General features: G+C 70.8%; 43 protein-coding genes and 2 pseudogenes (2 of these 45 cut by a window edge). 23 read left to right on the forward strand and 22 right to left on the reverse strand.

The window, feature by feature from the left end; all coding sequences use genetic code 11:
- The 7 genes from ACSHXN_RS25755 to ACSHXN_RS25785 all read right to left on the reverse strand — a co-directional run.
- Nucleotides 1-793, reverse strand: the 5' portion of a protein-coding gene (locus tag ACSHXN_RS25755) for a lysine N(6)-hydroxylase/L-ornithine N(5)-oxygenase family protein (RefSeq protein ID WP_438303772.1). 485 nt of this gene lie to the left of the window's left edge; only the first 793 of its 1,278 coding nucleotides appear in the window; the start codon lies at nt 791-793; its stop codon lies off the left edge, out of view.
- Nucleotides 777-2,219: a lysine decarboxylase DesA gene (gene desA, locus ACSHXN_RS25760; RefSeq protein WP_438303773.1), complete on the reverse strand. Its 1,443-nt coding sequence runs from the start codon at nt 2,217-2,219 to the stop codon at nt 777-779. The genes ACSHXN_RS25755 and desA overlap by 17 nt, the downstream gene beginning before the upstream one ends.
- 1,006 nt (nt 2,220-3,225) lie before the next feature.
- Nucleotides 3,226-4,275 (reverse strand): ABC transporter substrate-binding protein, encoded by a 1,050-nt coding sequence (locus ACSHXN_RS25765; RefSeq protein WP_438303774.1) that lies wholly within the window; start codon nt 4,273-4,275, stop codon nt 3,226-3,228.
- 536 nt (nt 4,276-4,811) lie between these two features.
- On the reverse strand, nt 4,812-5,972 hold the full coding sequence (locus ACSHXN_RS25770; protein ID WP_355129301.1) for an acyl-CoA dehydrogenase family protein: 1,161 nt from the start codon (nt 5,970-5,972) through the stop codon (nt 4,812-4,814).
- Between the two features lie 5 nt (nt 5,973-5,977).
- Nucleotides 5,978-6,916, reverse strand: coding sequence for a hydroxymethylglutaryl-CoA lyase (locus ACSHXN_RS25775; protein ID WP_355797974.1), 939 nt, complete (start codon nt 6,914-6,916; stop codon nt 5,978-5,980).
- The gene (locus ACSHXN_RS25780) at nt 6,913-8,862 is read right to left on the reverse strand and encodes an acetyl-CoA carboxylase biotin carboxylase subunit (RefSeq protein WP_438303776.1); all 1,950 of its coding nucleotides are present in this window, start codon (nt 8,860-8,862) and stop codon (nt 6,913-6,915) included. The genes ACSHXN_RS25775 and ACSHXN_RS25780 overlap by 4 nt, the downstream gene beginning before the upstream one ends.
- An 8-nt stretch (nt 8,863-8,870) precedes the next feature.
- On the reverse strand, nt 8,871-10,487 hold the full coding sequence (locus ACSHXN_RS25785) for a carboxyl transferase domain-containing protein (RefSeq protein WP_359453379.1): 1,617 nt from the start codon (nt 10,485-10,487) through the stop codon (nt 8,871-8,873).
- An 86-nt stretch (nt 10,488-10,573) separates the two neighbouring features.
- On the opposite strand from ACSHXN_RS25785, the gene ACSHXN_RS25790 reads away from it, so the two are divergent.
- The 3 genes from ACSHXN_RS25790 to tesB all read left to right on the forward strand — a co-directional run bounded on the left by ACSHXN_RS25790 (nt 10,574) and on the right by tesB (nt 13,429).
- The gene (locus tag ACSHXN_RS25790) at nt 10,574-11,182 is read left to right on the forward strand and encodes an SACE_7040 family transcriptional regulator (protein WP_438303777.1); all 609 of its coding nucleotides are present in this window, start codon (nt 10,574-10,576) and stop codon (nt 11,180-11,182) included.
- 187 nt (nt 11,183-11,369) lie between these two features.
- Complete coding sequence (locus tag ACSHXN_RS25795; protein WP_355129310.1) at nt 11,370-12,527, forward strand: acyl-CoA dehydrogenase family protein; 1,158 nt, start codon at nt 11,370-11,372, stop codon at nt 12,525-12,527.
- Between the two features lie 35 nt (nt 12,528-12,562).
- Nucleotides 12,563-13,429 carry an acyl-CoA thioesterase II gene (tesB, locus tag ACSHXN_RS25800; RefSeq protein ID WP_438303778.1) on the forward strand — a complete coding sequence of 289 codons (867 nt, stop codon included), beginning with the start codon at nt 12,563-12,565 and terminating at the stop codon, nt 13,427-13,429.
- A gap of 235 nt (nt 13,430-13,664) precedes the next feature.
- On the opposite strand, the gene ACSHXN_RS25805 is transcribed toward tesB, so the two are convergent.
- Both ACSHXN_RS25805 and ACSHXN_RS25810 read right to left on the reverse strand, forming a co-directional pair.
- Nucleotides 13,665-14,453: a phosphatase gene (locus ACSHXN_RS25805; protein ID WP_355129313.1), complete on the reverse strand. Its 789-nt coding sequence runs from the start codon at nt 14,451-14,453 to the stop codon at nt 13,665-13,667.
- 88 nt (nt 14,454-14,541) lie between these two features.
- Entirely contained in the window at nt 14,542-16,140 is a 1,599-nt protein-coding gene (locus tag ACSHXN_RS25810; protein ID WP_438303779.1) for a PucR family transcriptional regulator, read from the reverse strand.
- Nucleotides 16,141-16,359: 219 nt separating this feature from the next.
- Between ACSHXN_RS25810 and ACSHXN_RS25815 the strand changes: the two genes are divergently transcribed.
- The 8 genes from ACSHXN_RS25815 (at nt 16,360) to ACSHXN_RS25850 (ending at nt 28,914) form a co-directional block, all read left to right on the forward strand.
- On the forward strand, nt 16,360-17,820 hold the full coding sequence (locus ACSHXN_RS25815; protein ID WP_438303780.1) for a sodium:solute symporter: 1,461 nt from the start codon (nt 16,360-16,362) through the stop codon (nt 17,818-17,820).
- Nucleotides 17,821-17,921: 101 nt separating this feature from the next.
- A complete protein-coding gene (gene speB / locus ACSHXN_RS25820) occupies nt 17,922-18,929 on the forward strand; it encodes an agmatinase (RefSeq protein ID WP_355129319.1) in 1,008 nt (335 codons plus the stop codon).
- Nucleotides 18,926-20,611, forward strand: a complete 1,686-nt coding sequence (locus ACSHXN_RS25825; RefSeq protein WP_355129321.1) for a thiamine pyrophosphate-binding protein — start codon at nt 18,926-18,928, stop codon at nt 20,609-20,611. Before speB ends, ACSHXN_RS25825 begins: the two co-directional genes overlap by 4 nt.
- A gap of 196 nt (nt 20,612-20,807) precedes the next feature.
- Nucleotides 20,808-21,728 carry a serine hydrolase gene (locus tag ACSHXN_RS25830; RefSeq protein WP_438303781.1) on the forward strand — a complete coding sequence of 307 codons (921 nt, stop codon included), beginning with the start codon at nt 20,808-20,810 and terminating at the stop codon, nt 21,726-21,728.
- 71 nt (nt 21,729-21,799) lie between these two features.
- The gene (locus tag ACSHXN_RS25835; protein ID WP_355797989.1) at nt 21,800-22,843 is read left to right on the forward strand and encodes an esterase-like activity of phytase family protein; all 1,044 of its coding nucleotides are present in this window, start codon (nt 21,800-21,802) and stop codon (nt 22,841-22,843) included.
- A gap of 248 nt (nt 22,844-23,091) precedes the next feature.
- Nucleotides 23,092-26,859, forward strand: a complete 3,768-nt coding sequence (locus ACSHXN_RS25840) for an ABC transporter ATP-binding protein (RefSeq protein ID WP_438303782.1) — start codon at nt 23,092-23,094, stop codon at nt 26,857-26,859.
- A 124-nt stretch (nt 26,860-26,983) separates the two neighbouring features.
- On the forward strand, nt 26,984-27,370 hold the full coding sequence (locus tag ACSHXN_RS25845; protein WP_355129384.1) for a hypothetical protein: 387 nt from the start codon (nt 26,984-26,986) through the stop codon (nt 27,368-27,370).
- Nucleotides 27,371-27,492: 122 nt separating this feature from the next.
- The gene (locus ACSHXN_RS25850; RefSeq protein ID WP_438303783.1) at nt 27,493-28,914 is read left to right on the forward strand and encodes an aminopeptidase; all 1,422 of its coding nucleotides are present in this window, start codon (nt 27,493-27,495) and stop codon (nt 28,912-28,914) included.
- Between the two features lie 114 nt (nt 28,915-29,028).
- Here ACSHXN_RS25850 and ACSHXN_RS25855 read toward each other — a convergent pair whose 3' ends face one another.
- On the reverse strand, nt 29,029-29,652 hold the full coding sequence (locus ACSHXN_RS25855; protein ID WP_355129329.1) for a hypothetical protein: 624 nt from the start codon (nt 29,650-29,652) through the stop codon (nt 29,029-29,031).
- A 102-nt stretch (nt 29,653-29,754) separates the two neighbouring features.
- Entirely contained in the window at nt 29,755-31,581 is a 1,827-nt protein-coding gene (locus ACSHXN_RS25860) for a glycoside hydrolase family 3 protein (protein WP_438303784.1), read from the reverse strand.
- Nucleotides 31,582-32,016: 435 nt separating this feature from the next.
- Between ACSHXN_RS25860 and ACSHXN_RS25865 the strand changes: the two genes are divergently transcribed.
- Nucleotides 32,017-32,661 carry a GNAT family N-acetyltransferase gene (locus ACSHXN_RS25865; protein WP_438303785.1) on the forward strand — a complete coding sequence of 215 codons (645 nt, stop codon included), beginning with the start codon at nt 32,017-32,019 and terminating at the stop codon, nt 32,659-32,661.
- Nucleotides 32,662-32,728: 67 nt separating this feature from the next.
- Here ACSHXN_RS25865 and ACSHXN_RS25870 read toward each other — a convergent pair whose 3' ends face one another.
- The 4 genes from ACSHXN_RS25870 to ACSHXN_RS25885 all read right to left on the reverse strand — a co-directional run bounded on the left by ACSHXN_RS25870 (nt 32,729) and on the right by ACSHXN_RS25885 (nt 37,037).
- Nucleotides 32,729-34,012 (reverse strand): MFS transporter, encoded by a 1,284-nt coding sequence (locus ACSHXN_RS25870; RefSeq protein ID WP_355129335.1) that lies wholly within the window; start codon nt 34,010-34,012, stop codon nt 32,729-32,731.
- An 84-nt stretch (nt 34,013-34,096) separates the two neighbouring features.
- On the reverse strand, nt 34,097-34,897 hold the full coding sequence (locus ACSHXN_RS25875; RefSeq protein ID WP_438303786.1) for a sugar phosphate isomerase/epimerase family protein: 801 nt from the start codon (nt 34,895-34,897) through the stop codon (nt 34,097-34,099).
- Between the two features lie 37 nt (nt 34,898-34,934).
- The gene (locus ACSHXN_RS25880; RefSeq protein WP_356109756.1) at nt 34,935-35,870 is read right to left on the reverse strand and encodes a bifunctional helix-turn-helix transcriptional regulator/GNAT family N-acetyltransferase; all 936 of its coding nucleotides are present in this window, start codon (nt 35,868-35,870) and stop codon (nt 34,935-34,937) included.
- Between the two features lie 111 nt (nt 35,871-35,981).
- Nucleotides 35,982-37,037, reverse strand: coding sequence for a LacI family DNA-binding transcriptional regulator (locus ACSHXN_RS25885; RefSeq protein WP_356109783.1), 1,056 nt, complete (start codon nt 37,035-37,037; stop codon nt 35,982-35,984).
- Between the two features lie 360 nt (nt 37,038-37,397).
- On the opposite strand from ACSHXN_RS25885, the gene ACSHXN_RS25890 reads away from it, so the two are divergent.
- From ACSHXN_RS25890 to ACSHXN_RS25900, 3 genes and pseudogenes are all read left to right on the forward strand, one after another.
- Nucleotides 37,398-38,549, forward strand: a complete 1,152-nt coding sequence (locus ACSHXN_RS25890; protein ID WP_355129341.1) for a Gfo/Idh/MocA family protein — start codon at nt 37,398-37,400, stop codon at nt 38,547-38,549.
- On the forward strand, nt 38,546-39,697 hold the full coding sequence (locus ACSHXN_RS25895; protein ID WP_356297364.1) for a dihydrodipicolinate synthase family protein: 1,152 nt from the start codon (nt 38,546-38,548) through the stop codon (nt 39,695-39,697). Before ACSHXN_RS25890 ends, ACSHXN_RS25895 begins: the two co-directional genes overlap by 4 nt.
- A pseudogene (locus tag ACSHXN_RS25900) lies at nt 39,694-40,527 on the forward strand (sugar phosphate isomerase/epimerase family protein); the annotation flags it as partial. The gene ACSHXN_RS25895 and the pseudogene ACSHXN_RS25900, both read left to right, overlap by 4 nt.
- Before the next feature lie 406 nt (nt 40,528-40,933).
- Here the strand turns inward: ACSHXN_RS25900 and rbsD are convergent.
- From rbsD to ACSHXN_RS25925, 5 genes are all read right to left on the reverse strand, one after another.
- Entirely contained in the window at nt 40,934-41,323 is a 390-nt protein-coding gene (gene rbsD / locus ACSHXN_RS25905) for a D-ribose pyranase (protein WP_355129345.1), read from the reverse strand.
- Entirely contained in the window at nt 41,320-42,219 is a 900-nt protein-coding gene (locus ACSHXN_RS25910; protein ID WP_355129347.1) for a ribokinase, read from the reverse strand. The genes rbsD and ACSHXN_RS25910 overlap by 4 nt, the downstream gene beginning before the upstream one ends.
- Nucleotides 42,220-42,331: 112 nt before the next feature.
- Nucleotides 42,332-44,278, reverse strand: a complete 1,947-nt coding sequence (locus tag ACSHXN_RS25915; protein ID WP_355129349.1) for an ABC transporter permease/substrate-binding protein — start codon at nt 44,276-44,278, stop codon at nt 42,332-42,334.
- Nucleotides 44,268-45,797, reverse strand: a complete 1,530-nt coding sequence (locus ACSHXN_RS25920; protein ID WP_355129351.1) for a sugar ABC transporter ATP-binding protein — start codon at nt 45,795-45,797, stop codon at nt 44,268-44,270. Before ACSHXN_RS25920 ends, ACSHXN_RS25915 begins: the two co-directional genes overlap by 11 nt.
- Nucleotides 45,794-46,882, reverse strand: coding sequence for a LacI family DNA-binding transcriptional regulator (locus ACSHXN_RS25925; protein WP_356297361.1), 1,089 nt, complete (start codon nt 46,880-46,882; stop codon nt 45,794-45,796). Before ACSHXN_RS25925 ends, ACSHXN_RS25920 begins: the two co-directional genes overlap by 4 nt.
- A 366-nt stretch (nt 46,883-47,248) precedes the next feature.
- On the opposite strand from ACSHXN_RS25925, the gene ACSHXN_RS25930 reads away from it, so the two are divergent.
- The 6 genes and pseudogenes from ACSHXN_RS25930 to ACSHXN_RS25955 form a co-directional block, all read left to right on the forward strand.
- Nucleotides 47,249-47,575 carry a hypothetical protein gene (locus tag ACSHXN_RS25930; RefSeq protein WP_356109766.1) on the forward strand — a complete coding sequence of 109 codons (327 nt, stop codon included), beginning with the start codon at nt 47,249-47,251 and terminating at the stop codon, nt 47,573-47,575.
- Nucleotides 47,576-47,666: 91 nt separating this feature from the next.
- The gene (locus ACSHXN_RS25935; RefSeq protein WP_331266926.1) at nt 47,667-47,981 is read left to right on the forward strand and encodes a pore-forming ESAT-6 family protein; all 315 of its coding nucleotides are present in this window, start codon (nt 47,667-47,669) and stop codon (nt 47,979-47,981) included.
- A gap of 88 nt (nt 47,982-48,069) precedes the next feature.
- Nucleotides 48,070-48,456 (forward strand): DUF6507 family protein, encoded by a 387-nt coding sequence (locus tag ACSHXN_RS25940; protein ID WP_438303788.1) that lies wholly within the window; start codon nt 48,070-48,072, stop codon nt 48,454-48,456.
- Nucleotides 48,453-51,053, forward strand: a complete 2,601-nt coding sequence (locus ACSHXN_RS25945) for a hypothetical protein (protein ID WP_438303789.1) — start codon at nt 48,453-48,455, stop codon at nt 51,051-51,053. Before ACSHXN_RS25940 ends, ACSHXN_RS25945 begins: the two co-directional genes overlap by 4 nt.
- A 59-nt stretch (nt 51,054-51,112) precedes the next feature.
- Nucleotides 51,113-51,703, forward strand: coding sequence for a hypothetical protein (locus ACSHXN_RS25950; protein WP_355139014.1), 591 nt, complete (start codon nt 51,113-51,115; stop codon nt 51,701-51,703).
- Nucleotides 51,704-51,810: 107 nt separating this feature from the next.
- Nucleotides 51,811-51,955: pseudogene (locus ACSHXN_RS25955) on the forward strand (DinB family protein); the annotation flags it as partial.
- Between the two features lie 81 nt (nt 51,956-52,036).
- Here ACSHXN_RS25955 and ACSHXN_RS25960 read toward each other — a convergent pair.
- The gene (locus tag ACSHXN_RS25960) at nt 52,037-52,489 is read right to left on the reverse strand and encodes a hydrolase (protein ID WP_356112345.1); all 453 of its coding nucleotides are present in this window, start codon (nt 52,487-52,489) and stop codon (nt 52,037-52,039) included.
- A gap of 77 nt (nt 52,490-52,566) precedes the next feature.
- Between ACSHXN_RS25960 and recD2 the strand changes: the two genes are divergently transcribed.
- Together recD2 and ACSHXN_RS25970 are read left to right on the forward strand one after the other, a co-directional pair.
- The gene (gene recD2, locus ACSHXN_RS25965) at nt 52,567-54,951 is read left to right on the forward strand and encodes an SF1B family DNA helicase RecD2 (RefSeq protein WP_438303790.1); all 2,385 of its coding nucleotides are present in this window, start codon (nt 52,567-52,569) and stop codon (nt 54,949-54,951) included.
- Between the two features lie 133 nt (nt 54,952-55,084).
- Entirely contained in the window at nt 55,085-56,374 is a 1,290-nt protein-coding gene (locus ACSHXN_RS25970; RefSeq protein WP_355139008.1) for a citrate synthase, read from the forward strand.
- A 589-nt stretch (nt 56,375-56,963) separates the two neighbouring features.
- On the opposite strand, the gene ACSHXN_RS25975 is transcribed toward ACSHXN_RS25970, so the two are convergent.
- Nucleotides 56,964-57,671, reverse strand: the 3' end of a protein-coding gene (locus ACSHXN_RS25975) for a heavy metal translocating P-type ATPase (RefSeq protein WP_438303791.1). The gene runs 1,545 nt beyond the window's last position; the window shows 708 of its 2,253 coding nt (coding positions 1,546-2,253); the start codon falls outside the window, past its right edge; the stop codon is at nt 56,964-56,966.

Raw genomic sequence — 57,671 nt, forward strand, 5'->3', positions numbered from 1 at the left:
CCTTCTGCTGTTCGGTGAGGCGGTAGCGGGTCCGCTCGGGCAGCGCGTGGAAGTAGTCGATGTACTCGGGGGAGGTCATCTCCAGCGTGAGCTTGGTGTACTCCAGCGGGAAGAAGCGCGGTGAGCGGGTGACCCAGTTCAGCTGGTAGCCGTGGAGGTCGATCTCGGAGAGCAGGTCCTGGTAGATCTCGGCGGCGGACTGCCCGCTGCCCACCAGCGTGATCGACTCCTTGGCCTGGAGCCGGTGCTTGTGGTCCAGATACCGGGAGTTGTGGACGAGGTCGCCGGCGAGGCCGCGGCAGGACTCCGGGATGTGGGGAGGGGTGCCCGTGCCCAGGACCAGACGGCGTGCCCGGTAGGCGTCGCCCGACTGCGTGCGGACGACGTACACCTCGTCCTCGTACGTCACCTCCGTGACCGTGGTGCCGAAGCGGACGTTGCCCAGCTTCGAGGCGGCCCAGCGGCAGTAGTCGTCGTACTCGATGCGCAGGGGATAGAAGTTCTCCCGGATGTAGAACGCGTACAGCCGGCCCTGCTCCTTCAGGTAGTTGAGGAAGGAGTACGGGGAGGTCGGGTCGGCCAGGGTGACCAGGTCCGACATGAAAGGGGTCTGGAGATGGGCGCCGTCCAGGAACATCCCCGAGTGCCATTCGAAGGTGGGCTTCGACTCCAGGAAGACGCCGTCCAGCCGGGTGATCGGCTCGGTGAGACAGGCGAGGCCGAGATTGAAGGGGCCGAGTCCGATCCCCACGAAGTCGTATGTCGTGTCGGTGGCTTCAGGAAGCACGGTCAAGGGACTCTCCCAGGTACTGCTCGGCGTGGCCGGCGATCAGATCGAGGACCGCGGAGATGTCGTCCGCCGTCGTCTCGGGGTTGAGCAGGGTGAACTTCAGGTAGTGGCGGCCGCCGACCTTGGTGCCCGCGACCACGGCGTCGCCGGAGGCGAACAGGGCCTTGCGGGCGTACAGGTTGGCGCGGTCGGTCTCGGCGGGGTCGGTGACGGCCATCGGGATGTAGCGGAAGACCAGGGTCGACAACTCCGGCCGGACCACGACGTCGTAGCGCGGGTCGAGGGCCAGCAGCTTCCAGCCCTCCTGGGCCAGTTCGCAGACCTCGTCGAAGAGCTGTCCGATGCCGTCGGCGCCCATCGTGCGCAGGGTCAGCCACAGCTTGAGTGCGTCGAAGCGGCGGGTGGTCTGGAGGGACTTGTCGACCTGGTTGGGGATGCGCTCCTGGACCGTACGGCGGGGGTTGAGGTACTCCGCGTGATAGGTCGCGTGCCGCAGGGTGGACGCGTCCCGGACCAGCACGGCGGACGAACTCACCGGCTGGAAGAAGGACTTGTGGTAGTCGACGGTGACCGAGTCGGCGCGCTCGATGCCGGCCAGGCGGTCCCGGTTCCTGAGGGAGGCGAGCAGCCCGCAGCCGTAGGCCGCGTCCACGTGCATCCACACACCCGACCGCGCACACAGCTCGGCGATCTCGGGCAGCGGGTCGATGGAGCCGAAGTCGGTGCTGCCCGCGGTCGCGACGACGGCCATCGGGACGAGGCCGTCCCGGGCGCAGCGCTCCAGTTCGCGGGCGAGCGCCACGGTCCGCATGCGCTTGTCGGGGCCGACGGGGACGGAGACCACCGCGTCGGGGCCGAGGCCGAGCAGTTTCGCCGACTTCTGCACGCTGAAGTGGCTGACCTCGGATGTGAAGATCCTCAGCCGTCCGAGGCCGACGGTCTTGGCCTCTTCGCGGGCCAGCAGGAGCGCCTGGAGGTTGGACTGGGTGCCTCCGGAGGTGAACACGCCGTCGGCGGCCGGGCCGAGGCTGAGACGTTCGGTCGTCCAGTCGATGAGCCTGCGCTCGATGAGGGTGCCGCCCGCCGACTGGTCCCAGGTGTCGAGGGAGGAGTTGACGGCGGACAGGACGGCCTCGCCGAGGACGGCCGGGATGACGACCGGGCAGTTGAGATGGGCGAGATAGCGGGGGTGGTGGAAGTAGATCGCGTCGCGGAGGTAGAGCTCCTCCAACTCGTCCAGGGCGGCCGAGGTGTTGTGCAGCGGGCGGTCCAGGTCGATCCTCTCGATGCGGGGGGCGAGGGCGTCGACCGTGACGCCGGTGAACGGACGGTCGGTGGCGGCGAGTTTGGCGGCCACCCGCTCGACTCCTTCGGTCACGGAGCGGCGGTAGTGCTCCGCGGTCAGGTCATTGAGCAGGTGCGAGCGCATGTGGGGCCTCCCGGTGGGGACAGTCCGTGCGGGGTGGGGAAGGGCGATGCCGCCCGATGAAACGTAGGTTAGCCTAACCTAAGTTGCCCTGGCTTCGCCTCCCCTCCCGTGACCGCGGTCACTCCTCCGCGCGCGGTCGTCCCCTTCACCGGTGCCATGCCGCCGGTGGCCTGCGACGGTGATGCGGTGGCGGTCGATCCCGCTGTCGCCGACGAACTGCCGGCGCAACGTCTCGACCCGGCAGGACTCGTCCGTGATCCGGACGTACCGGGCCTGAACCGGGGGGAGTTCGGGCTCGCGAGTGGCGGCGGGGCCGCAGTCGTGGGGACACCGGTCACGTTCTCGGAGCGGTGCGAGGCTTCCTCTTCCACGATCCGGCTGATCCGGGCGCCGGTCGGGCCCACCGGTTCCTGGACGCCGGCGGGGTGCCCGTCCTCGGGCCGGGCCTGGGCGCGGGCGTACTGCGCCGGTGTTCGGGGAGCGCGGCAGGGGTCCGGTCGGCGCGGATCGCCACCGGACCGGCGTCCCCGCGCGGACGGAAACGGATCGCACGTCGTCTCCCCGCCGCCGGGCGGGGGAACGCGACACGGCCCCCGGGAGCGGCGTGTTACGCGGGCCGCCGACCGGTCGGACCGGGCTCCATGTCATGTGGCACGAAGCCGGAGTTGATCTCGTCGCGGGCCGCGTCGCCGTGCGCGAAGGGCATACGAGCCCATCACCGCCCGTACGGCGCGGGGAAGTTCGCCCCGCTCTGCCGCCACCGGCCGCCGAGCGCCGTCGGGGCGGCGGATCCGGGCTGCCGGGATGCGCCAGGGGAGGGGTGCCGGTCCCGTCCGCGCGATCGGGACGCGCGCGGCTCGTCTCCCGTGACGGTGACCCCGGCCGGAGACGGACCGAGCCGCCTCGTCCGTGCCGACTGGAGGGAGAAGGAACGGATCGGGGCGGCTGCGGCCGTCTTCATCGGGGCCCTGAGAGGCGGGCCCCCGGGGATCGGCGAGGAGGTGGGTCAGCCGACCTTCTTCGCCGTCTCGATCGCCTCGGCGAGGTCCTCGAGCAGCGGGGCGCACTTGTCGTACGACAGGATCGGCTCGGGATTGCGGGCGATGACCTGGCCCGCCTTGACCGCGGGAAGCTTCTTCCAGGTCGCCTCGGTGAGGTCGGCGGGCTGGATGGCCGAGGTGCGGTTGTCCATCATGATGACGTCGGCCCGGTACTTGTCGACGTTCTCCCAGCTGAGGTTCTCGAACCAGCCGCCGCTCGCCTTGAGCACGGAGGGGGACGGCTCGACGAAGTTCACGCCGAGCGCCTTGAAGTACTCCAGGTCGATGGAGAGGTTCGAGCCGGAGACATAGAAGATGTCCTGGCTCGCGGAACCCGCCAGCACCTTGATGTCGGGCTTGGACCTGGTCGCCGCGCGCAGCCGGGCGGACGCGTCCTCGAACCGCTTCTTGGCCTGGGTGATCTTCGCGCCGGTAGTGTCCGCGCCGAGCGACTTCGCGAGCTCGAGCATGCGCTGCAGCGACTCCGTCATCTGGCGGTCGTACACGGAGATCCCGACGCTGGGGGCGCCGACGGCGAGGATCTTCTTCTTGGACTCCTCCGGGACGTACCAGAGGGTTCCGGCGTCGTCGAACATCGTGGAGACGAGCAGATCGGGGGCGAGGGCCGCGTACTTCTCGATGTTGAACTGGCCCCACTCGTTGCCGAGGCTGGTGGCCTTGCTGATGTCGAGGTCGCCGGCCTGGACGTCGGCCTTGCCGTCCTTGGTCCTGGTCGGGCCGAAGACACCCTTCACCGCCACGCCGTAGTCGTGCAGCGCGGCGGCGACGCCCACGAAGGCGACGATGCTCGACGGCGCCTTGCCCGCCTTCGCGGTCTGGCCGCGGTCGTCCTTGAACGACCAGGGGCCGGACGCGGCCGAGGCCGTTCCCTCGCCCGAAGCGCTGCCTTTCCCCTTGTCGTCGCCGCAGGCCGTGAGTACGGCACCGAGGCCGAGGGCGCCGCCGGCGGCGAGGACGCCGCGGCGGGAAAGACGGGTGGAACGGGCGTTGGGCATGAGTCAGGCTGCCTTCGAACGGGGCGGAATGACCGCCGGGCGAGTTCGAAGATAGGTTAGCCTAACCTCACTACTTGTCCAGTGGTTGGGGGGGCGAGGCCGTACCGGGCGACCCCCCTCGTGCCGGAGGGGAATTCCCAGGCCTCACCGTTTCGCCGGCAGATCTTGACGACCTCACTCAGCGGGCGGACCACGAGAGTCGGCCGCATCACCGCCGACTCGGGTGACGCGGGCGCCGATCGGGCCGTGTGAACGAGGTTGCTCCCGCGGGCGCAAAGGGGCCCGTGTCCGGGTGGAGGGGCCTGCCCCGGTCGGCAAGGCCGAGGCCGACGAGGTCATTTCGCCGTTCGTCGTCCGGGCCCGCGAACGGATCGCCCGGGAACACGGGCAGAGGCAGGCCGAGGCGGCCCACGGGCCCTCGGTGTCCGTTATGTGTGTGGCAGCCGGACAGCGCCGGCGGACATGGGCACCTGCCGGGTGACCCGACGCCCGGAGGCGGCCGCGCGCACCGCGGCCGCCCGGACGGGGTGCGGACCTCAGCCCGCCAGCCCCAACTCCCTGGCGATCAGCATCCGCTGGACCTCGCTCGTGCCCTCGCCGATCTCCAGGATCTTGGAGTCGCGCCACATGCGGGCCACCGGGTACTCGTTCATGAAGCCGTAGCCGCCGTGGACCTGGGTGGCGTCACGGGCGTTGTCGACGGCGACCGTGGACGAGTAGAGCTTCGCAAGGGCCGCCTCCTTCTTGAAGGGCTCCCCGGAGACGAGGCGGGAGGCCGCGTCGCGCCAGGCCAGACGGGCCGTGTGCGCCTTCATCTCCATATCGGCGATCTTGAACTGGATCGCCTGGTACGCGCCGATGGAGCGGCCGAAGGCATGACGCTCCTTCGCGTACTTCACCGACTCGTCCACACAGCCCTGGGCCAGACCCGTCGCCAGGGCCGAGATGGCGACGCGGCCCTCGTCCAGGATGCGCAGGAACTGGGCGTAGCCCCGGCCCTCCTCGCCGAGCAGGTTCGCGGCGGGCACGCGGACGTCCACGAAGGACAGCTCGCGGGTGTCCGAGGCGTTCCAGCCGACCTTGGAGTACGGTGCCGCCACCGTGAAGCCGGGCGTGCCGGACGGGACGATGATCGACGAGATCTGCGGGCGGCCGTCAGGAGCGCGCCCGGTGACCGCCGTGACGGTCACCAGGCCCGTGATGTCCGTGCCCGAGTTGGTGATGAAGCACTTCGTGCCGTTGATCACCCATTCGTCGGTCTCGGTGTCCAGCCGGGCCGTGGTGCGTGTCGCGCCCGCGTCCGAACCGCCGTCCGGTTCGGTCAGACCGAAGGCGCCCAGGACCTCGCCGGAGCACAGGCGGGGGAGCCACTCCTGCTTCTGGGCCTCCGTGCCGAAGCGGTACACCGGCATGGCGCCCAGCGAGACACCGGCCTCCAGGGTGATGGCCACCGAGGAGTCCACCCGGGCGAGCTCCTCCAGCGCGATGCCGAGCGCCAGGTAGTCGCCGCCCATGCCGCCGTACTCCTCAGGGAAGGGCAGTCCGAACAGGCCCATGCGACCCATCTCGCGGACGATCTCGTACGGGAACTCATGGCGCTCGTAGAAGTCGCCGATCTTGGGCGCCACGACGTCGTGAGCGAACTCCTCGACCGTGCGCCGGAGTTCCTCCAGTTCGGGGGAGAGGTGGTGGTCCATGGGGTTCACTCCTTGTGGGAGAGGGCTCGGACGGTTCGGGACGGGCTGGGCCGGTCCAGATGCGCGGCCATCCACACGCTCGTGGCGGTGAGCCGGCCGAGGTCGACCCCGGTGTCGATACCGAGGCCCTGAAGCATCCACACGAGGTCCTCGGTGGCGAGGTTTCCGGTGGCGGACTTCGCGTACGGGCAGCCGCCGAGGCCGCCCGCGGAGGCGTCGACGGTCGTCACGCCGTGCTGGAGCGCCGCCAGGGTGTTGGCGAGCGCCTGACCGTAGGTGTCGTGGAAGTGCACACCGATCGCGCTGGTCGGCACGCCCTCCTCGTTCAGCTCCGAGAGCAGGTCCTGGACGTGGCCCGGAGTCGCCACCCCGATCGTGTCGCCCAGGCTCAGCTCGTCGCAGCCCATGTCCATGAGCGCCTTGCAGACGCGGACCACCTGGTGGATCGGGACGGCACCCTCCCAGGGATCGCCGAAGCACATGGAGACGTAGCCGCGGACGTGCACCTTCCGGGACTTCGCGTGCTCGACGACCGGCTCGAAGATCCCGAGCGACTCGTCCAGTGTGCGGTTGAGGTTGGCCTTGGCGAAGGATTCGGTGGCGCTCGCGAAGACGGCCACCCTGCGTACTCCCAGCGCGAGCGCGCGGTCCAGGCCGCGCTGGTTCGGCACGAGCACCGGCAGTTCCACGGGCAGGTCGCCGACGAGCGGGAACAACTGCTCCGCGTCCGCGAGCTGGGGTACCCACTCGGGGTGGACGAAGCTGGTGGCCTCGATGGTGGTCAGGCCCGAGTCGGCGAGCCGGCGGATGAACTCCGCCTTCACCTCGGTGGGCACCGTGCGTCCCTCGTTCTGCAGTCCGTCGCGCGCGCCGACCTCGTGGATCCTGACCCTTGGGGGCAGGTCCTCGGACGGCACGACCATGGGCAGTCCCTGAGCGGTCACTTCTCCACCTCTCCGTCCACCGGGCCGTCGTCGTGGGGCGCGATCACGGCCAGCACCTGATCCATGGCGACCGTCGTGCCGGGGGTGACGTCGAGTTCGGCGACGGTCCCGGCGTGCGGGGCGGAGATGACGTGCTCCATCTTCATCGCCTCGACGACCAGCAGGCTCTGCCCCGCCGTCACCTCGTCCCCGACGGCCACCTTCACGACGGTCACCGTGCCCGGCATGGGCGCGGTCAGCGAGTCGGTCCCCGAGCGGGCGGCGCCGGTGAGCGACGCGGCGACCGGGTCGTGGTCGCGCACGTGCCAGGCGTCGCCGTCGCGGCCCAGCCAGTCGGCGGCACGGTGGAACGTGTGGCGTACGCCGTCCAGGACGACGGACACCTGCTCCCCGGTGACCGTGTGGGCACCCCGGGGGGCGTACTCCACCGGCTCGTACACCCGCAGGGGGAAGACCAAAGGCCTGGGCTCACCCCCGAGGCGCCAGCCGCTCGGCACGGAGAACGGATCGGTCCAGCCCTCGCCGTGCGGCCGCAGCGCGTCCAGGCGGACGGCGGCGGCGGCCTCGTAGACCTCCTCCGGGATCCCGGTCGGGACGAGTCCTGCCACCTCGCGCTCCACCAGGCCGGTGTCCAACTCACCCGCCACGACGGCCGGATGGGCCAGCAGGCGGCGCAGGAAGCCGGCGTTGGTCTGCACGCCCAGAGTGACGGTCCGTGCGAGGGCCGCGCGCAGCCTGCGCAGCGCGGTGGCGCGGTCGGGGCCGTACGCGATGACCTTCGAGAGCATCGGGTCGTACAGGCTGCCGACCTCGGTGCCCTCGGTCAGTCCCGAGTCGGTGCGCACCCCGTCGCCCTGGGGCTCGTGCAGCGACAGCACCGTGCCGCCGGAGGGGAGGAAGCCGCGGGCCGGGTCCTCGGCGCAGATGCGGGCCTCGATCGCGTGCCCGGTGAGCGAGACGTCCCGCTGCCCGAAGGACAGCGGCTCGCCCGCCGCCACCCGTACCTGCCATTCGACCAGGTCCAGGCCGGTGACCAGTTCGGTGACCGGGTGCTCGACCTGGAGGCGGGTGTTCATCTCCATGAAGTAGTAGGCGGAGGGGTCGCTGCCCGGCACGATGAACTCCACCGTGCCCGCGCCCTCGTACCCGCACGAGCGGGCCGCCTGGACCGCCGCCTCGCCCATCGCCGTGCGCGTCGCCTCGTCGAGGAGCACGCTCGGCGCCTCCTCGATGATCTTCTGGTGGCGGCGCTGGAGCGAGCACTCACGCTCGCCCAGGTGCACCACGTTCCCGTGGCCGTCCGCGAGGACCTGGATCTCGATGTGGCGGGGCCGGTCGATCCAGCGCTCGACGAGAAGCGTGTCGTCACCGAAGGAGGCGCGGGCCTCACGGCGCGCGGCCGCGATCTCCTCGGTCAGCAGCTCCGGCTCCCGCACCAGCCGCATGCCCTTGCCACCACCGCCGGCCGACGGCTTGAGCAGCACCGGCATGCCGATCTCCCGGGCCGCGGCGTCCAGTTCGGCGTCCGTCAGTCCGCTGCCGCTCGATCCCGGGACGACCGGGACCCCGGCGGCCCGCACCGTCTCCTTGGCGCGGATCTTGTCGCCCATGAGCGAGATGGCCTGCGCAGGAGGTCCGATGAAGACCAGCCCCGCATCCGTGCACGCCTGCGCGAAGGCGGCGTTCTCCGCGAGGAAGCCGTACCCCGGGTGCACCGCCTGGGCACCGCTCCGCGCGGCGGCCTCGAGCAGCCGCTCCACGGACAGATAGCTCTCGGCCGCGGGTGCCGGTCCGATCCATACGGCCGTGTCGGCCTCCCGGACGTGCCGGGCGTCGGCGTCCGCGTCGGAGAAGACGGCCACCGAGCGCACACCGAGGAGGCGCAGCGTCCGGATGACCCGGACCGCGATCTCACCCCGGTTGGCCACAAGCACTGTGTCGAACATGGATCCCCTCACATCCGGAAGACGCCGAAGCCGGGATCGCCCAGCGGGGCGTTGGCACAGGCGGTCAGGGCCAGGCCCAGCACCTGCCGGGTCTCCATCGGGTCGATCACGCCGTCGTCCCACAGTCGGGCCGTCGCGTAGTAGGCGTTCCCCTGCTGTTCGTACTGGGCGCGGATCGGGGCCTTGAAGGACTCCTCTTCCTCCAGCGGCCAGGACTCCCCGCGGGCCTCGAACTGGTCGCGCTTGACGGTCGCGAGGACCGACGCGGCCTGCTCGCCGCCCATCACCGAGATCTTCGCGTTCGGCCACATCCACAGGAAGCGCGGCGAGTACGCCCGGCCGCACATCGAGTAGTTGCCCGCGCCGAACGAGCCGCCCACGACGACCGTGAGCTTCGGTACACGGGTGCAGGCGACCGCCGTGACCATCTTGGCGCCGTGCTTGGCGATGCCGCCCGCCTCGTAGTCGCGGCCGACCATGAAGCCGGAGATGTTCTGCAGGAACACCAGCGGGATGCCGCGCTGGTCGCACAGCTCGATGAAGTGGGCGCCCTTCTGGGCGGACTCGGAGAACAGGATGCCGTTGTTGGCGACGATGCCGACCGGGTGGCCGTGGATGCGGGCGAAGCCGGTGACGAGGGTCTGACCGAACTCCGCCTTGAACTCGGCGAAGCGCGAGCCGTCCACCACACGCGCGATGACCTCGCGCACGTCGTAGGGGGTACGGGAGTCGACCGGCACCGCGCCGTACAGGCCGTACGGGTCCACCTTCGGCTCGGCCGACGGGACGACCTCCCACGGCAGCGGGCCCCGGGCGGGCAGGGTCGAGACGATCGTCCGGACGATCCGCAGCGCGTGGGCGTCGTCCTCCGCGAGGTGGTCCGTCACGCCGGACACGCGCGAGTGGACCTCGCCGCCGCCCAGCTCCTCGGCGGTCACCACCTCACCGGTGGCCGCCTTCACCAGGGGCGGGCCGCCCAGGAAGATGGTGCCCTGGTTGCGCACGATGACGGCCTCGTCGCTCATCGCCGGGACATAGGCCCCGCCCGCCGTGCAGGAGCCGAGGACGGCCGCGATCTGCGGAATGCCGGCGCCGGACATCCGCGCCTGGTTGTAGAAGATCCGCCCGAAGTGCTCGCGGTCGGGGAACACCTCGTCCTGCATGGGCAGGAAGGCGCCTCCGGAGTCGACGAGGTAGACGCACGGCAGGCGGTTCTCGAGCGCCACCTCCTGGGCGCGCAGGTGCTTCTTCACGGTCATCGGGTAGTACGTGCCGCCCTTGACCGTGGCGTCGTTGGCGACGATCACGCACTCGCGGCCGCTGATCCGTCCGATTCCGGCGATCACGCCGGCGGCGGGCGCCTGCCCGTCGTACATCCCGTCGGCGGCGAGGGGCGCCAGCTCCAGGAAGGGCGAGCCGGGATCCAGCAGGGTGTCCACCCGGTCGCGCGGCAGCAGCTTGCCGCGTGCCGTATGGCGCGCGCGTGCCTTGTCGCCGCCGCCCAGCCGGGCCGCGGCCAGCTTCGCGCGCAGTTCCTCACCCAGCTCGCGGTGCGCCTCTTCATTGGCCCGCCAGGCCTCCGACGCGGGATCGGCCGCGCTCGTCAGCTCCGGTGCCTCCAGCATCCTGCGGTCCCCTCACCTTGTTAATGAGCGTTAACGCATTTCCTTCAGGTTAACGACCGCTAACCTCCCTGTCTAGAATCGATTTCATGGCCACCAGAACCGACGCCCCCACCCGTCGCGAGCAGATCCTCAAGGAGGCCGCGCGGCTCTTCGCCGAGCGCGGCTTCCACGGCGTCGGGGTGGACGAGATAGGAGCCGCGGTCGGCATCAGCGGACCCGGTCTGTACCGGCACTTCGCGGGCAAGGACGCGATGCTCGCCGAGCTGCTCGTGGGCATCAGCGGGCAGCTGCTGACCGGGGCCAGACGGCGGGTCGCCGAGGCTGACGGGGAGCCCGCGGGGCGCGACCCCGAAAGGGTCCTCGACTCGCTGATCGAGGGGCACATCGACTTCGCGCTCGACGACCGTCCCCTGATCACCCTGCACGACCGTGAGCTGGACCGCCTCCGGGACACCGACCGCAAGCTGGTGCGCCAGCTGCAGCGGCAGTACGTCGAGCTGTGGGTGGCCGTCGTCCGCGAGGTCTATCCGGACCTGGCCGAGCCGACCGCCCGCTCGGCCGTGCACTCGGTCTTCGGCCTGCTCAACTCGACACCGCACCTGGGGCGGCCTGGTTCGCTCCCGGGCCGCGGGGCGACGTCGGGGCTGCTGCACCGGATGGCGAGGGGGGCGTTCGCCGCGGCCGGGTCGGACTGAGCCGGCTGCTCCGCAAGCGTGACGAGCGTTACGTGCGGACCGCTCTGGACGACCGTCGTGACCGGCCGGTAACGTATCTGCTGAGCAAGCGCTTAGCCATGGGTCGCCGCCGGCGTGACCCGGACGGCGAGCAACCAGGTACGCGAGAGCGGCGCCGGTTCAGGCGCACAGAAGGGCGGTGGCGGCGGTGCGCCGTACGGTGTTCAACGAGGACCACGAGGCATTCCGGGAGACCCTGCGCGCCTTCGTCGAGGCCGAGGTCGTCCCGGTCTACGACGAGTGGTTCGCCGCCGGCCAGGCGCCGCGCGAGTTCTACTACAAGCTCGCCGAGCTCGGCCTGTTCGGCATCAACGTGCCGGAGGAGTTCGGCGGCGCCGGTCTGGAGACGCACAAGTTCGAGGCAATCCAGTACGAGGAGACCGCCCGCGCGGGCGTCACCTTCGGCGGTTCCGGTGTGCACGTGCTGCTCGCCCTGCCCTACATAAAGATGCTCGCCACCGACGAGCAGAAGAAGCGCTACCTCCCGAAGTTCGTCTCCGCCGAGGAGATGTGGGCGATCGCGATGACCGAGCCGGGCACCGGTTCCGACCTCGCGGGCATGAAGACCACCGCCAAGCTCTCCGAGGACGGCACGCACTACGTCCTCAACGGCGCCAAGACCTTCATCACCGGCGGCGTCCACGCCGACCGGGTCATCGTCTGCGCCCGCACCTCCGCGCCCACCGCCGAGGACCGCCGCTACGGCATCTCCCTGTTCGCGGTGGACACCAAGTCCGAGGGCTACTCGGTCGGCCGCAAGCTCGACAAGCTCGGCCTGAAGACCTCGGACACCGCCGAGCTGGCCTTCGTCGACGTCAAGGTCCCGCTCGAGGACCTGCTCGGCGAGGAGAACAAGGGCTTCTACTACCTCGGCGCCAACCTCCCCTCCGAGCGCTGGGGCATCGCCTTCGGTGCGTACGCGCAGGCCAAGGCCGCCGTCCGGTTCGCCAAGCAGTACGTGCAGGACCGCACCGTCTTCGGCAAGCCGGTCGCCCACTTCCAGAACACCAAGTTCGAGCTGGCCGCCTGCCAGTCCGAGGTGGACGCCGCCGAGGCGGTCGCCGACCGCGCCCTCGAGGCCCTCGACGCCGGTGACCTGACCCCGGCCGAGGCGGCCTCCGCCAAGCTCTTCTGCACCGAGGTCGCGCACCGTGTCATCGACCGCTGCCTTCAGCTGCACGGCGGCTACGGCTACATGAACGAGTACCCGATCGCCCGCCTGTACGCCGACAACCGCGTCAACCGGATCTACGGCGGCACCAGCGAGATCATGAAGTCGATCATCGCCAAGGACATGGGTCTGTAAGGCCCCGGAAAAGACTGCCCGATACAACTGACCCCATGAGCCAGGCACTGCAGTCCCTGCTCGATCTGCTCGACCTCGAGCGGATCGAGCAGGACATCTTCCGCGGCCGGTCCCGGTCGGCCGTCGTCCCGCGCGTGTTCGGCGGACAGGTGGCGGCCCAGGCGATGGTCGCCGCCGGGCGGACGGTCCCCGAGGACCGTGCCGCCCACTCCCTGCACGCGTACTTCCTGCGCCCCGGGGATCCGGGCGCGCCCATCGTCTACGAGGTCGACCGGATCCGCGACGGCCGCTCCTTCACCACGCGCCGGGTCGTCGCGGTGCAGCACGGCAAGCCGATCTTCCACCTCTCGGCGTCCTTCCAGAGTCACGAGGACGGCCTCGACCACCAGGCCCCGATGCCGCCCGCCCCGGACCCGGAGTCGCTGCCCACCTCGCACGAGCGGATGCGCGGCTACGGCCACATCCCGTCCGACGTCGTGGAGCGGTTGCTGGAGGCCCGGGAGGCGGTCGATCTGCGCTATGCCGAGGAGCCGCCCTACGGGAGGTTCGGCGAGCCGCGCGATCCGCACTCCCAGGTGTGGTTCCGCACCAACGGCAAGCTCGACGACGATCCGCTGCTGCACGTCGTGCTCGCCACGTACGTCTCCGACATGACGCTCCTCGACTCCGTGCTGCTCGCGCACGGACGAGGCGGCTGGGCGGTCGGCGACGTCGTCGGGGCCTCACTGGACCACGCCATGTGGTTCCACCGGCCGTTCCGCGCCGACGAGTGGCTCCTGTACGACCAGGAGTCCCCGTCGGCGCACGGCGGGCGCGGGCTCGGCCAGGCCCGTATCTACACCGAGGACGGCCGGCTGGCGATCTCGGTGATCCAGGAGGGCGTGGTCCGCGTCCCGCGGTGACGCCGGGGTATGCGGTACACGTACGCGATCGGGGGCTCACCCGTGCGGGGCAGCCCCCGTTCTGCATTGCCGCCGCCCCGGATGCCGGGACGACCCGACTCGGCGAACCCGCCGATCCCGTGGCCGGGATACGGCGTGACCCCCGATCGGTGGTCCTGCCGGGGTCGTGGCGCGCAGGGCGACGGAGGCGGGGCGAGCGGCGGGGCGTGCGTCCCGAGCCGCCGGATCACTCCGCTCAGGCCAGCCCCGCCGCATTCAGCAGGTACGCCGTCATCGGGTCGTAGTGGCGCGGGCTCGTCACATGGTCGTCGAGGGGGATCGTCACCTGGACGGTGCCCTCGGCCTCGGCGAGGAACAGGGCCGGGTCGTTGCAGTCCGCGTACCCGACGGAGTCGATCCCCGACTGACCCGCGCGGCCGGCCCAGCCGTGGTCGGCGACCACCAGGTCCGGCAGAGGGCGGCCCGCACGCTCCAGGCCCTTCAGGATCTCGCGCATGGGCTCACCGGAGTGGGTGTGCCACAGCGTGGCGCCGTGCTCCAGGACTGCCACGTCGGCGAACTGCACGACGTACCCCTCCTCCGTCTGCAACCCCTCCGGGATGACGACGATGTCGCAGCCGGCGGCGCGCAGCGCGGCGGCCGTGGCGCGATGGACGTCGAGCAGTCCGCCGGGGTGACCGGTGGCGAACAGGACCCGCTGCTCCCCGTCGGCGGCCTTGCGCAGGCGTGCCGCGAGGCGCTCCAGGGCGTCGACGGTCAGTTCGGGATCGATGGTGTCCTGGCCGTAGCGGTACTCGGGGTCGTCGTTGACGCCGCAGCGCTCCGCCATGACCGCGAGGACGTCCTGCTCGTCGGTCCAGCGGTCCCCGAGCTCCAGGCCGAGCCAGAAGTTGCGGTCGCCGTTCGAGAGCTTGCGGTAGTGGGAGAGGTTGTTCTCGCGGGGCGTGGCGACGTCTCCCGCGATACGGGTCCGTACGAGGTGGTCGACCAGTTCGGTGCGGCTGGGGATCGCGGGTATCGGCATGGCACCCATTCTGCCGGGCGCACCCGCCGCCGGGGGCCGGTGTCCCGCACCATGGGACATGGCTCACTCGGGGGCGGGTCCCGGCCCGTCAGTCCTGTCCCACCTGCTTCAGCGCGAACCACAGTTCCATGCGCACGTCGGGGTCGTCGAGGTCCGCCCGCAGCAGGGTCGCGCAGCGGGCGATGCGCTGGCGGACCGTGTTGCGGTGGACCGAGAGCGCCACCGCCGTGCGGTCCCAGCTGCCGTGCAGGGAGAGCCAGGCGCGCAGGGTCCCGGTGAGCGCGGGGGCGCCCGAGAGCGGCGCGAGCAGGGTGCGGGCGTGCAGCTCCGCCTGCGCGGGCTGGACCAGGTCGGCCAGGCCCGTGCGCTCTCCGTGGCACAGCAGCGGCGTCCGGGTGGCGCGGGCACGGGCCAGTGCGCGGGCGGCCTGAGTGTCGGCGGCGGGCCAGTCGTGCGGGGCGACCGCGGCGCTGACACCGAGGGTCCAGCCGGGCTGCGGGGCGGGCTCGCGGTCGGCCGGGACGAGGACCCTGACGACTCCGTTCGCGAGATCGACCAGCGCGGACCCGAGAGCGGCGCCGAGTGCGGAGGCGGCCACGGAGCCCTGGGCGTCCCGTCCGCCCTCGCGGGGCTCCGGGACCGAGGGCGGCCGGGTGTCCGCCCGCGCGTGCACGACGAGCCACCGTTCGGCGCCGAGCAGCGGTGCGACCGTCTCCGGTGCGGCCCCCAGCAGCAGCCGTACGAGCGCCGAGGAGCGCGCCGCGTCGTCGCCGCTCTGGTGCTCGCCGGTCAGGAGGGAGAGGAGGACGGCGGCGACCGATGCGATGGTGTTGTCGCCCGGGTCGCGGCGCGGTGACGCGACACCGAGCACAAAGCCCTGTGCGGTACCGAGGGCGTAGGCGGCGAGGTGGGTGCCGGCCACGGTGTCGGCGGCGGAGGACGGCGCCGGCCGCCCCGCCGGTCGGGCCCGGCCCGCTCCGAAGGACACGACCGGCCGGACGACCCGCGCCAGCCCCGCCATGGCCTCCCGCGTCTCGGCGGCCTGCTTCCGGCCCGCCGTCGCGATCTCCGCGCCGTCCGGTCCGTAGAGCACCGACCAGCCGGCCACCCGCTGTGCCAGCTGCCGCAGCACGGAGGGCACCGGGTCCGGGCGTGCCGCCGCCGCGGCCAGACTCTGCTGGGCCTCGGTGACTCGGCGCAGCTCGGCCAGGCGGGCCTGTGCCATCAGCTGCCACACCGCCCGGGCGACACCGGAGAAGGTCGTCCGGGGCGGCACCTCCAGGAGCGGCAGTCCGTGCCGGTCGCAGGCCTCGATCAGCGCCCGCGGCACCGTGTCGTGCACCGGCGCGACGCCGAAACCGAGCGCCGCGCCGCCCGCCGCCACGATCCTGGCGACGTAGTCGTCGAAGTACGCGTCCCACACGGAGCCGGCCCGACCGGGCGCGTCCCGGTCCTGGCCCGCGGCCTCCGGGACGTGCACACCCGCCGTCAACAGCAGCTCACCGCCCAGCAGATACGGATAGGGGTCCGCCATCTCCGAGGTGTGCGCCCAGTGGATCACGGTGTCCGGGCCGCTCGGCCCCGCGATCTGCCGCAGTGCCAGGTCCTCCCGGGCGAGCAGGGCGGCCAGTGGCACCGGTGGGGTCGGCGGCACCGCCGGTGCCGAGGGGGTCGCTGTGTCCGGCATGGTGGACGATTCCTCCATAACGCTCCGCTCGAGTGGATGAAACGTACACTTCAGTGTCGCTTTCCGGCCACCTAGGGTCGGTCCAGACCGGCAGCCGTGGGTACGGGCGGATGTCCCCGCGAGCCGCTGCCGTCCACACCGGTCGAGCCGACAGCCGGCCGCGTCCCCCGAGACCCAACTGCACGACACGCCACCGGAGCGCGCGAAGGAGGGCCCCCTATGGCCGTCGACTACACAGTGATCGTCGTCTATCTGGTCGGCATGCTGGCCATGGGCTGGTGGGGCATGCGCCGCGCCAGGTCCAAGAGCGAGTTCCTGGTCGCTGGTCGCCGCCTCGGGCCCGCCATGTACTCCGGCACGATGGCCGCGATCGTCCTGGGCGGCGCGTCCACCATCGGCGGCGTCGGCCTCGGCTACCAGTACGGGCTCTCCGGCGCCTGGATGGTGTTCACCATCGGCCTCGGCCTGCTCGCCCTGTCGGTCTTCTTCTCCGCGCGCATCGCCCGCCTGAAGGTCTACACCGTCTCGGAGATGCTCGACCTGCGCTACGGCGGCCGGGCCGGGATGATCTCGGGTCTGGTCATGTGGGCCTACACCCTCATGCTCGCGGTCACCTCGACCATCGCCTACGCCACCATCTTCGACGTCCTCTTCGACATGAACCGGACCGTCGCGATCGTGCTCGGCGGCACCATCGTCGTCGCGTACTCGACGCTCGGCGGCATGTGGTCCATCACGCTGACCGACATGGTGCAGTTCGTGGTGAAGACGATCGGCGTCCTGCTCCTGCTGCTGCCCATCGCGGTCGTCAAGGCCGGTGGCTTCGGCGAGATGAAGGCCCAGCTGCCCACCTCGTACTTCGACCCGTTGGGGATCGGCGGCGAGACGATCTTCACCTATGTACTGATCTACACCTTCGGCATGCTGATCGGGCAGGACATCTGGCAGCGCGTCTTCACCGCACGCGGCGACCGCACCGCCAAGTGGGGCGGCACCGTGGCCGGCACCTACTGCCTGGTCTACGCACTCGCCGGCGCCGTCATCGGCACCGCGGCCAAGGTGATGTACCCGAAGCTGGGCAGCCCGGACGACGCGTTCGCGACCATCGTCAAGGACGAACTGCCCATCGGCATCAGGGGACTGGTGCTCGCCGCCGCGCTCGCCGCCGTGATGTCCACCTCGTCCGGTGCGCTCATCGCGTGTGCGACCGTCGCCAACAACGACATCTGGTCGCGGCTGCGCGGGGTCGTGCGGCGCAACGAGGTGGCGCACGACGAGGTCAAGGGCAACCGCGTCTTCATCCTGATCATGGGGGTCGCCGTGATCGGAACGGCCATCGCGCTGAACAACGTGGTCGAGGCGCTGACCGTCGCCTACAACCTGCTCGTCGGCGGACTGCTCGTCCCCATCCTGGGCGGACTGCTGTGGAAGCGGGGCACCGTGCAGGGGGCCCTCGCCTCGGTGGCGGTCGGCGGTCTCGCCGTCATCGGCCTGATGGCGTCCTACGGCATCCTCGCCAACGAGCCGGTCTACTACGGGCTGCTGGCCTCGCTCGCGGTGTACGTCGTGGTGTCGCTCGTGACGAAGCCGACGGACGAGGCCGTACTGGCCACATGGCGCGAGCGGCTCGCGGGCCGTGGCGCACCCGCAGCGGACGAGCCCGCGGCGGTGGGCGTCTAGCCCCTTGCTTCGGCCCGGCAGTCGCACGGCTGCCGGGCCGGGCGGGCCCCCCGGGGTCCGCGACACTGGAGGAAACACGCACGACCTGGAGGGGTCCGACGATGAGCAGCACCGAGAACACCGCAGCAGGCGACAGCCGGCCCCGCGGACCCGTCGACTCGTCCCGCATTCCGCGGTACGCGGGACCCGCGACCTTCGCCCGGCTGCCCCGCCTCGACGAGGTCGGCACCGCCGACGTCGCGGTGGTCGGCGTGCCCTTCGACTCGGGCGTCTCCTACCGGCCCGGCGCCCGCTTCGGCGGCAACGCGATCCGTGAGGCGTCGCGTCTGCTGCGCCCGTACAACCCGGCGCAGGACGCCTCCCCCTTCGCGCTCGCGCAGGTCGCGGACGGCGGCGACATCGCGGTGAACCCGTTCAACATCAACGAGGCGGTGGAGACCGTCGAGGCCGCCGCCGACGAACTGCTCGGCACCGGCGCCCGCCTGATGACGCTCGGCGGCGACCACACCATCGCGCTGCCCCTGCTGCGCTCGGTGGCGAAGCGGCACGGCCCGGTGGCCCTGCTGCACTTCGACGCCCACCTGGACACCTGGGACACCTACTTCGGCGCCGAGTACACGCACGGCACCCCGTTCCGCCGCGCCGTCGAGGAGGGCATCCTCGACACCTCCGCGCTCTCCCACGTCGGCACCCGCGGCCCGCTCTACGGCAAGCAGGACCTCACCGACGACGAGAAGATGGGCTTCGGCATCGTCACGTCCGCCGACATCTACCGCCGCGGCGCGGACGAGGTCGCCGACCAGCTCCGGCAGCGCATCGGCGACCGCCCGCTGTACATCTCGATCGACATCGACTGCCTCGACCCGGCGCACGCCCCCGGCACCGGCACTCCCGAGGCCGGCGGCATGACCTCGCGCGAGCTCCTGGAGATCCTGCGCGGCCTCGCCTCCTGCAACCTGGTCTCGGCCGACGTGGTCGAGGTGGCACCGGCCTACGACCACGCGGAGATCACGTCGGTGGCCGCGTCCCACACCGCGTACGAGCTGACGACTCTCATGACCCGCCGGATCGCGGCGGACCGTGCCGGTGAGGGGACCGAGTCCAAGTGACCCACGACCACGACCTCGTCCTTCGTCCGACGGCTGCGCAGACCGAGGCCGCGCTCGCCCCTCCCCCCGGCCGCAACGGAGGCGACCTGGTCGTGGAGACGCTGGCGGGGCTGGGCGCCACGACGGTCTTCGGCCTGCCCGGCCAGCACGCCCTCGGCATGTTCGACGCGCTCCGGCGCTCCGCCCTGCAGTACGTCGGGCTGCGGGTGGAGAACAACGCGGGCTTCGCGGCGGACGCCTACGGCCGGATCACGGGGGAGGCGGCCCCGCTCATCGTGTCCACCGGCCCGGGCGCGCTGACCTCGCTCGCGGCGCTCCAGGAGGCGGCGGCCGCCTCGGCCCCGGTCCTGGCGATCAGCAGCCAGATCCCGACGGCCGGTCTGGGCGGCGGTCGCCGCGGCTATCTGCACGAACTGCCCGATCAGGCCGCCTCCTTCCGGGGCGTGGTCAAGTCCGTGCACACGGTCCGCACCCCCTCGCAGATCCCGTCGGCGATCGCGGCGGCGTGGAAGTCCGCGCTGACGGCCCCGCACGGGCCGGTGTGGGTGGAGATCCCGCAGGACGTGCTCCTCGCGGAGACGAGCCTGCCGGTCGTGACGGCGATGGACGCGACCCCCGACGAACTGGTGCCGCGCCCGGAGCTCACCGCGGTCGCGGCCGACCTGCTCTCCCGTGCCGAACGTCCGGCGATCATCGCGGGCGGTGGAGTGGTCCGGGCCGACGCCGCCGGCAAGCTCCTCCAACTCGCCGAGAAGCTGACCGCCCCGGTCGTCACCACCTTCGGCGGCAAGGGCGCGTTCCCCTGGGAGCACCCCCTCTCGCTGCGCTCCTGGCTCGAGGACCGTCACACCACGGACTTCCTCGAGGACGCGGACGTGCTGCTGGTGGTCGGCTCCGGTCTTGGTGAACTGTCGTCGAACTACCACACGTTCAGGCCGCGCGGCCGGGTGATCCAGATCGAGGCGGACCTCGGCAAACTGGAGTCCAACCACCCCGCCCTCGGTATCCATGCGGACGCCCGCCTGGCGTTGCAGGCGCTGCTGGAGACGGCGGCCGACCGGCAGGACGAGACGGCACCCGAGCGCGTGCGCACGCTGCTCGCGCAGGTCGCCGACCGGATCGCCGCCCAGGAACTCACCCTGGAGCAGGACGTGCTGGCTTCGGTGCGCCGTGCGCTGCCGTCCGGCTCTCCGTCCTTCTGGGACATGACGATCCTGGCCTACTGGGCGTGGTCGGCCTTCGACCCCCGGGGGACGAACACCATGCACTCGGCGCAGGGCGCGGGCGGCCTCGGCTACGGCTTCCCGGCCGCGCTCGGCGCCGCCGTGGCGGACCCGACGCGGCCGGTGCTCGCGGTCTCGGGCGACGGGGGCGCGCTGTACTCGATCGCCGAACTGGCGACGGCACGGCAGTACGACCTCGACGTCACCTGGCTGATCGTCGACGACGGCGGCTACGGCATCCTGCGCGAGTACATGAACGACGCCTTCGGCCGGACCACGGCGACCGAGCTGACACGCCCGGACTATGTGGCCCTCGCCGAGTCGTTCGGCGTCCCGGCGGTGCGGACGTCCCCCGGAACGCTGGAGACCGACCTGGCGAAGGCCCTGGCGGCGCCGGGCCCGTCGGTCGTCGTGCTTCCGGCGGTGCTGCGGATGTTCGCGGCGACGCATCTGGACTGATCGCCGAACCTTCCGCCGCACCGACCGCGCGCCCGGTCCCGCCGCCCGGGGCCGGGCACGCCGCTCCCCGTCCGGCGGGGGTGTGAATTCCCCGGGACAGGGGTGGTGCCCGTACAACCTTTCACCCGTGTCCGTGCGTCATGAAGTCGGACGTGCCCGGGTACGTCCGACTCCACGCAAGGGGATGGGGACTTCCATGACACACCGGATGTCCCGGCGTGCCCGTGTGCTCTGCGCGAGCCTCGGTGCCGGGATGCTCATACCGCTTGTCGCCGCCACCGCGCCCGCCGCTGCCGCCACGCCGACGGTCAGCTGCACCTCGGGCAAGGCGGGCCTGGCGGCCAAGCTGAAGAAGGACATCACCGCGGCGCTCTCCGGCCGCAAGGGGACCGTGGCGGTCGGCCTCTACGACCGCTCCACCAAGACCACCTGCTCGCTGCGCAGCACCAACGCCTACGACTCGGCCAGCGTCGTCAAGGTGACCGTGCTCGCCACGCTGCTGTGGGACGCCAAGAAGCACAACCGCTATCTGACCAGCCGGGAGGTCAGCCTCACCACGGCGATGATCACCAAGTCGGACAACAACGCCACCAGCGCGCTGTGGAAGCAACTCGGCCTGACCAAGATCAAGGGCTTCCTCTCCGCGGCCGGGATGACCCGGACCAAGCCGGGTGCGAACGGCTACTGGGGCCTGACCCAGATCAACGTGCAGGACGAGCAGAAGCTGCTCAAGCTCATCACCGCCAAGAACTCGGTACTGAGCGACAACTCCCGCGCGTACACCCTGAAGCTGATGGGGAAGGTCGTGTCCTCGCAGCGCTGGGGCACCCCCGCGGGCGCGCCCTCGGGCGTCTCCGTGCACGTCAAGAACGGCTGGCTGCAGCGGGCCACGCACGGCTGGCGCATCCACAGCGTGGGCACGTTCAACGGACGCGGCCACGACTACATGATCACCGTGCTCACCCAGGACAACAGCACCATGAGCTACGGGGTCACCACCATCCAGAACGTGGCCAAGGCCATCCACAAGGATCTGGTACCGACGACCGTCGGCACGAAGGCGTTCGTGCCGACGAGCAGGCCGCAGGAGGCCGTACCCGCGGTCCCCGAGAGCTGACACGGTCCAACTCCCAGTGGTTCACGGGGTGTCCACCTCCGTGGCACTCGTCTCGCCCTACGGTGGCGGGCATGCGTCTGAGAATCCTGCTCGCCACCGTCACCGCCACTGTGGCGGCGGCCGCCTCGCCGGCCGCCGCAGGGCCCTCCCCCCTCGGGGGCACCACGGCCACCCACGCATGCTCCTCCCACGTCGCCGTCGAGAGCTTCTCCGACGCCCTCGACAAGCAGACCTACGAGGGCACGTTCGTCGGCAACTTCTCCGCGCTCGCCGTCGACCGCGACGGGCAGATCGCCGCACTGTCCGACCGCTCGTCGCTCTTCACCCTCCGCCGGGGGAGCCTGCGGCCCACGAGCGTCGTGGGCCTCGCCGACGACAAGGGCGCCGCGCTCGACTCCGAGGGCCTGGTCGTCGACCGCGACGGCACCCGCCTCGTCAGCTCGGAGACCGAGCCGTCGGTGCGCCGCTACTCGCGCGACGGAAAGATCCTGGACAGCCTTCCGGTGCCGTCCGCCCTCAAGGTCGCCCCCGCCGGCCGCGCCACCTCGAACCTGACCTTCGAGGGCCTGACCCTGCTGCCCGGCGGGCACAGGCTGCTGGCCGGCATGGAGGGCTCGCTGAGCGGCGACACCGCCGGCATCGTCCGCTTCCAGACCTGGACGCGGCAGGGGCGGCACTTCTCGCTCGCGGCCCAGTACGGCTACCGCACCGACACCGGCCTCGGCGTCTCCGAGACCACCGCGACCCCGGACGGCCGGCTGCTGGTCCTGGAGCGCGGGTTCACCGCCGGGTACGGCAACACGGTCCGTCTCTATCTGGCCGACCTGCGCCATGCCACCGACACCCGGCGCATCAACACGCTGACCGGTCAGGACGGCGTACGCCTCGCCCGCAAGACCCTCCTCGCCGACCTGGTGGACTGCCCCTCGCTCGGCGCGCAGGCCGAGCAGCCCCAGCCGAACCCGCTCCTCGACAACGTCGAGGGCATGACGATCACGGGCGCCTCGCACGGTCGGCTGAACGTCCTCCTGGTCAGCGACGACAACCAGAACGCGGCGCAGATCACCCGCCTGTACTCCCTGCGGGTCCGCCTGCCGCACCCGGCCGCCCACTGACCCACCCCGGGAATTCGTGAGGACCGGGTGCCGTCCCGCACCCGGTCCACCGGGCCCACGCCGTGCCCGGAGTCCTGCGACGGTCCCCTCCCGGGCGCCCGGACGAGGCCGCGGTGATCGCCCGCAGTCGTCACCGAGACCCGATCGGCCGAGGCCCGGGATTGTTGCGGCGGGATGAAATCCGTGCCGGTCCGCGTTGGTGCATTGCGGAAGATCAGGACCATCTCAGACGGCAGGAAGGGCACGGCGTGGCAGTGCACGAGGGGGAGAAACGCGGCTGGGCCCGGCGGCTCGCGGGATACGCGTGGCGTCACCCGAAGGACGTGGTCCTGGCGCTCGGGTCCTCCCTCGGCGGTATGGCCGTCATGGCGGTCGTCCCGCTGATCACCAAGGTGATCATCGACGATGTGGTGAGTGCCCACAACCGTTCGATGGCGCCCTGGGCAGGGGCCCTGGTCGGCGCCGCCGTCCTCGTCTATCTCCTCACCTACGTCCGCCGCTACTACGGCGGACGGCTCGCCCTCGACGTCCAGCACGATCTGCGGACCGAGATGTACGGGACGATCACCCGGCTGGACGGACGGCGACAGGACGGCCTGTCCACCGGACAGGTCGTCGGACGCGCCACCAGCGACCTTCAGCTGATCCAGGGACTGCTCTTCATGCTCCCGATGACCGTCGGGAACGTCCTGCTCTTCGTGATCTCCCTGGGGATCATGGCGTGGCTGTCGGCGCCGCTGACCCTCGTCGCGGTGGCCGTCGCGCCGGCCCTGTGGTTCATCGCCAAGCGCAGCCGCGTCCGGCTGCATCCGGCCACCTGGTACGCACAGGCCCAGGCCGCCGCCGTGGCGGGCGTGGTCGACGGCGCCGTCAGCGGCGTACGCGTGGTGAAGGGCTTCGGGCAGGAGGAGCAGGAGACCGGAAAGCTCCGGCAGGTGGGGCGCCGGCTCTTCGCGGGCCGGATGCGCACCATCCGGCTCAACGCCGTGTACACCCCGGCGCTCCAGGCGGTGCCGGCCCTCGGCCAGGTCGCCATGCTCGCCCTCGGCGGCTGGCTCGCCGTACGCGGGCACATCACCCTCGGCACGTTCGTGGCCTTCTCGTCCTACCTCGCCCAGCTCGTCGGACCGGTGCGCATGCTGGCCGTCGTCCTGACCGTGGGCCAGCAGGCCCGCGCGGGCGCCGAGCGCGTCCTGGAGCTGATCGACACCGAGCCGTCGCTGGAGGACGGCACCAAGGACCTGCCCGCCGACGCCCCGGCCACCGTCGAGTTCGACGACGTCTCCTTCGCGTACCAGGACGGGCGGCCGGTCCTCGACGGTCTCTCGTTCGAGATCCGTCCCGGCGAGACGCTCGCCGTCGTCGGGTCCTCGGGCTCCGGCAAGTCCACGGTCTCCCTGCTTCTCCCGCGGTTCTACGACGTGACGCACGGGGCCGTCCTCGTCGGCGGCCACGACGTGCGCGAGCTGACGCTCGGGTCGCTGCGTGCCGCGATCGGCCTGGTGCCCGAGGACTCGTTCCTGTTCTCGGACACCGTCCGCAACAACATCGCATACGGCCGTCCCGACGCGAGTGACGAGCAGATCGAGCAGGCCGCTCGCGCCGCTCAGGCCGAGCGCTTCATCGCCGAGCTGCCGCGCGGGTACGCGACCAAGGTGGGCGAGCACGGCCTCACCCTCTCCGGCGGTCAGCGGCAGCGCATCGCCCTCGCCCGCGCGATCCTCGCCGACCCGCGGCTGCTGGTCCTCGACGATGCGACCTCCGCGGTGGACGCCCGTGTGGAGCACGAGATCCACGAGGCGCTCAAGCAGGTCATGGAGGGCCGGACGACACTGCTGATCGCGCACCGCCGCTCCACCCTCAATCTCGCCGACCGCATCGCCGTCCTCGACGGCGGCCGTCTCGCCGACGTCGGCACGCACGAGGAGCTCCAGGAGCGGTCGGCGCTGTACCGCAGGCTGCTGACCGACCCGGACGAGCTCGGCGGTGTCTCCCCGGGCCACGCCCTGCCCGCGGCCCCGCAGGAGGACACGACCCTCGGGGTCCCCCCGCTCGAGCCCATCCGTGAGTGGGGCAGGGAGGAGCTGGACCCCGAGTTCGACACCGAGCGCGGTGTCACCCCGCACCTGTGGAGCGGCGACCGCGAACCGAAGGACCAGGCGCTGGCCGCCTCCCCGGCGACGCCCGAACTCCTCGCCCAGGTCGAGAAGCTGCCGCCGGCCACCGACACTCCCGGCATCGACGAGAAGCGCGCGGTCCGGTCGGAGGACTCCTACGGCCTCACCCGGCTGCTCCGCGGCTTCGGCCTTCCCCTCCTGGTCAGCCTCGCCCTCGTCGCGGTCGACGCGGGCACGGGCCTGCTGCTGCCGATCCTGATCCGGCACGGCATCGACCAGGGCGTCTCCCGGATGGCGCTCGGCGCCGTCTGGACCGCGTCCCTGCTCGCGCTGCTCGCCGTCCTCGTCCAGTGGGCGGCGCAGTCCGGCGAGACCCGGATGACCGGACGGACCGGCGAACGTGTCCTCTACTCGCTCCGGCTGAAGATCTTCGCGCAGCTCCAACGCCTCGGACTCGACTACTACGAGCGGGAGCTGACCGGCCGGATCATGACCCGGATGACGACCGACGTGGACGCGCTGTCTACGTTCCTGCAGACGGGCATGGTCACCGCCTGCGTCTCCGTGGTCACCTTCTTCGGCATCATGGGCGCGCTGCTCGTGATCGACGTGCAGCTCGCGCTTGTCGTCTTCGCCACGCTGCCCCCGCTGATCGTGGCCACCTTCTTCTTCCGCCGGGCGAGCGTGAAGGCGTACGAACTCGCCCGTGAGCGTGTGTCGGCGGTCAACGCCGACCTTCAGGAGTCGGTGTCCGGTCTGCGGATCCTGCAGGCCTTCCGGCGCGAGGGGGACGGCAGGCGGCACTACACGGAGGGCAGCGAGAGCTACCGCAGCGCGCGTATCCGCGGTCAGTGGCTGATCTCCGTGTACTTCCCCTTCGTGCAGCTGCTGTCCTCGGTGGCCGCGGCGGCCGTGCTGATGGTGGGCGCGCACCGGGTGGACGCCGGGACCCTGACGACGGGCGCCCTGGTCGCCTACCTCCTCTACATCGACCTGTTCTTCGCGCCGGTGCAGCAGCTCTCCCAGGTCTTCGACGGCTACCAGCAGGCCACGGTCTCCCTCGGCCGCATCCAGGAGCTGCTCCGGGAGCCGACCACGACGAAGGAGGCCGCCGAGCCCGTCGAGGTGCGGTCGCTGCGCGGCGACATCGCCTTCGACGGCGTCGACTTCGCCTACGGCGACGACGAGGAGGCACTGACCGGGATCGACCTGACCATCCCCGCCGGGCAGACCGTCGCCTTCGTCGGCGAGACGGGGGCCGGCAAGTCGACCCTGGTCAAGCTCGTCGCCCGGTTCTACGACCCCACGCGCGGCCGCGTGCTGGTCGACGGCACCGATGTGCGCTCGCTGGAGCTGTCCTCGTACCGGCACCGGCTCGGTGTCGTCCCGCAGGAGGCGTACCTCTTCGAAGGGACCGTGCGCGACGCCGTCGCCTACGGCAGGCCGGACGCCACCGACGCCGAGGTGGAGGCCGCGGCGCGGGCGGTCGGCGCGCACGAGATGATCGCCACGCTGGAGGGCGGCTATCTGCACGAGGTCGCCGAGCGCGGCCGCAACCTGTCGGCCGGGCAACGGCAGTTGATCGCCCTGGCCCGCGCGGAGCTGGTCGACCCGGACGTCCTGCTGCTCGACGAGGCGACCGGGGCGCTCGATCTGGCCACGGAGGCGCAGGTCAACCGAGCGACGGATCGTCTCGCCGGCCGCCGTACGACGCTCGTGGTCGCCCACCGGCTGACCACGGCCGCCCGCGCCGACCGGGTGGTGGTGATGGACCACGGCCGGGTCGCCGAGGACGGCACCCATGACGAACTGCTGGCGCTCGACGGGCGGTACGCGCAGTTGTGGCGCACCTTCGTCGGAGAGCCGGAGCCGGAGGAGCCGGTCGGCTCCACGGCGTGAGCGGAGGACGGCGGCCGTCCGCGGCCGCCGTCCCGCGCCGTCCATGGCCCCCGCCGGACGCAACCATCCCGACTACGTCATGCGTCCGTACATCAGTACGCTGATCGTCACGGGGAGGACAACGGTGGACAGTGGTGCGATACGCCGACGCCTGGCGTTCGGTCTGGCCGTGCTGACGGCGTCCGGTGTGCTCGCGATGGTGAGCCCGGGCAACGCCGTGGCGGCCGACTCCTGTTCCGGGCGAAAGGTGCGTACGCTGCCGTTCTCCACCGGCTCCGTGCGGGTCTACCGGCACGGCGGCTATGTGTGCGCCGTGACCGTGACGAAGAAGGTGTCCGGCCGCACGCCGATGTCGGTCAGCGTGCAGGCACGCGGCCTGCGCCCCGCGGTCGACACCGGCCGCTACACCCATCACGCGGGCCCCGTGACCGTGTACTCCGGTCACCGGTGCGTATGGCTGCGCGGCTCGGTGGGGACCGGGTCGGTGAGCTCGGGCTGGATCCTGTGCTGACGGACCGCCGGGCGCGGCGGGGATGTTCTCGGCCGACTCACAGGTTTTCCCGACCTCCCCTGGTGTGAGACCAGTTGCTCCGCTAGGTTCCGGCGGACATCCGCGTTCACAGGGGAGGGTGCATGCGCAAGGTGCTCAGATGGCTGCTGGCGCTCGTGGTACTCGTCGGCACGCTGAGTACGGCCGGAGCGGCCACCGCCGCCACCGCCGATACGGACATCAAGGACCGGCTGCTCGCCATACCGGGCATGAGCCTGATCGAGGAGAAGCCGTACACCGGGTACCGCTTCTTCGTCCTCAACTACACCCAGCCGGTGGACCACCGGCACCCGTCCAAGGGCACGTTCCAGCAGCGGATCACCGTGCTGCACAAGGACGTCTCCCGGCCGACCGTCTTCTATACCGGCGGGTACAACGTCTCCACGACCCCGAGCCGCCGTGAGCCGACCCAGATCGTGGACGGCAACCAGGTCTCCATGGAGTACCGCTTCTTCACCCCGTCCCGCCCGCAGCCCGCCGACTGGTCGAAGCTCGACATCTGGCAGGCGGCGAGCGACCAGCACCGCATCTACGAGGCGCTCAAGCCGATCTACGGCCGCCACTGGCTCGCGACGGGCGGCTCCAAGGGCGGTATGACGGCGACGTACTACGAGCGCTTCTACCCGCGTGACATGGACGGCATCGTGGCGTACGTCGCCCCGAACGACGTCGTGAACAACGAGGACTCCGCCTACGACCGCTTCTTCACGAAGGTCGGCACCAAGGAGTGCCGGGACCGGCTGCAGGCGGTGCAGCGCGAGGCGCTGGTGCGCCGTGAGCCGCTGGAGAAGAAGTACAAGCAGTACGCGGCGGACAACGGCTACACGTTCACCACGGTCGGCAGCCTGGACCGGGCCTACGAGGCCGTCGTCCTCGACTACGTCTGGGGCTTCTGGCAGTACAGCCTGCTGTCGGACTGCGACACGATCCCGGCGGACGCGAAGCACGCGACGGACGACGAGATCTGGAACTCCGTCGACACGATCTCCGGCTTCTCCTTCTACACCGACCAGGGCCTGGAGCCGTACACGCCGTACTACTACCAGGCGGGCACGCAGCTCGGAGCGCCGACGATCCACTTCCCGTACATCGAGAAGAAGTACGTGCGCTACGGGTACCAGCCGCCCCGGAACTTCGTGCCCCGCTCCATCCCGATGACGTTCCGGCCGGGCGCGATGCACGACGTGGACACCTGGGTCAGGCACCACGCGCAGCACATGCTCTTCGTCTACGGCCAGAACGACCCGTGGGGCGCGGAACGCTTCCGGGTCGGCGCGGGCGCCCGTGACTCCTACGTCTTCACGGCCCCGGGCATGAACCACGGTGCGAACGTGGCCGGCCTGGCCGCCGACCAGAAGGCGCTGGCCACGGCCCGCATCCTGGACTGGGCGGGCGTCGCGTCGACGACGGTGCAGGAGAACCCGTCGGCGGCGAAGCCGCTGGCGCAGTACGACGCACGGCTGGACCGTCGCGACGTGGAGCGCGAACCGGCGCTCAGGCCGTGACGTGTCGCCGTCGCGGCGGGGACCGAGGGCCGGCCGCCCCGCGTCCCGCGCCGCGACGGCGGCCATGCACGGCGGCGGGGACCGCCGGGTTCGCCCGGCGGTCCCCGCACGCGCTCACATCTGCCGCGCGCACCCGACCGGCCTGCTGCCGCCCAACTGGACGTAGAGAGCCGTCGATCCGGGGCACTGCGCGCGGCGTGCCACCGCCGATGTCACCTTGTACTCGGGGGCGTGGCTCCCCTTGCCGTCGCAGGCCGTCTCGCGGACCTGTCCCTTGCCCGCCCCGTACACGCAGTCGCCCACGACGGTGCGCGGTCCGCCACCGCCCCCGGGGTCGCCCGGGTGGGGCGGCTCCAGGTTCCGCATGCATGCGTAGCCCTGCGGCACCGCCCCGTCCCCGTCCTCGTCCGAGGCGGGCCGGGACTCGCTGATGTGCAGCACGAAGTCCGTGGTGGCCGGGCAGGCCGGACCGTGCGACGGATTGCCGTCGTAGCGTGCGATCACCCGTGCCGCCGCGCGTTCGCTGGTGCACGGGACTTCCGTGGAACTGGTCGTCCCGAAGGAACTGCACTCGTCCACCGCGAGGAACTCGGCGCCGTAGCCGATCGGTCGGGTGGCCGTGGCGCTCCCGCTCGGCCGGTCCTTCGCCGGGTCCGACGCCGTTTGGCAGCCGGTGATCCCGGCCGCCGCCAGCACAGCCGCCAGCAGCGCACCCAGCAGCGCCCGTGTCCCTCGCATCGCGACCCCCCGGTCCAGCGTGACCCGCGGCCACGGCTCACGCCAGACATGTGGGGTGCTTTGCGACAGTTGGGGAGGAGCTGTCCGGTGCGGGGCGTACCCCTAGTACGACAGCCCGAACCCGACGGGGTACAGCACCTGCGCCGGGTCGTCCGCCCGCTGCACCGGCACCGGCAGCTTTCCGCGCGGTCGCACCCGACCGGCGATCACCCGGGCGGCCGCACGCAGTTCGACGTCCGTCCAGGAGTACGACGCCAGGAACGCCTCCACGTCGGGCAGTTGGGCCACGTCGTACGGATTGCGCAGGGCGATCGCGACGACGGGCTTCCCGGTGCCGATCAGCTGGTTCACCAGCGTCCGCTGGGAGCTCGCCGCGGTCACGTTGTACGTGCCCACGACGACCGCGTCCGCGTTCTCCGCTGCGGCCACCGCCTTCTCGATCGTCGCCGGTGAGGGCGCGGTGCCGGTGGACAGCGCGGTCGCCGTGAACCCGAGACCGGTGAGGGCGTCGGCCAGGACGGTGGTGGGCGGTCCGTCGGTGCCGGACGGGGAGGCCGGATCGGCGCCGATCACCAGCACCCGGCGGTGGGTGCGGCGGGAGAGGGGCAACAGGCGGCGGTCGTTGACCAGCAGCGTGGTGGTGCGGTCCGCGATACGGTCCGCCGCACGCAGGTGCGCCGGGATGCCGACGGTCCGGTCGACGCCGGCATCGGAGACGAACGGTCGCTCGAGCAGCCCCAGTCCGGCCTTCAGCCGCAGGATGCGCAGCAGCGACTCGTCGAGCCGGGCCTCGGTCAGCTCACCGCTCCGTACTGCCTGGAGCACCGCGTTCCACGCCACGTCCAGGGACGGCGGGTTGAGCAGCTGGTCGACGCCGGCCTTCAGGGCGAGCACGGGCACGCGGTCGTCCCCGTACTTCTGGCGCACTCCCTCCATCCCCAGCGAGTCGGTGACCACGACCCCGTCGTAGCCCAGCTCCTCGCGCAGGATTCCGGTGAGGATCGGATGCGAGAGGGTCGCCGGGTCACCGGAGTCGTCGAGGGCGGGGACCATGATGTGCGCCGTCATGATCGCGTCGATCCCGGCGCGGATCGCCGCCCTGAAGGGCACCGCGTCGAGTTGCTCCCACAGCTCGCGGCTGTGGGTGATGACGGGGAAGCCGAAGTGGCTGTCGACGGCGGTGTCGCCGTGACCCGGGAAGTGCTTGGCGGTCGCCGCGACCCCCGAGGACTGGTATCCCTTCACCTCGGCCGCGACCAGGCCCGCCACCGCGTCCGGGTCGGCGCCGAAGGACCGTACGCCGATGACCGGGTTGGCCGGATTGACGTTCACGTCGGCGTCGGGCGAGTAGTCCTGGCGGATGCCGAGGGCGTGCAACTCGGCGCCGGAGATGCGGCCGAGGGTGCGGGCGTCGGCGTGGGAGCCGCCCGCTCCGACCGCCATCGCGCCCGGGAACAGCGTGGCGGGCTTGCCCACGCGCGCCACGATGCCGTGCTCCTGGTCCGTGGCGATGAGGACGGGCAGCCCGCGGGGCTGGTCCAGCGACGCCTTCTGGATCCCGTTCGACAAATCCGCGATCTGGTGCGGATCACGGGTGTTGTGCGCCCAGGCGAAGTAGATGATGCCGCCGACGCGGTACTTGGCGATCAGCTCGGCGGCCGTCCGTACGCCGATCTCCTGGAGGTTGGCGTCGATGTCGGCCTGGTCCGGGTCGGTGGCCGAGTGGCCGTAGACCCGCATCACGAAGAGTTGGCCGACCTTCTCTTCGAGCGTCATACGGGAGATGAGGTCCCGGAGCCGGCCGTCTGCGGGCACCGCGGCATGGCTTGTGCCCGGGGTGAGTGCGAGGGCCGTGGTCAGGCCCGCGGTGGCGGCGAGGACCGTCCGTCTGGAGGGGGTGGGGGTGCTTCCTGTACCGGCGCCGTGCACGTGCGCTCCTTCCGGAGGAGATCGCTGAAGGAAACTTCCAAGGAGTCACCAATATCCGGGAAGTTTCTGCCAGTCAAGGGAATGCGCAGTAACGGCGAGGGGCCGTCATCGGCGCTGTTGGAGGGGGGCGCGCCGATGACGGCATGCTGCCGGCCGCGTGCGGCGGAGAGGGTGGTCAGCGATCGCAGCCAGCAGCGAGGCCGACACCGCAGGCGGAGACTCATCCGGCAGCTCGCGGATGGGACGGGCGCGGGGGTGGACGGGTTCCCGGTTCCGGCCATGTCGCGGGAAGTTGAAACCGCTGATCCCAGGACGACGGCCTGGGGTGTCTGTGGCTGTCCGAGGGGCAGGGCGAAGCACTCCGCCACCCGGCGGACGTCCGCTCGGACCGGTGATCCGTTCGACGTGTGCGGGCGGGTGCGCCACACTCCGGCCGTGACGTTCATCTTGAAGGGGCCGGTCCTGGAGGGCTCGCTCGTACGGCTGGAACCACTCGGGCAGCGGCACGCGGCCGACCTGGCGGTGGCGGCGGAGGAGGACCGGGTGTCGTACGCGTACACATGGGTCCCGAGGGCCGAGGAAGTGGGCGACTACATCGCCGCGCAACTCGACCGCGCGGCGACCGGCCGGCTTGCGCCGTACGCCCAGATCTCCCTCGCCACCGGACGGGCGGTCGGCGCCACGTCGTACTGGGAGCCGCGCTGCCGGCTGTCGGACGCCCGACTGGACGCCGTCGAGGTCGGTTTCACCTGGCTCGCCAGGTCCGCCCAGGGCACGGGCGTCAATGCCGAGGCCAAACTGCTGCTGTTCCGCCATGCGTTCGAGGAATGGGATGTCTCCCGCGTCGACCTGAAGACCGACGCCCGCAACAGTCGCTCCCGCGCGGCCATCGAGAGCGTCGGCGCCCGCTTCGAGGGCGTTCCGCGCAACTGGTCCCGCTCCTGGGCGCCGGGGGAGCAGGGCCTGCTCCGTGACTCGGCGATCTACTCGATCACGGCGCAGGAGTGGCCCGAGCGCCGCTCGCTCCTGCAGGCGCGAGTGCACACGGCGGGTCGGGCCGCGGCGGAGACGGCCGGGTAGCCTCGGCGCCCGCGGTTGCGCGGGGCGGCCGTCCCGAAGGTGGTGCCCGGAGCGGGGCCCACAGGGCTCAGGGCACATCCGGTGCGGCCGCGTCCCGCAGTTCGGGGGCGGTCCCGTGCGGGGCACCTGGCTCGGCGCGCTCCCGCAGTTCCGGTGTGCTCGCGCCCACGAACACGACCGCCAGCAGGCACAGCAGGCCGCCACTGACCAGTGCGACCGTGCCGGAGGTCCAGCCGGCGACCAGGCCGCCGCGCAGGTTGCCGAGGTTGGGGCCGCCCTGGCCGACGATCTGCTCGGCCGCGGTGACCCGGCCCAGCAGGGCGTCCGGGGTGCGGGTCTGCACGATCGTGCTGCGCGAGATCACCGCGGTGGTGTCGGCCGCTCCGGCCAGGACGAGCAGCCCGAGTCCGGCCCAGGGGCTGCTTGTCAGCCCGAAGAGGACCAGCGCCCCGCCCCAGGTGCCGGAGCCGCACAGCATCACCAGGCCCGGGCGCCCGAGACGGGTGACCGAGCCGGACAGGGCCGAGGCGGTGACACCACCGACGGCGACGGCCGACAGGAACAGACCGAGCGTGCGCGGACTGCCGCCGAAGCGCTCGGCGTTGACCAGGGGGAACAGGCCCATCGGCATCGCGAGCACGGTGGCGGCCAGGTCGGTGAGCAGCGCCCCACGCACCACCCGGTGCCCGGCCAGGAAGCGCAGCCCGTCCAGAACGCCGTGCACTCCGGTACGCGAGGGCTCGCCGTCGGGCGGCAGCGAGGGGAGTCCGAAGGCGCCGTAGAAGGCGAGGGCGAAACTCAGGGCGTCGAGCAGGTAACAGACCCCGGTCCCCGTCCAGCCGAGCACCAGACCGCCCAGCGCGGGGCCGAGCAGCATCATCGCCTGGGCGGAGATCTGGTTGAGGGCCAGTCCCGCCGCCACCTCCTCCTTGGGCAGCAGCCGCGGCACGAACACCCCGGATGCCGGTCCGCTCACCGAGCCGAAGCAGGAGTGCACGGCCAGCAGGGCCAGCACGACCGCCACCGGGACATGCCCGAGGAAGGCCTGCACCGCGAGCAGCAGGGAGCAGACCCCTTGGCCCACGGTGGCGACGAGGAAGATCCGCCGTCGGTCGCCCCGGTCCGCCAAGGAGCCCGCGAAGAGCCCGACCACCACCATCGGCAGCGCCTGCGCCAGCCCGACGGCACCCGTCCAGACCGTGCTGTGCGTCATGTCCCAGACCTGGTACATGACGGCGACCATGGCCATGAAGCTGCCGAGCACGGACACGGTCCGCCCGAACAGCAGCCGCCGGAAGGCCGGGGAGGTCCGCAGCGGCCGCACGTCGATCAACGTGCGGGTGAGACTCATGAGAGCAGGGCGGGGCGGGCGTGCGCGGTCACTCGCGGAGGCTAGTCGCCGCCCGTCTCACCCGGCCAGCGAATATCGCGTGGCTCACGCCGACTCGCCGAGCAGCCGGGCCAGATGCTCCCGCCCCGGTCCGAGCAGTTCCGGCAGCGGCGCGGCGGCCTCGTACCACCGCTTCTCGTACTCCCAGCACAGCCAGCCGTCCCAGCCGTGGCGGGAGAGGACCTGAACGCACTCGGTGAGCGGGAGCACACCGGAACCGAGCGGCAGCGGGGTCCTGTCGTCGGCGGACGCGATGTCCTTGACCTGGACGTAGCCGAGGTACGGGGACAGAGCCGGATACGTCTCCCGCGGCTGCTCGCCGCCCAGCCAGGTGTGCATCACGTCCCACAGCGCGCCCGCGTGGCGGTGGCCGACCGCACCGAGGACCCGCATGACGTCCGCGCCCGTGGGGTGCGAGTCGTGGGTCTCCAGCAGGATGCGCACGCCGACGTCGGCGGCGTACTCGGCAGCGGTGCCCAGCCGTCGTGCGGCGATGGCGTCGGCCTCCGAAGCGGACTGCTCGCCACCACCGCCGGGGAAGACGCGGACAGTGGGGGCGCCCATGTCGCGGGCCAGGTCCAGGAGCGCCCGGATCTCGGCGAGTACGGGTCCGTCGGCACCGGGCGCGGCGACGCGCGCGTATCCCGCGAGTCCCATGATCTCGATGCCGGCCGCCGTGAACTCCGCGGCGACCGCGGTCCGCTCGGCCGGGCCGATGCCGGGATGCACGGGCTCCTCGGGATGCGCCCGCACCTCCACGCCCTGATAGCCGTGCCCGGCCGCCAGCCGGACCACGTCCGTCACGGGCAGGCCGGGGACGCCGAGGGTGGAGAATGCCGCCTTCATGCCCGGCGACCCTACTCGCCGGCGGTGCCCTTCGTCCTCAGCGGGGCGGCCCGAGCAGGTCGAGCCGCCAGTCCTGGCCGACCAGGTCCCTGCCGAAGGAGCGGTGGGGCTTCTCGCCGACGAGGACGAAGCCGTGACGCCCGTAGATACGGCGGGCGGCGGTGAGGACGTCGTTGGTCCACAGGACCAGTTCGCGGTAGCCGACACCGCGCGCGAAGTCGACACACGCCTGGACCAGCCGGTCGCCGACGCCGAGTCCGCGTGCGTCGGGCTCGACGAGCAGCAGTCGCAGCCGGGCGGTGGCCGGCGCCTCGTCCCGTACGCACATGACGCATCCCACCGGCCGGCCCGCCGCGTTCTCGGCGATCCACACCCGTTCCAGGTGCGGGTCGTGGTCCTCGGCGAAGTCGGCGACGATCCGTGCCACCAGTCCCTCGTAGTCGGCGTTCCAGCCGTACTCGGCGGCGTACACGGCGGCGTTGCGCTGCACGATCCAGCCCAGGTCGCCCGGGGCGGGGTCGCGCAGCACCACGTCCTCGGGGCGCGGTGCGCGGCCGCCTTCGAGGACCGTACGGATCGTGCGCATCGCCTCCGCGAGGCGCGGCCGGTCGGCGGGGGAGACGCCGTCGAGCAGCACGGAGACGGACTCGCGGGCCCGCTCCTCCAGCAGGGCCGCCGTGTCCCGGCCGCGCGGGGTGAGGCTGACGCGACGCCGTCGGGTGTCGGTCTCCGAGGGTGCCCGCTCGACCAGCCCGTCCTGCTCGAACTTGTTCAGGATGCGGCTCAGGTATCCCGCGTCCAGGGAGAGTTCGGCACGCAGGTCGGCCGCGTCCGTACGACGGGCGTGGGCCAGTTCGTACAGCACACGGGTCTCCGTGAGCGTGTACGGGGCGTAGAGGTGGCGGCCGTAGTCGAGCGCGCCGATGACGTTCGTGTAGAAGCGGTTGAACGAGCGGAAGTCCTGGACGGTCATGGTCGGCCCCGGCAGTCCGATGGTTGACTCAGTCAGAGATGTAAGGGAAGAGTACGTCGGCTTCCGGCCGCCGTCCATGGGGCCCGGCGCCGGTACGGGACCGGTTCGTCGTCAGCCTGCCCGCCCGGAGGACCGCGGGGCCGCCGTCGATCCCCGGACCATCAACTCCCCGCCCACCGTGGTGATCCCGCCCGGCGGCGGCTCCTCCCGGCCCATGGCGACCCGGCCCGCGCGGGCACCCGCCTCCGCAAGCGGCAGGCGCACCGTCGTCAGGGCCGGTACCGCGTCGATCGCGAACGGGAGGTCGTCGAAGCCGGCGACCGACACGTCCTCGGGGATGCGCAGACCGGAGTCCCGCAGTGCCGCGCAGGCACCGAGCGCCACCGTGTCGTTCGCCGCCACGACCGCCGTCAACGACGGATCGCGGCGCAGCAGTTCAAGGGTGGCCTCGTACCCGGCCCGGCGGTCGTAACGGCCGTGCACCGTCAGCCGGGGGTCGTCCTCGATGCCGGCGGCGGCCAGAGCCGCCCGGTGTCCCTCCAGCCGGTGCCGCGTGGTCGTGCGCTCCTCCGGGCCCGCGATGTACCCGAGCCGCCGGTGCCCGAGCGCGATCAGGTGCTCGGTGAGCCGCCGGGCGCCGCCGCGGTTGTCGAAGGTCAGGGTGATCGCCTCGGGGACCGGTGGGCGCCCGCACAGGACGATACGGGTCCCCGCCGCCGCGAGCTTGCGCAGTTTCGAGCCCACGGCCGCCACATGCGCGCTGTCCTCCACCGCGCCGCCGGTGAGCACCACGGCCGCCGCCCGCTGCCGCTGCAGCAGGGTCAGATAGGTCAGCTCCCGCTCGGGCGAGCCGCCGGTGTTGCAGACCACGGCGAGCCGTTCGCCGCCCGCGCGTCCCCCGGGACCCCCGATCTCCGACTGGATGGCGCTCGCCATGATCCCGAAGAACGGGTCGGCGATGTCGTTCACCAGGATGCCGACCAGGTCGGACGTGGCCGCCGCGAGGGCGCTGGCCGGACCGTTGAGGACGTAGTCCAGTTCGTCCACCGCGCGCAGCACCCGCTCCTTGGTCGTCGCCGCCACCGGGTAGTTGCCGTTCAGGACACGCGACACGGTGGCGGGCGACACCTGTGCGCGCGCCGCCACGTCCGCCAGGGTCACCGTCATCGTCGTCCTCCGGTCGTGGGTCTCGTGATGCTCGTCGGTGTCGTGAGTTCTCACCGTTGTCGTCGTGGTTCAGGGGGCGCGCACCTCGGGGCGGGCCCCGCGCGCATCCACAGAGATCCGTCTACAGCTCTGCGGACATCCGTGTACAGGCCCGCGGTTCCCCTTGTTCGACGGATCGACCAACGGCACCGTGGCGTATACGACATGTCGCACCGTGGGAGGCCGTGCGGGTTCATACCGTGCCGAGGGCCGCGGTCTTGTCCGGCCCGTCGCACGGCGGTTAGCGTCGTTGTGCCCAGAAAGCGCTTGCTGCCACGCTCGTCCGGGGGCGGGGCGCCGGACGAGTACGGAGGCCATGACGTGACACGCAGGACGGTGCGCATCGCCATGAACGGTGTGACGGGGCGCATGGGACATCGGCAGCACCTCGTCCGCTCCCTCCTCGCCATCCGCGAACAGGGCGGCCTCGAGCTGGACGACGGCACCCTGCTGTGGCCCGAGCCCGTGCTGGTCGGCCGCCGCGAGGACGCGCTGGAGGCGCTCGCCCGGCGGCACGGACTCGACCACTGGTCGACGGACGTGGACGCGGTCCTCGCCGAACCGGACGTCGAGATCTACTTCGACGCGCAGGTCACCTCGGCGCGTGAGGAGTCGATCAGAAGGGCGATCACGGCGGGCAAGCACATCTACACGGAGAAGCCCACCGCGACGGGCCTGGAAGGCGCGCTGGAGCTGGCCCGCCTGGCCCGCGACAGGGGCGTCAGGCACGGGGTCGTCCAGGACAAGATCTTCCTGCCCGGGCTGCTGAAGCTGAAGCGCCTGATCGACGGCGGCTTCTTCGGCCGGATCCTGTCCGTCCGCGGCGAGTTCGGCTACTGGGTCTTCGAGGGCGACTGGCAGTCCGCCCAGCGGCCGTCCTGGAACTACCGGGCCGAGGACGGCGGCGGGATCGCCGTCGACATGTTCCCGCACTGGGACTACGTGCTGCACGAGCTGTTCGGCCGGGTCCGCTCCGTCCAGGCCCTGGTCACCACCCATGTCCCCCGGCGCCGGGACGAGAACGGCAAGCCGTACGACGCCACGGCCGACGACGCGGCCTACGGCGTCTTCGAACTGGAAGGCGGAGTGATCGCCCAGATCAACTCCTCCTGGGCCGTGCGCGTCCACCGCGACGAACTCGTCGAGTTCCAGGTCGACGGCACCGAGGGCTCGGCCGTCGCCGGGCTGCGCAGGTGCCGGGTGCAGCACAGGTCCGCCACCCCCAAGCCGGTCTGGAACCCGGACGTCCCCGCCACGGACGCCTTCCGCGACCAGTGGCAGGAGGTGCCGGACAACGCCGAGTTCGACAACGGCTTCAAGGCCCAGTGGGAGCTGTTCCTCCGGCATGTGTACGCCGACGCGCCCTACCACTGGGACCTGCTGGCCGGCGCCCGCGGCGTCCAGCTCGCCGAACTGGGCCTGAGGTCCTCGGCCGAGGGCCGCCGGATCGACGTTCCGGAGATCGTGCTGTGACCATCCGGCTCCCGGGCGCGGACGGCCGGCTCAGGAGGTACGAGCCGCGCCGCGCACCCCTCGTCGTCTCCACCGGCACCCCTTTCACCTCCCGCACCGTCCACGCCGCCGCGCACGTCGTGGCCGACCCGTACGCGGACGTGTCCCCGGACGCGCCCGCCGCCGTCGACTGGGACGCCACCCTGGCCTTCCGCCGCCATCTGTGGTCGCACGGACTCGGTGTCGCCGAGGCCATGGACACGGCCCAGCGCGGGATGGGACTGGACTGGGCGGGCGCGGCGGAACTGATCCGCCGGTCCGCGGCCGAGGCGAAGGCCGTCGGCGGCCGCATCGCCTGCGGCGCCGGCACCGACCAGTCGGCGGCCGGCACCCTGGCGGAGATCCGTACGGCCTACGAGGAACAACTCGCCGTCGTCGAGGAGGCGGGCGCACAGGCGGTCCTCATGGCGTCCCGTGCGCTGGCCGCCACCGCGGAGGGCTCCGAGGACTATCTCGAGCTCTACGGCCACCTGCTGCGCCAGGTCGCCGACCCGGTGATCCTGCACTGGCTCGGGCCGATGTTCGATCCGGCCCTCGAGGGCTACTGGGGTTCGGCCGACCTCGACGCGGCCACAGAGGTGTTCCTGGAGGTCGTCGCCGCGCACCCGGACAAGGTGGACGGCGTGAAGATCTCGCTGCTCGACGCCCGGCGGGAGATCGATCTGCGGCGCCGCCTCCCGCCCGGTGTGCGCTGCTACACGGGAGACGACTTCCACTACCCCGAGCTGATCGCGGGCGACGGGAAGGGATTCAGCCACGCGCTGCTCGGCGTCTTCGACCCGCTGGGTCCCGTGGCGGCCGAGGCGGTGCGGACACTGGACACGGGCGATGTGACGGGCTTCCACGAACTCCTCGACCCCACGGTGGAGTTGTCCCGCCACCTGTTCCAGCCTCCCACCCGCTTCTACAAGACGGGCGTGGTCTTCCTCGCCTGGCTCGCCGGCCACCAGGAGCACTTCACGATGGTCGGCGGCCTTCAGTCGGCGCGTTCGCTGCCGCACCTGGTGAAGGCGTACGAACTCGCCGACGGCATCGGTCTGTTCCCGGATCCCGAGCGTGCGGAGACACGGATGAGGACACTGCTGGCCCTGTACGGGGTGGACGGATGAGCGGCAGGGCACCGGAGCGCTTCTCCATCAACCAGATGACGGTGAAACAGCTGAGCATCCCCGAACTGGTCTCGGCCTGCGCGGAGTCGGGGGTGCGCAATGCGGGTCTGTGGCGGGACCCCGTGCAGTCGTACGGAGTGGAGGCCGCGGCGAGGCTGTGCCGCGACTCCGGGCTGACGGTGACGACGCTGTGCCGCGGCGGCTTCCTCACCGCGATCGACCCGGCCGAACGGCTCCGTGCCCTGTCCGACAACCGCAGGGCGGTCGACGAGGCGGCGGCCCTGGGCACGGACACACTGGTCCTGGTGTCGGGCGGGCTTCCGGCCGGCTCCCGGGACCTGCGCGGGGCACGGGAACGGATCGCCGACGCACTGGCCGAGTTGGCACCGTACGCCGCCGAGCGGGGGGTGCGGCTGGCCCTCGAGCCCCTCCACCCGATGTACGCCGCCGACCGCTGTGTGGTCTCCACCCTGGCGCAGGCGCTGGACCTCGCCGAGCGTTTCCCGGCAGGGCAGGTGGGGGTCACGGTCGACACGTACCACATCTGGTGGGACGACACGGCTCCCGGGCAGATCGCCCGTGCGGGTGCCGGCGGCCGCATCCACGCCTTCCAGCTCGCCGACTGGACCACCCCGCTGCCGGAGGGAGTCCTCACCGGCCGTGGCCGGCTCGGCGACGGGGCGATCGACATGCGGGAGTGGAAGGGGTACGTGGAGGCGGCGGGCTACACCGGTCCGATCGAGGTCGAACTCTTCAACGACGCGCTGTGGGCCAGGGACGGGCGGGAGGTGCTGGCCGAAACGGTGGCGCGCTTCGTGGAGCACGTGGCCGAGGAACGAGTCTCAGGATGTGCCGCGTCGTCAAACGATCAGCCCTCATCGGACGGAGCGCCGCTTGCCGGGGGAAAGCCGAAGAATCGCGAGTGGCCGCTTCGGGGGCCGCACCTGCCGCCTCCGGTGACGGAGGAGACCGGTGGAACGGCCCATGACCGAACCGGCGGGCAGCCGTCGGGAGCCACCTGATCCGCCGGACAGGCCCTGGCGGCGCCCGAAGGAAAATCAGCCCGGGACCGTGCAACCCTTCCCCGACCCCGGTGGTCGTACTGGGCGTCGGAACTTCTGGAGGGGGATCTGGGGGGATCACGGGGGGTTCCGGCGGGAGGGGAGAACGCGAGGGGGTCCGGTTCGAGAACCGGACCCCCTCGAATCGTTCCGGGCCGAGGCCCCCGGGCCTCGGCTAGAAGAACACTCCGCACCGCAGCAGCACGTTCGCGTACGGCCGGGCCTCGCCCGTGCGGACGACCAGGCGTGCGTCCGCCGTCAGTTCCTTCAACTTCTCGTGGGATATCAGCGTGAGTTCCGGGAAGCGGGCGTCCAGCAGGGAAGATGCCTCGGGGTTCGCGCCCCGCACCTCCTGCGCCGCCGTCGCGCCCTCCACCACCAGTTCGTCCAGCAGACCGTCGAGGACCTCGGCGAAGGACGGCACCCCCGCGCGGAACGCCAGGTCGACCACCCGCGGCCCGGCCGGGACGGGCATGCCCGCGTCGCACACGAGGACCGTGTCCCCGTGCCCCAGCTCGGCCAGGGCGCCGGCGAGATGACGGTTCAGGATTCCGGCCTTCTTCACAGGGACTCGACCTCCTCGGCGGTCGGGAAGGACTCCTGCGCGCCGGGCCGGGTCACCGCGGCCGCGCCGACCCGCGCCGCGTACGCCGCCGCCTCCGGCAGCGACGACCCCGCGCCGAGACGCCACGCCAGCGCCGCAGTGAAGGCGTCGCCCGCGCCCGTCGTGTCCACCGCGTCCACCGTCATGGACTTGATCCTGGTCATGGCCTCGCCGGTCGCGACCAGTGCGCCCTGCGCGCCCAGCGTCACCACGACCGAGCGCGGGCCGAGGGCCAGCAGCGCGGCCGCCCAGTCCTCGGGCGAGCCGTCCAGCTCGCCGCCCGCGATGACCCGGGCCTCGTGCTCGTTGACGATCAGCGGGTCGCACGCCGCGAGCACCTCGGCGGGAAGCGGCCGGGGCGGTGACGGGTTCAGTACGAACCGGGTGCCGGACGGCAGGCTCCGCACCACCTCCACGACCGTCTCCAGCGGGATCTCCAACTGCGCGGAGACCACCCGGGACCCGTGCAGCAGACCGGTCGCGGCCCGCACGTCCTTCGGGGCGAGCCGGGCGTTGGCGCCCGGCGAGACCACGATGCTGTTGTCCCCCGACGGATCCACCGTGATCAGCGCGACACCGGTGGGCGCCCCGCCCACCAGGACCCCCGCCGTGTCGACACCGGCCGCGCGCTGCGACTGGAGCAGCAGCCGGCCGTGCCCGTCGTCGCCGACCCGGGCCAGCAGCGCCGTACGGGCGCCGAGCCGGGCGGCCGCGACCGCCTGGTTCGCGCCCTTTCCGCCCGGGTGGACGACCAGGTCGGAGCCGAGCACCGTCTCCCCGGCCGCGGGCCGCCGCTCGACCCGGATCACCAGGTCGGCGTTGGCCGATCCGACGACCAGGAGGTCGTAGTCGTACATGAACTGTCTCCCAACGGATCCCCGTGGATCCCTGCATCGGTGAGGCCGGTGCCCGGCCGCGGACCGCACTGGAGGCGCGGCCCGCGACCGGGGCGCCGGACGGGCGCGGGGGTCAGCCGGTGAACCCGGCCACGTTCTGCTTCGTGACCACCTTCACCGGAACCTTCACCGTCTCGGCGACCTTCTTGCCCTCGGCGGCCCGCAGCGCGTTGTCGACCGCGATCCGGCCGAGCTGCGTCGGCTGCTGCGCCACCGAGGCGTACAGCGTGCCTGCCTTGACGGCGTTCAGGCCGTCGGGCTCGCCGTCGAAGCCGACGACCTGGACCGACGTTCCCGCCTTGGAGCCGAGTGCCTTGATCGCGCCGAGCGCCATCTCGTCGTTCTCGGCGAAGACGCCCTGGACGTCCGGGTGCGCCTGGAGCAGGTTCGACATCACGTCGAGGCCCTTGGTCCGGTCGAAGTCGGCCGGCTGCTTGGCCAGGACCTGGATGCCGGGGTAGGCCTTGAGGCCCTCGGCGAAGCCGGCCCCGCGTTCACGGCTCGCGGACGTGCCCGCCTGGCCCTGCAGGATGATGATCCTGCCCTTGCCGCCCAGCTTCTCGGCGAGCGCCTGCGCGGCGAGCTTGCCGCCCTCGATGTTGTCGGAGGCGACCAGCGCCGCCGTCTTGGCCTTGTTGACAGCCCGGTCGACGCCCACGACGGGGATGTCGGCCTTGTTCGCGCCCCGCACCGCGGGCCCCGCGGCGTCCGAGTCCACCGGGTTGACGATGATCGAACTCAAGCCCGAGCTGGTGAAGTTCTGCAGCTGGTTGGCCTGCTGCGAGGCGTCGTTCTGGGCGTCCGTGACGGTCAGATCGACACCCAGCTTCTTCGCCTCCGCCTGCGCGCCCGACTTGATCTGCACGAAGAAGGGGTTGTTGAGGGTGGAGAGCGACAGACCGATCTTCTGCGTGCTGGAGGACGAGCCGCCGTGCAGGAAGGAGACCCCGCCCACCACGGCCGCCGCGACCACGGCGGCCAGCACGTATGTCACCGCCTGCTTGCCCTTGCCGCCCGGAGAGGTGCCCGCGGCGACCGGCGTGGCCCCCGCCTTGCGCCGCACCGTGTCCAGCAGGACGGCCAGGGCGATCACGACACCGATCACGACCTGCTGCCAGAAGGCCGACACCGAGAGGAGGTTGAGGCCGTTGCGCAGCACCGCGAGGATCAGCGCGCCGATCAGCGTGCCGGAGGCCTTGCCCGTGCCGCCCGCGAGGGAGGCGCCGCCGATGACGACCGCGGCGATCGCGTCGAGCTCGTAGCCGTTGGCGGCCTGGGGCTGCGCCGACGACAGGCGCGAGGCGAGCACGATGCCCGCGGCCGCGGCGAACAGACCGGACAGCGCGTAGATCGCGAGCTTCTGCTTCTTCACCCGCAGACCGGACAGGCGCGCCGCCTCCTCGTTGCCGCCGATGGCGTACATCGAGCGGCCGATGTAGGTGCGGCCCAGCACGAACGCGGTGATCAGGCCCACGACGACCATGACCAGCACCGGCACGGGCAGCCAGCCGCCGAGGGTGTCACCCAGGTGCGAGATCGAGCTGGGGAACGCGATCGGGGAACCCTGCGAGATCACCAGCGACAGACCGCGGCCCACCGACAGCATGGCGAGCGTCGCGATGAACGGCGGCAGCTTGCCGTACGAGATCAGGATGCCGTTGACGAGACCGCAGGCCAGGCCCGTCGCGATGGCGAGGAGCACGGCTATGACGACCGGGATCCCCGCGGAGGTGGCGCTCCAGGCGAGCACCGTCGCCGACAGCGCGGCGACCGAGCCGACCGACAGGTCGATGCCCGCCGAGACGATCACGAAGGTGACACCGAAGGCGAGGATGGCGGTCACCGCCGCCTGCACGCCGATGTTCAGCAGGTTGTCCGTCGTGAGAAAGTCGCCGGACAGTGCCGACATGGCGATGACCAGGACGATCAGCGCGGTGAGCGCGCCGTTGTCGAGGAGGAGGCGGCGGACCCCCGTGGCGCCACCGGCGCCCGCTGTGCCCTTGAGCGTGTCAGTGGCCACGGGTGGCCTCCTTTTCATTGACAGACGTGGTGGGTGTGGAGACGGCGAGCGCCATGACGGAGTCCTGCGTCGCCTCGTCGGCGGTCAGCTCGCCCGCGATCCGGCCCTGTGCCATCACGAGGACCCGGTCGCTCATGCCGAGCACCTCGGGCAGATCGCTGGAGATCATCAGAACGGCGGCACCGGCGGCCGTGAGTTCGTTGATCAGCTGGTAGATCTCGACCTTGGCGCCGACGTCGATACCGCGCGTCGGCTCGTCGAGGATGAGCACCTTGGTGTTCGCCAGCAGCCACTTGCCGATGACGACCTTCTGCTGGTTGCCGCCGGACAGGGTGCGCACGTGCTGCCCGAGTCCGGCCATCCGCACACCGAGCTGCTCGGCGACCTTCGCGGCGGCGGCCCGCTGTCCCCTGCGGTCGACCAGACCGCCGTGGGTCGCGGCCCGCATGGTCACGAGCCCCAGGTTCTCCTCGACGGACGCGTCGAGGACGAGCCCCTGGCCCTTGCGGTCCTCGGGCACGAGCCCGATGCCGGCGTCCATCGCGGCGTTCACGTCGTGCCGCCGGACCTCGGCGCCCGCGACCTTCACCGCGCCCTTGTCATAGGGGTCGGCACCGAAAACGGCCCGGACGACCTCCGTACGGCCGGCCCCGACGAGCCCGGCGATGCCGACGACCTCACCGGCCCGCACCTCGAAGGACACGTCGTGGAACACCCCGTTGCGGGTGAGTCCCTCGACGGTGAGCAACGCGCCGCCCGATGCGGGCCGTTCGCGCGGGTACTGCTGCTCGATCGACCGCCCCACCATGAGGCGTACGAGCTCGTCCTCGGGCGTGGAGGCGGGCACCTGCCCGACGCTCCTGCCGTCGCGGATCACGGTCACCCGGTCCCCGAGGGCGGCGATCTCCTCGAGATGGTGGGTGATGAAGACGATCCCGACGCCGTCCTCGCGCAGTGCGCGGACGATGGAGAACAGCTTCTCCACCTCTTCCGAGGTGAGCACGGCCGTCGGCTCGTCCATGATGAGCACCCGCGCGTTCAGGCTCAGCGCCTTCGCGATCTCGATCATCTGCAGGCGCGCGATGCCGAGTTCACGGACCCGGGCGCGAGGGGACACCTGCACACCGACGCGTTCCAGGAGCCGGGCGGCGTCGGCCTCCATCCGCTTCCTGTCGATCATCCCGAGCCGGCGCGGCTGCCGGCCGAGGAAGATGTTCTCGGCGACGGTCAGATCGGGAACGAGGTTGAACTCCTGGTAGATGGTGGCGATCCCGAGGCGCTCGGAGTCCTGCGCACTGTTGATGCGCACCTCCTCGCCACCGGCCAGGATCCGCCCGCCATCGGGGCGGTAGGCGCCGGAGAGCATCTTGATGAGGGTGCTCTTGCCCGCGCCGTTCTCACCGAGCAGCACATGCACCTCGCCCCTGCGCAGGTCGAAGTCGACGCCGTCGAGGGCGACCACGCCGGGGAAGGTCTTGCGTATGCCTTCGATGCGCAGCAACTCGTCCGGGTTGCTCACGACTGGCTCCTGTTCGTTGCGGGGGACGGCTCCGTGGAAGCCGGGGCCTCCTGGAGAACCGGGGGCTTGCGCAGAGCCCGGGGCTCTGCGGAAGCGGGCTCGCCGCACGAGCGGCGCGCGACGAGACGGGCGGGAAGGGTGACGGACTCGGGGGGCCGCCCCTCGATGCGGTCGACCAGCGCCCGCACGGCGGCGCGTCCCAGCTCGCCCGTGGGCTGGGCTATGGCGGTGATCGGCGGATCGGTGTGCACGAACCACGGGATGTCGTCGAACGCGGCGAGCGCGATGTCGTCCGGTACCCGCAGGCCGCGCGCACGGACGGCGTCCAGCGCGCCGAGCGCCATCAGGTTGTCGGCCGCGAAGACGGCCTCGGGCGGCTCGGCCAGGTCCAGGAACCGCTCCATGGCCCGGCGCCCGCTCTCGGCCTGGAAGTCGCCCTGGCCTATGCGGTCGTCCGGCAGGGGCAGCCCGTAGTCGGCCAGGGCCGTCCGGAAGGCCTCGACGCGCTCACGTCCCGTCGTCGTCGCCGCCGGACCCGCGATGATCGCGAGCCGGCGGTGTCCGAGACCGTGCAGATGCGCGACGAGATCGTGCACGGCGGTGCGTCCGTCGGACCGCACCACGGGTACGTCCATGCCCGCGATCCATCGGTCCACGAAGACCATGGGCGTCCCGGACCGTGCCGCGTCCAGCATGAGCGGCGACCCGCCGTCGGTCGGCGAGACGAGCAGCCCGTCGATCCGGCGGTCCAGCAGGGTCCGCACATGGTGGTCCTGGAGGTCGGGCCGCTCGTCGGCGTTGCCGATGATCACGCTGTAGCCGAGCGCGCGGGCCTCCTCCTCCACGGAGCGGGCCAGGTGGGTGAAGTAGGGGTTCAGTACGTCGCTGATGACCAGGCCGAGGGTGCGGGTCTGGTCGGTGCGCAGGGACCGGGCGACGGCGTTCGGGCGGTAGCCCAGCGCCTCGACGGCTGCCAGCACGCGGGTACGCGCGTCGGCGCTGACCGACGGGTGGTCGTTCAGGACACGCGACACCGTGGCGACGGAAACGCCCGCCTCGGCGGCGACGTCCTTGATGCTCGCCATCGCCGGGACCACCTCCTTGTGGGTCCTTTGGGTCTGTTTGCGAGTCGTGGAATCGTTTACACGACTGACACGAAGGATTGGAATCGATTACACGAAGGTGAATCAAGAGGTGAGGACTACCGAGACCCGATTGTGACCCGTGTGATCCAGGTCTCATGTCGTCGCCGACCGGCGGACCTTGCCCGGGTGGGGCCGCCGCCTTTCGGGCAGGCGGGACGTGTCGGCGCGGGTGCGCGCACGGTGGCGGGAGGTCTGCTCCCTGTAGCAGGTCTGTGACGTCAGGTGGTTGCGAGTGCGACGGCTGGACGTGAACATGGAGAGTGCAGAATCGTTCAATGAGGTCAACTCGCCACAGGGGGAGGCAAGATGAAGTTCGATATGGGGGCGCAGGCCCTGTCGACGCTGGTGAAGGATTCGCGTGGGTCGAGTGATGATCTGGGGACGTTGATCCGTCAGTTGGTGCAGGCGGCGCAGCCGTTGGAGGGGAAGTTCAACGGTGCGGGTCGGGTGGCGTTCGATCAGTTCAAGTTGCGGGCGGATGGTATCGCCAAGGAGTTGAACGGGTCGTTGGCGGCGATCTTGGGTGGTCAGTCGGGGATGGATTCGGCGTTCTCGTCGGGTGATCAGGAGCAGGGTGACAATGCTCGGGGTCAGATGTCGGCGGCGAATTTTGATGGTGCGCGTTTTCGTTGAGCCGTCGGGTTTTGGTGGTGTGTGTTTCCGTTGAGCCTCGGGGTGGTGCGGGGTTGTCGGGTCGGGGTTGTGTTACGGGGAGTGGTGTGTGATGGCGGGTTCGGGTGCGGATCGTCGGTCGTATGACACGGGTGCGTCGGCGGATGTGCAGGGCAATATCCAGGCGGTGATCGGCCGGTTGGAGGAGGTTATTGCGCAGCGTGATCGTCAGGTGAAGGCGGCGATGGCGGATTTCTCGGCGGATGGTGTGGCGGATGAGTACCACGGCAAGGAGTTGCGGTGGAATCGTGCGTCGCAGGAGGTCAAGAACATCATCGGGTTGTTGAAGTCGACGTTGGAGCAGAACGATTCGACGGCGCAGTCGACGATCGCGAAGGCGAAGTCGGCGGTCGACAACATCGGCTGACGTGAGTGGTGTTCGGCGGGGCCGGCGGGCGTGGACGACAGCCGGCCCCGCCTGCTGATGCAGGCGGGCTTGTTCGCACGGGGGTGCAGTGGTGTCGGGCTGGGATCTGAAGCCGCAGGGTATTCAGGGTGTGTTGAAGTCGACGGGTGAGACGGCGTCGCATCTTGAGGGTCAGGCGAAGGCGTATGGGGAGCATTTGACGTCGGCGGCGTCGAGTGCGGGCACTGTTTCTGCTGAGGGTGGGGGTGGTGGGGGGAAGGCGCAGGGGGGTTTGGTGGCGTTGGCGTTGTCGCAGTATGCGGAGCATGCGACGAAGGATCTGCAGTACATCGCGGCGCGTGCGGGGAAGTCGTTGCAGGGTGCGGTGGATGCGACGACGGCGTATTTGCGGGGGGATGAGGAGATGGCGGCGCGGGCGCAGCAGCGGGCGTTGGCGGAGCCGCGGGTGGATCTGCCGGGGGTGGGTGAGGGGTGATTGATCCTGGGCAGATTCCGCAGTTCACGGGTGATCTGGCGCAGTTGGAGAAGGATTACGGTGATCTGAGGTCTGATGCGTCGCGTGTGCGGTCGACGGGCCGGGATGTGCATGCGGGGTTTCAGGGGTTGTCGGCGTATTACGCGGCTCCGGAGGCGGAGCGGTTGTTCGCGACGACGAAGCCGGTGGCGGAGCGGGCGGAGGGGTTCGCGGGGGATCTGGAGACGGTGTCGTCCGCGTTGTCGTCGTATGCGGTGGAGATTCGGCCTTTGGTGGCGAAGCTGGCGCAGTTGAAGGTGGATGCGACGGCGTTCGTGGATTCGGTGGGGGGTGATGACGACTGGGAGTACGACGGGGACAAGGTCGATCGTCACAATCGGATCCGTGATGATGTGACGGCGGCGGTGGCGGCGTTCTGGGCTGCGGAGCGTACGTGTCACAACAAGATCACTGCGTTGTTCGGTGGGACGCAGATGGTGGCGGGGGACGGTTCGGAGCGTAAGGACCAGTACGGGTTCGATGCCGAGGACATGAAGAACGCGAAGCTTCCCTGGGGTGACCCGGTGGAGGAGAGGCATCACTGGTACGAGGTCGGCCATTGGGTGAAGTCCTTTGTGTGGGACGGGCTGATCGTGGACGGTGTGTGGGGGACGATCAAGGGTCTGGGCACGCTGGTGGGTTTTGGTGGCTGGGAGGCGATGGGTCAGGCGTGGAAGGGTCTGGCGCAGTTGGCGACCGGTCTGGTGATTTCTTCGATGCCGGGTGCGGGGGTGTTGTTCTGGGCGTTGCCGGATGACAAGTTGCCGTCGTGGTTGCGTGATTCGCGTACGGCGATGAAGGAGACGGGCAAGGCGTTGGTGGCGTGGGATGAGTGGGGGAAGAATCCTGCTCGTGCTGCGGGTGCGGTGACGTTCAATGTGTTGACGACGGTGTTCACCGGTGGTGCGGGTGGTGCGGCGTCGGGTGCGGGTAAGGCGGGTGCGGTCGCGAAGGCGTTGTCGCTGGCGGGCAAGGCGGGCCGGGTCATCGATCCGATGACGTACATCGCCAAGGGTGCCGGTGCGGGTCTGTCGAAGATCGGTGACATCAGCAAGGCGCTGAAGGGTGTCGGCGCCATCGAGATCCCCAAACTCCCCGACAACGCGATCACGCTGCCCGAGGGTGCGCTGAAGCTGCCGGACGGCACCGTGCACCTGCCCGAGGGATCGGTGATCCCACCCGGCGCGGTCGAACTCCCCGACGGCACCTTCCAGTTGCCGCACGGTGGGCCGGTACTGCCGGAGGGCAGCATGAAGCTGCCGACCGAGCACGGGGCGCCGGCGCAGTACATGGACCCGCACGGCAACATCCTCGACGAGCACGGCGACGTGCTGCACAGGGCCGACGACGGTCCGGGCGACATCGTGGACCAGCCCGACCTCGGCGACCCGCACGCCGGCTCGGACGTCCCGCACACACCGTCCCCGGTCAAGGAACCGGCCCTGGTCGGCGCCGGCACGCACACCGCGGAACAGGCCGGGCAGCACATCCGCCTGGGCGACAACGCAGGTCATGACCTCGGCGACATGGGCCGCACCGGCGACCACGCCGCCGTCCACGCCGGCAACGACATCCCCACCGTCCACGCCGGCGGCGAGAACATCCCGACCACACACCCCACAGACCACCTCCCCACCGGCCACACACCCGACAACCTGCCGGGCGGCAGCGCCCATGAGCACGGCGCGGGCCCCTCCGCCGCCCACGAACCGCCGTCCGGTCACACGGGTGGCCATACGGACGGCTCGGACGGTGCGGGCCATCACAGTGAGCCCGGTGATCACGGCGGCGCGGGTCATGACACGCACACCACGGGCTCACACGACGGCCCGACCGGTGGGGAGCACAGCGGTCCGGGTGTGCGGGGAGGTGCCGGCAACGGACCGAGTGGGAGCCATGAACCTTTCCGGGACCCGGAGAGGTTCAGCGAGGGTGACCACACGGCCAGTCCCGCCACCGGCCCGATGAGCCCTGCTCAGGAGTCCGGAGTCAAGGCTGCGCTCGACCGGGCGAAGATGCCGGCTCAGGACCAGCAACGCCTGCTCACTCAGTTGCGCAAGGGCGACTACGGTGCCGGGGTGGCCGAGCACATTGCGCGCGGGGACTTCGATGGGATGCCCGGCTACAAGGAGCTGCTGTACCAAACCAAGCAGAAGGGCATGATGCCCGCCGTTCATCAAGCCATGGAGTACGCTGCGGAGCTCAAGTCGCGCGGGGTGGAGAACCTGGCCTTCGAGTACAAGAAACCGCAGCTGGGTCTGGATCTCGACGTCCTGGTCAAGTCGGGTGACGAGATCAAGTACGGGTGCCAGCTCAAAGACGTGCAGCAGGAACACGGCATCGCCTCCGCGGCTCGCAAGATCGCGGAGAAGCAGCTGGTCGGTGAGATCGACGGCCCCAAGGTCGCGATACTGGACGTCCAGGACACGCGGGCAGCTCTCACCGAGTCGACCGTCAAGGACGTCGAGTACTACGCGAGGAGGACGGGCGCGACGTACGAGCTCCGCTTCCGGGACGGTTCGATCACCATCCCGGCCAACGGCCAGATCTACCCCTGAGGAAACCGATGTCCACTTTGATGCGTGCACCCCAGCCGTGTGCCTCGTGGGAATGGGAGTTGGACGGCTTCGCGCCACCGGGACTCGAATCGGCACTGATGACCGCCGCACGGATGACGGTGGTGCTGCGAGAGCACGGGCTGCTGGAGCCCTCCAAACTGGAGTGGAAGTGGCTCCTCCCCGGGCGTGGCAGCATCGGGGCGGGCACGAGCATCGCCCTGAAGGGCAGCCTCAATGAAGCCGAACTCGAACAGAAGATCCGGCTGTTCCGCCCAGTGGGATTCCCCGATGCCGAAGTCGGTGCACTCGTCGTCTCCGGCATGGGCACGTGGCTCGATGCCGAGGGCAGGGAGCATCACGAGGATGGTCTGGTGGAGTTGACCGTCTACCCGGATGAGCGCCACCTCGCCGCGGAGGTTGCGGTTTTCCATGACATCTGGGGCTACTGCGACTTCAAGGGGCTCCCTCACCCGGATCTCCAGAAGCGGAACGCGCCACGACTGACCGCGATGCTGCAGGGACTCGAATCGTTGCTCGGAGCGACAGCCGAGCCGGGTGATCCGACCTACTTCGGACAGGCCGAGGGCTACGGCATCGAGATGCCGGATCTGATCGACGGTCGGGGGCCGGACCTCACGGACATGCTGTGACGGTATTTCCGGGTGGGCGCCGAACGGGTCGCTCTGCGAGTCGATGCCTTCGGCGCGAGCTCCAGCGGAAGGGCTGCTCCATCACCGGTTGCGCCTTCAGGTGACAGATCCCGGCGAGCGAGTACGCCGAGGTCGCCCGGCATGCTGCCGGCGGCATGACCGTCGTCGAGATCACTGACGACTGGCGTGAGCGAACGGGACGAACAGGCCCTCGGCCACATCGGCCCGCCGGAGCCCGACCGGACACCGGTTGGGCGACCGGACGTCCGGAGTCGGGAACGGGGGAGGACGGCACACTCCGAGGCGAAGTGACCGTGCCCAAGGAGAGCGGCGTCAACCCCCGTCGCCGAACGCCCCGTCCGCCCGCCCCGAGTTCACCCGCTTGACCCCGACCAGCACCCGGTACCGCTCCCGCGCCGCGAACTCCGCCGGCTCCCAGACCGCCGGCCGGCCCACCTCCGCACACAGGTGCAGCACCAGCCCCTTCTCCACCCGGACCCCGACGTGCGCGCCGTAGGCGTCGGCGGTGGAGTTGAACAGCATCAGATCGAGCGGCCGGGCGGCAAGGACGCGGACCGTGTCCCGCGTGTCCGTCCACAGGTCGCTCGAGCGCAGAGCGGGTGGGGTCAGACCGAAGTGCCGGAGCACCTCGTAGGCGAACAGCTGGCAGTTCGCGCCGGCCGTCAGGCCCGGGCGAGCGCTCACCGCCGGTGATCCCGGGTAGCGGGACCCCACATGGGGAACGCTCCAGAGGGCGGACGGCAGGCCGCGCAGCAGCGAATCCATACCGCCAGCATGCAGGAGCCCGGGGCCGCGAGGACCGTACCGTCGTCACTGTCGGTCCTCTTCGGTAGCGTCGGCTCATGACCCAGGAGGCGAGTCGGGCGGGGCAGGCAGGTGCCGGGGAGCGGCACCTCGCCGTGCTGGAGGGTGTGCTCGAGCGGATCACATACGCCAACGAGGAGAACGGATACACGGTCGCCCGCGTCGACACCGGCCGCGGCGCCGGTGATCTGCTCACCGTCGTCGGCGCGCTCCTCGGCGCCCAGGTGGGCGAGTCGCTGCGGATGGAGGGGCGCTGGGGCTCCCACCCGCAGTACGGCAAGCAGTTCACCGTCGAGAACTACACGACCGTCCTCCCGGCCACCGTCCAGGGCATCCGCCGCTATCTCGGCTCCGGTCTCGTCAAGGGCATCGGCCCCGTCTTCGCCGACCGGATCACCCAGCACTTCGGGCTCGACACCCTCCAGATCATCGAGGAGGAGCCCAAGCGGCTCATCGAGGTGCCCGGGCTCGGCCCGAAGCGGACCAAGAAGATCGCCGACGCCTGGGAGGAGCAGATGGCGATCAAGGAGGTCATGCTCTTCCTGCAGAGCGTCGAGGTCTCCACGTCCATCGCCGTGCGCATCTACAAGAAGTACGGCGACGCCTCCATCTCCGTCGTCAAGAACCAGCCGTACCGCCTCGCCTCGGACGTCTGGGGCATCGGATTCCTCACCGCCGACCGGATCGCCCGGTCCGTCGGGATCCCGCACGACAGCCCGGAGCGCGTCAAGGCAGGTCTGCAGTACGCCCTGTCCCAGTCGACCGACCAGGGTCACTGCTATCTCCCGGAGGAGCGGCTGATCGCGGACGCGGTCAAGCTCCTCCAGGTCGACACCGGACTGGTCATCGAGTGCCTGGCCGAGCTGGCGGCGCCTTGCGAGGACGACTCCGAACCCGGCGTCGTGCGGGAACGCGTGCCCGGACCGGACGGCGGGGACCCGGTCACCGCCGTCTACCTCGTCCCCTTCCACCGCGCCGAGCTGTCCCTCTCCGCTCAACTGCTGCGCCTGCTGCGCACGGAGGAGGACCGGATGCCCGGCTTCGGGGACGTGGCGTGGGACAAGGCGCTGGGCTGGCTCAAGGGGCGCACCGGAACCGAGTTGGCACCCGAACAGGAGGAGGCCGTAAGGCTGGCGCTGACCAGGAAGGTCGCCGTCCTGACCGGAGGGCCCGGCTGCGGCAAGTCGTTCACGGTGCGCTCCATCGTCGAGCTCGCCCGGGCCAAGCGGGCCAAGGTCGTCCTGGCCGCACCCACCGGGCGCGCGGCCAAGCGCCTGTCCGAGCTGACCGGAGCCGAGGCCTCCACCGTGCACCGGCTGCTGGAGCTGAAGCCCGGCGGCGACGCGGCATACGACCGGGACCGCCCGCTCGACGCCGACCTGGTCGTCGTCGACGAGGCGTCCATGCTCGACCTGCTGCTCGCCAACAAGCTGGTGAAGGCCGTGCCGCCGGGCGCCCACCTGCTCCTCGTCGGTGACGTCGACCAGCTGCCCAGCGTCGGCGCCGGGGAGGTCCTCAGGGATCTGCTCACCGACGGGAGCCCCGTTCCCGCCGTCCGCCTCACCCGCGTCTTCCGCCAGGCCCAGCAGTCGGGCGTCGTCACCAACGCGCACCGCATCAACTCCGGCCTGCATCCGCTCACCGACGGCCTGAAGGACTTCTTCCTCTTCGTCGAGGACGACACCGAGGAGGCCGGCCGTCTCACCGTGGACGTGGCGGCGCGGCGGATCCCGGCCCGGTTCGGTCTCGACCCGCGCCGCGACGTACAGGTGCTCGCGCCGATGCACCGCGGGCCCGCCGGCGCCGGCACGCTGAACGGGCTGCTCCAGCAGGCGGTCACCCCCGCCCGTCCCGATCTGCCCGAGAAGCGGTTCGGCGGCCGGGTCTTCCGTGTCGGCGACAAGGTCACCCAGATTCGCAACAATTACGAGAAGGGGAAGAACGGTGTCTTCAACGGCACCGTCGGCGTGGTCACCTCGCTCGACCCGGTCGATCAGCGCCTGACGGTGCTGACCGACGAGGACGAGGAGGTGCCGTACGAGTTCGACGAGCTGGACGAGCTGGCGCATGCCTACGCGGTGACCATCCACCGTTCGCAGGGCAGCGAGTATCCGGCGGTGGTGATCCCCGTCACCACCGGGGCGTGGATGATGCTCCAGCGCAACCTCCTCTACACGGCGGTCACCCGGGCGAAGAAGCTGGTCGTGCTTGTCGGTTCCCGCAAGGCGATCGGGCAGGCGGTCCGTACGGTCTCGGCGGGCCGGCGCTGTACGGCCCTGGATTTCAGGCTGTCGCCGAGGCCCGTCGAGGGCGGAGCCCCGGCCCGGTTCGCATCCGCACCCGTCATTGAAAAAAATGATCGATCAAACGAGTCGCAAAGGTCACAGAGCACTTCCGGAACCGGTCGACCGGGGGCAGGATGAGCAGGTTGACGGCACTCAGTGCCGCCGATGCGCCCAAAGGTCGACCCCGAGTGCACTCTCCTGCGCCAAATGGGGGATGGTAGAGACAGTCAGGGCACCTCGAAGATGAGGCACTACGTCGGTGAGGGAAGACGTGAGCGACAACTCTGTAGTACTGCGGTACGACGGCGACGAGTACACCTACCCGGTGGTCGACAGCACCGTCGGTGACATGGGCTTCGACATCGGGAAGCTTCGCGCCCAGACCGGTCTGGTCACCCTGGACAGCGGTTACGGCAACACCGCCGCATATAAATCCGCCATCACCTACCTCGACGGCGAGAAGGGCATCCTCCGGTATCGCGGCTACCCGATCGAGCAGCTGGCCGAGCGCTCCACCTTCCTGGAGGTCGCCTACCTGCTGATCAACGGTGAGCTGCCGACCGTCGACGAGCTCTCCGCCTTCAAGAACGAGGTCACGCAGCACACCCTGCTGCACGAGGACGTCAAGAACTTCTACACCGGCTTCCCGCGCGACGCGCACCCGATGGCGATGCTCTCCTCGGTGGTCTCCGCGCTGTCCACCTTCTACCAGGACAGCCACAACCCCTTCGACGAGAAGCAGCGCAACCTCTCCACCATCCGCCTGCTTGCCAAGCTTCCGACGATCGCCGCGTACGCCTACAAGAAGTCGATCGGTCACCCCTTCGTCTACCCGCGCAACGACCTCGGGTACGTCGAGAACTTCCTGCGGATGACCTTCTCCGTCCCGGCGCAGGACTACGAGCTGGACCCGGTCGTCGTCTCCGCGCTGGACAAGCTGCTGATCCTGCACGCGGACCACGAGCAGAACTGCTCGACCTCGACCGTGCGCCTGGTGGGTTCGTCGCAGGCCAACATGTTCGCCTCGATCTCGGCCGGCATCAACGCGCTGTGGGGCCCGCTGCACGGTGGCGCCAACCAGTCCGTCCTGGAGATGCTCGAGGGCATCCGCGACTCCGGCAACGACGTCGACACCTTCATCCGCAAGGTGAAGAACAAGGAGGACGGCGTCCGCCTGATGGGCTTCGGCCACCGGGTCTACAAGAACTTCGACCCGCGCGCCAAGATCATCAAGGCCGCCGCGCACGATGTGCTCTCCGCGCTGGGCAAGTCTGACGAGCTGCTCGACATCGCCCTGAAGCTCGAGGAGCACGCGCTGTCCGACAGCTACTTCGTCGAGCGCAAGCTCTACCCGAACGTGGACTTCTACACCGGTCTGATCTACCGCGCGATGGGCTTCCCGACCGAGATGTTCACGGTCCTGTTCGCCCTCGGTCGACTGCCGGGCTGGATCGCCCAGTGGCACGAGATGATCAAGGAGCCGGGTTCCCGTATCGGCCGCCCGCGCCAGATCTACACCGGCGTGGTGGAGCGCGACTTCGTTCCGGTCGAGGGGCGCTGAGCGGCATTACGTACGTAGGGCGTACGTCGTCGTAGAGCGACGTACGCCGGGTGCGGTGACGGCACCCTCGTCTCAAGCCGTATGAAAAGTCTTGTGAAAAGCGGAAGGCGCCCCACAGTCGGTCCCCCCACGGGCCGACGTGCAGGGCGCCTTCCCATGTCCCGGTGCGGATTCCCCCCACGGGATCCGGCCGGGCGTTTGCGGGACAGCGCCTGAATCGCTGTGAGCAAAACGAGCACAACTCGGCATAGCACTGCGGTGCTGTCTGCCGGGACGCGTACGGGAGGGCCGCTCAAAGCTCCCCGGTGTACGTGTCCCGGCAACGCAGTTTCCTGGGAACGTCCCCCAAGACATCCCCGGATGTCAGTCACGCCCCCCAAGACGCTTCTGACACCGCCAACTTAGACTCACGAACCCTTCCGCTGGTTACGTTCACATCATTGTGATCTGTGTCTCTTGCGTATGTCCTGAAGATACGCAAGAGCCCCGATACGTCGACCGAGGCCCCCAGCGTAAGGATGATGCGCGAGCCTTGTGAAGAGCTTATGTGAGGCTCGCGTCGGACTCTAGAGGGACTCTCACCCTCGCGTCATGAGAATGCCCGCAGCCGAAGGCTGTTGGTGACCACGAAGACCGACGAGAAGGCCATCGCCGCACCCGCGATCATCGGGTTCAGGAGCCCGGCGGCGGCCAGGGGCAGCGCGGCCACGTTGTACCCGAAGGCCCACACCAGATTCCCCTTGATCGTCGAGAGCGTGCGCCGTGCGAGCCGGATCGCGTCCGCGGCCACCCGCAGGTCCCCGCGCACCAGCGTCAGATCGCTCGCCTCGATCGCCGCGTCCGTCCCGGTCCCCATGGCCAGTCCCAGATCCGCGGTGGCCAGTGCGGCCGCGTCGTTGACGCCGTCACCGACCATGGCGACGATCCGTCCCTCGCTCTGGAGCCGCCTGACGGCGGCGACCTTCTCCTCCGGCAGCACCTCGGCGATCACCTCACCCGCGGCGATGCCGACGGCGCCCGCCACGGCCTCGGCGACCGCCCGGTTGTCCCCGGTCAGCAGGACGGGCGTGAGGCCCAGGGCCCGGAGCTCCCGTACGGCCTCGGCGCTGGTCTCCTTGATCGCGTCGGCGACGGTGAGGACGCCGAGTGCCATGCCGTCGCGCGCGACCACGACAGCCGTGCGCCCCTCGGCCTCCGCCTCCGCCTTCGCCCGGGCCAGCACGTCCGGAAGGGCGTCCGGGAAGCGGCCCACGGTGACCTCGTGCCCCTCCACGCGTCCGCGCACGCCGAGCCCCGG

The organism is Streptomyces sp. HUAS TT11, assembly GCF_051553595.1.
Classification (GTDB): domain Bacteria; phylum Actinomycetota; class Actinomycetes; order Streptomycetales; family Streptomycetaceae; genus Streptomyces.

Excerpts from the sequence above, each read along its gene's own strand:
- desA (WP_438303773.1), bottom strand. The coding sequence starts at position 2,219 with ATGCGCTCGCACCTGCTCAATGACCTGACCGCGGAGCACTACCGCCGC.
- ACSHXN_RS25765 (WP_438303774.1), bottom strand. The coding sequence starts at position 4,275 with ATGCCCAACGCCCGTTCCACCCGTCTTTCCCGCCGCGGCGTCCTCGCC.
- ACSHXN_RS25770 (WP_355129301.1), bottom strand. The coding sequence starts at position 5,972 with ATGGACCACCACCTCTCCCCCGAACTGGAGGAACTCCGGCGCACGGTC.
- ACSHXN_RS25780 (WP_438303776.1), bottom strand. The coding sequence starts at position 8,862 with ATGTTCGACACAGTGCTTGTGGCCAACCGGGGTGAGATCGCGGTCCGG.
- ACSHXN_RS25785 (WP_359453379.1), bottom strand. The coding sequence starts at position 10,487 with ATGCTGGAGGCACCGGAGCTGACGAGCGCGGCCGATCCCGCGTCGGAG.
- ACSHXN_RS25790 (WP_438303777.1), top strand. The coding sequence starts at position 10,574 with ATGGCCACCAGAACCGACGCCCCCACCCGTCGCGAGCAGATCCTCAAG.
- tesB (WP_438303778.1), top strand. The coding sequence starts at position 12,563 with ATGAGCCAGGCACTGCAGTCCCTGCTCGATCTGCTCGACCTCGAGCGG.
- ACSHXN_RS25805 (WP_355129313.1), bottom strand. The coding sequence starts at position 14,453 with ATGCCGATACCCGCGATCCCCAGCCGCACCGAACTGGTCGACCACCTC.
- ACSHXN_RS25810 (WP_438303779.1), bottom strand. The coding sequence starts at position 16,140 with ATGCCGGACACAGCGACCCCCTCGGCACCGGCGGTGCCGCCGACCCCA.
- ACSHXN_RS25815 (WP_438303780.1), top strand. The coding sequence starts at position 16,360 with ATGGCCGTCGACTACACAGTGATCGTCGTCTATCTGGTCGGCATGCTG.
- speB (WP_355129319.1), top strand. The coding sequence starts at position 17,922 with ATGAGCAGCACCGAGAACACCGCAGCAGGCGACAGCCGGCCCCGCGGA.
- ACSHXN_RS25830 (WP_438303781.1), top strand. The coding sequence starts at position 20,808 with ATGACACACCGGATGTCCCGGCGTGCCCGTGTGCTCTGCGCGAGCCTC.
- ACSHXN_RS25835 (WP_355797989.1), top strand. The coding sequence starts at position 21,800 with ATGCGTCTGAGAATCCTGCTCGCCACCGTCACCGCCACTGTGGCGGCG.
- ACSHXN_RS25850 (WP_438303783.1), top strand. The coding sequence starts at position 27,493 with ATGCGCAAGGTGCTCAGATGGCTGCTGGCGCTCGTGGTACTCGTCGGC.
- ACSHXN_RS25855 (WP_355129329.1), bottom strand. The coding sequence starts at position 29,652 with ATGCGAGGGACACGGGCGCTGCTGGGTGCGCTGCTGGCGGCTGTGCTG.
- ACSHXN_RS25870 (WP_355129335.1), bottom strand. The coding sequence starts at position 34,012 with ATGAGTCTCACCCGCACGTTGATCGACGTGCGGCCGCTGCGGACCTCC.
- ACSHXN_RS25875 (WP_438303786.1), bottom strand. The coding sequence starts at position 34,897 with ATGAAGGCGGCATTCTCCACCCTCGGCGTCCCCGGCCTGCCCGTGACG.
- ACSHXN_RS25880 (WP_356109756.1), bottom strand. The coding sequence starts at position 35,870 with ATGACCGTCCAGGACTTCCGCTCGTTCAACCGCTTCTACACGAACGTC.
- ACSHXN_RS25885 (WP_356109783.1), bottom strand. The coding sequence starts at position 37,037 with ATGACGGTGACCCTGGCGGACGTGGCGGCGCGCGCACAGGTGTCGCCC.
- ACSHXN_RS25910 (WP_355129347.1), bottom strand. The coding sequence starts at position 42,219 with ATGTACGACTACGACCTCCTGGTCGTCGGATCGGCCAACGCCGACCTG.
- ACSHXN_RS25925 (WP_356297361.1), bottom strand. The coding sequence starts at position 46,882 with ATGGCGAGCATCAAGGACGTCGCCGCCGAGGCGGGCGTTTCCGTCGCC.
- ACSHXN_RS25930 (WP_356109766.1), top strand. The coding sequence starts at position 47,249 with ATGAAGTTCGATATGGGGGCGCAGGCCCTGTCGACGCTGGTGAAGGAT.
- ACSHXN_RS25935 (WP_331266926.1), top strand. The coding sequence starts at position 47,667 with ATGGCGGGTTCGGGTGCGGATCGTCGGTCGTATGACACGGGTGCGTCG.
- ACSHXN_RS25960 (WP_356112345.1), bottom strand. The coding sequence starts at position 52,489 with ATGGATTCGCTGCTGCGCGGCCTGCCGTCCGCCCTCTGGAGCGTTCCC.
- recD2 (WP_438303790.1), top strand. The coding sequence starts at position 52,567 with ATGACCCAGGAGGCGAGTCGGGCGGGGCAGGCAGGTGCCGGGGAGCGG.